This is a genomic window from Streptomyces roseolus (assembly GCF_014649855.1).
GTDB classification, from domain to species: domain Bacteria; phylum Actinomycetota; class Actinomycetes; order Streptomycetales; family Streptomycetaceae; genus Streptomyces; species Streptomyces roseolus.
The window spans coordinates 138,295-195,154 of record NZ_BMTV01000006.1 but is presented as its reverse complement, the minus strand read 5'-3'; the positions used below and the strand labels follow the sequence as shown (position 1 = coordinate 195,154).

The following is a 56,860-nucleotide window of genomic DNA, read 5'->3' as shown; positions in this document are numbered from 1 at the left end:
CGGGCCGAGCGGTTTGAGGCACTTGACCGCGACCCCGCGGCCCAGCGCCTCGTCCGTGGAACGCCACACCTCGCCCATCCCGCCGCGGCCGATGACCTCGTGCAGGCGGTAGCGCCCCTGGATCAGTCTGATGTCCCCCATCGTGTGCCGTCGCCCCCGTCGTCTTCGTGCACGCTCTCCGGCCCGTCCAGTATGGCCGCAGGCACGGACAGTGTGTACGGGTCGGGTCGGGTGTCGGGCCCGAGGCGGTCCACGGCGCGCGGGATGTGGCCGGGCGGGAGCCGCCAGCGGAGGGCGGCGGGGACGCGGCGCAGCAGGCGGGCGGTGGTCACGAGGCGCCGGGTGACGGTGGCCTCGGGCGGTACCGGCCGGCCGTAGAGGGCATGGGCCCAGTCCGGCAGGGTGTCGTACGCCAGGGAGCTGATCCGCCGCCACGCCAGCGCCCGCCCGACGGCCAGCGCGGGCGGTACGGGCGGCTCGCGCAGGAAGTCGAGGACGGCGAGCGCGTCCTCTCCGGCGGCGAGTTCGCCGCGGACGGAGTCGAAGTAGGCGGTGAGCGCGGCCCGGGTGGCGGGGACGCCCGTCGGGTCGAGACCCACGAGCCGCGCGGAGGTGCGCTGTTCGTCCACGTACCGGTCGGCGGGTTCCCCGGTGAGCGGCAGCCCGGAGCGGCGGGCGACGGTGACGTACGAGTCGATCTCGGCGCAGTGCACCCAGAGCAGCAGCGCGGGGTCGTCCACCTTGAGGAGCCGGTGGACCCGGCGGACGCGCGCGCCGGCCGCCTCCGCGGCGTCCCGCGTGCCGTAGCTGAGCGTCCCGACGAAGCTCGCCGTCCGCATCAGCCGCCCCCAGGGATCCTCCCGGAAGCTGCTGTTGATCATGACTCCGCGCACGGCGACGGGGTGGAGGGCCTGGAGGTAGAGGGCCCGCACGCCGGCGATCCACATGACCGGGTCGGCGTGCAGCTGCCAGGTGACGGAACGGGGTCCGAAGAGACCGGGGTCGGCGTCCTGCCTCATGGGGTTCAGGCTACGCGGCTGGATCCAACGGGGTGGATGTTGGATCCAGCCACCTGATGGGCTCTCGGATCCAACATGCCGGATGCCAGATATCGGATATCGGATACGGAATATCGGATAGGAGATCCCGTATCCGATATCCCGGATCCCGGATCCCGGATCCCGGATCCCGAATGTTGGATGCTGGATCCAAACGCCTGGAGGAATCAGCCGATCTCCACCACCCGTGCCCACCCCGGCGGTCGGAGCAGCAGCTCGTCCGCCTCCTCGTCCTCCGGATCCGAGGCCGGTGGGCGGGGGAAGAGGCCGACGATCGTACGGCAGGGAGGGGCGGTTCTCGGCCACGGGGTCTGGCCGTCGGTGAAGACGACGAGGACGTCGGGGCGGGGGCTGAGGCGGAGGGCGCGGGCGAAACCGGCGCGGAGGTCGGTGCCGCCGCCGCCCACGAGGGGGATGTCGGCGCCGGCGCAGAGGCGTTGGGCGGTGTGGGCGGCGGCGTCGCAGGCGACGACGGTGACGAGGTCACGGCGGCCGTCGACGGCGCGGGTGAGGGCGGCGACCTCCAGGAGGGCACTGCCTAGTTCGGTGTCGGAGACGGAGCCCGAGGTGTCGATGACGACGCCGATGTGCGGCGGGACGCGGCGGAGGCTGGGCAGGACGACGCCGGGGAGGGCGGCGGAGCGGCGGGAGGGGCGACGGTAGGTGTAGTCCTCGCCGGCACCGGCCGCGGAGACGGCGGCGGCGAGGACCGCGCCGAGGAGTTCCCGCCAGGGCTGGGGCGGGTGGCAGACCTGTTCGGCCCAGCGCTCCCAGGCTTCGGGGGCGGTGCCGGGGCGGCCCTTGATGCCCTGGGCGACGCGGTACACGACGGCGGCGCGCTCCTGCGGGGTGAGGCCGTCGGCACCGTCGGCGCCGAGTTCCCAGGAACGGGGGTGGCCGTCGGCGCCGCTGCCGCAGTCGAGCCAGGCCAGTTCGGAGGTGCGCGGGGTGATGCGTACGGCGCGGACGTACTCCTCCATGAGCAGGCCGGGCGCGAGGTCGAGCATCTCGGGCCGGATGACGCCGCCGGGGCGCGGGAGGCCGTCTCCGTAGATGTCGTCGTTGATCTCGAAGTCGCCGGCGATGTTGAGGCGGAGCCGTTCGGCCGGGCCGTCGAGGCCGAGGTCGCGGGCGAGGCGGTCGCCCCGGCCGTGGTGGTCGCGGAGCAGGTGGGCGACCTCGTGGACCCAGACGCCGGCGAGGTCCGTCATCGGCGTCCGGTCGACGAACGCCGGGGAGACGTACATCCGCCAGTGGCGGTCGACGGCCATGGTGGGGACGGCCCGGGTGGGCACCACGTGGAGGGCGAAGAGGGCGGTGGCGAGGTACGGGCGGACGCGGACGGCGTAGAGCCGGGCGGCGTACAGCTTGTCCCGGTCCAGCGCCTCCTCGGCCGGGACCACGGCGGCCGCGGCGGCGGCCGGGGCGTTCGGGTCGGTCATCGGCGTCCCCGGGCGGTCGCGGCGGGGCGGGCGGCGCGGCGGGAGAGGTCGACGGCTCCCGCGAGGCGCTCGATGGCGGCGGGGACGTCCCAGTCGTCGCGGCGGAGGGCGGCGAGCGTGGTGGCGGGCACGACGACGAGGTCCGGCGGGCCGGTCTCGGCGGCCCGCGCGAGCAGGGCCCAGGCGGCGTCCCAGCGGTCCCGGGCGGGGCGTTCGCGGACGGCGGTCACGACGGCTTCGAGGGCGGCCTGGCGCCGGTCGCCGCGTCCGGGGAGCACGGCACCGGCCGGGTCGGCGAGCAGTTCCTCGGGGTCGGGGAGGTCCATCCGGTCGATCCAGGCGAGGAGTTCGAAGCCCGGCCCGTCGCCGACGGTGCCGCGGACGAGGAGGGAGAGGACCTCGCGGGAGGAGCCGGCGACGGTGGCGAAGGCGAGCAGACGCAGCGTCATGTCCCAGCTGCGGGGCGAGGGCCAGGGCCCGCCCCGGCGGGTCTCCTCCCCCGGCAGCCGGTGGACGAGCGTCGGCCGGCTGCCGAGCAGCCCGCAGACGGCCCGTCGGGCGTGGTCCACGGCCTCGGGGAGCCGTTCGGGGTCGAGGCGGGGCAGGGTGGCGCGGGGCCAGGTGCCGCCGAGGCCGCGGACGACGACCTCGTGTTCGTGCGTCCACCGGAGGTGGACGAAGCGATTGGCGAGCGGGGCGCTCAGCTCCCAGCCGTCGGCGGCCGACGCGCGCGGGTTGGCGGCCGCCACGATCCGCACCCCGGGCGGCAGGGTGAGGGCGCCGACCCTGCGCTCCAGGACGAGCCGCAGGAGGGCGGCCTGGACGGCGGGCGGGGCGGTGGAGAGCTCGTCGAGGAAGAGCAGGCCCCGGCCCTCGCGCACGAGCCGGACGGCCCAGTCGGGCGGGGCCATCGCCACGCCGCGTACGGCCGGGTCGTCGCCGAGGACGGGCAGGCCGGAGAAGTCGCTGGGTTCGTGGACGCTGGCGATGACGGTGGTCAGCGGCAGGTCGAGTTCCTCGGCGAGCTGGGTGAGCGCGGCGGTCTTGCCGATGCCGGGCTCGCCCCACAGGAGGACGGGCAGGTCGGCGGCGACCGCCAGCGTCAGCGCCTCCAGCTGGTCGTCGGCGCGGGGCTCGGTGCGGGTGGCACCGAGGAGGGCGAGGAGCTCGGCGGCGACGTCGAGCTGCCGGCCGGTGCGCGGGACGGTCGTGGCGGTCCCTGCGGTCGTAGGGGACGCACAAGTCGTACCGGTGGCTGTCGGCTTGGTGGGCGTAGGGGTGCGCATGGGTGACATCACCTGGGTGGGTGCGGGCGTGCCGGGGCACGGCGGCGGAAGAGAAGAAGACGGAAGAGAAGAGCAGGACAGGACAGGGCAGGGCAGGACGGCAGGCCGTCGGCCGAGGGCGTGAGGCGGGAGCCGTGAAGCGGGAACCGTGAGGGGCCGGGCGCGGGTCAGCGCGCCAGCGCGTGGCGGGGGCGGTCGCGGTGGCCGAGGGCCCGACGGGCCTCGCGGGCGCCGAACGAGGTGCCGCGGGGGCGGCGGACCGGGCCGCGGGCGGGGTCGGGGGCGGGAGCGGGCGGGGGTTCGGGGACGTCTTCGGGGCCGGTGGCACGCAGCCCCGACCGGTAGAGGCCGTGCAGGACCTTCCGTTCGGCGGCGCGTTCGAGGGCGTCGCGCAGGGGGCCGTCGCGCAGGACGGCGCCGGATCCGAGGAGGCCTTCGACGACGGCGAACGCGCCGGCCGTGTCGCCGTGGGCGAGGCGCTCGCGGACGTCCGTCAGGCTGTCGGGGCTGCGGTGGGCCGCGTCGATCGCCCGCAGGCAGGGCAGGGGCGTCCCGGAGAGGGCGACGAGGAGTTCCTCGCGGCGGAGTTCGGCCGGGTCGTGGTCGAGCGGCACGAGGACTCCGTCGACGAGTCCGATGCGGTGCCGGCTCCCCCGGCAGTCCACCAGCCTCGGCCCGTCCCCCGCGTCTCCGGGGGTTCCCGTGCCGTCCCGGCCTCCGGGGGCCAGCGCCTCGGCGACGAGCGGGTGCAGGTCGCCGGGGGTGACGAGCCCCGCGCGGAGCAGGGCGAGGTCGGGCGGGGTCCAGGTCGCCGCGTCGGGGAGCACGGCCGGCCGCGGACGGCCGGTCGGGTCGTCCGGCGGCGCGTACCGTCCCCGCCCCGCCGGTACGGGTTCGGTCCTGGCCCGTCCGTCCGCCTCCAGGGCGAGGAGGAGCCGCTGCCCCGATCCGAGGCGTACGAGGACGGGGCCGGCGGTCCGGCCTTCGGCGGCGAGCAGGAGGCGGGCCTCGGCGGCCCAGCGGCCCACGGCCCAGCCGGGGCCCGGCGGGTCGTCGGGCGCGGCCGGGAGGGCGGGCAGCAGGTCGGCGCCCGACCGGGTGCGGAGCTCCCCGGCGCGGGTGGCGTCCCACAGATGGCGGTGGAGGTCGAGCCGGAAACGCCGGCTGGGGTGCGGGTGGGGGTGCGCGGTGGCCACGGGGTCGTACGCGCCCCACCGGCGTGGTGGCGGGTCGGCGGGCGGCCCGTCCCAGAGGGCGAGGGAGATCCGCTGCCCGGCGTCGGCCCAGGCGGGCGCCGTGCGGGCGACCAGGTGGACGGGGCGTGGTGTCCGTCCGCCGGGTGCCTCGTGGTCCGGGTAGACGGCGAGGGTGACGGTCGTTCCGGGGCGGAGCAGGCCGTCGGGGGCGGCCCTGGGAAGGTGCCAGCGCAGCAGGTCGGGGGCGAGGCGGCGGAGGTCGGCACGCACGCGTGCGGCGAGTTCCGTGCCGTGGGTCCGGGCCAGGGTCCGGGGGGTCAGGTCGAGGTCGACGCGCGCGGCGGCGCAGGCACCGGCCCAGTCGCCGGCCAGGCGGCGGGCGGTGGCGGTCTCGATCATGGTGGGCGGAACGGCGTAGGCACGCACGCGCCGCCAGAGGGAAAGGCGGGTGTCCTCCCGCACGGGCGTGTCCATCAGGACGCTCCGTGCGCGGTGAGGACCCCCCATCGGTGCGAGGAGTGAGTGATCATCGCGAGCACGCTAACGCGCCCGGCCCCCGGGGCGCCAGGGGTTTTCCCGGCCCGTTCGAAAGGCCCTCCGGAGACCGCTCCCGGATCCACCCCCGAAAGCCCCTCCGGGCCGCACTCCCGGAGGCCGCCCCGGCCCGTTCCCCTGGAGGCGCCCCTCCCGGAGGCTCCCGGGCCCCGCCCCCGGAGGCCCCCGGACGCCTTCCGGGCTCCCCGCCGGAGGTCTTCCGGACCTCGCCGGCGGCCACACGGACGTTTCACGCGATTTGACGGGCTTTTGCGGTGATGTCGGAATGGGAGGCGTCGTCCTTCGTCCCCGCCACCGCACGACGGGAGCAGTCATGACCGCTGGACCGGAGCCCCTCAGCGAGGCCGCGCGCACGGCGCTGAACCGCGAACTGTCCGAGCTGCGCGCCGAACGGGCGAGGGTCGCCGCCACGCTCGGCGACGCCGACGAGCCCGGTGACCAGGCCGATCAGGCCGACGAGTTGCAGCGGGCCACGGAGGCGGACCGGCTGGACACGCGGATCGAGGAGATCGAGGGGCGGCTGCGGGAGGCCTCGGCCGCCGTGGCGCCGTCGGCCGGCACGATCGGCGTGGGCAGCACGGTGGGCGTGCGGTTCGGCGACGGCACCGAGTCGACGCTGCACATCGGCGAGCTGGCCGACGCGGACGATCCGGCGCTGGTCACCGCCGACAGTCCGCTCGGCCGGGCGCTGCTCGGCCGCGCGGCCGGTGACAGCGTCGCGTACGCCACCCCCCTGGGCCGTACCACCGCCGTCGTCCTCTCGGTCGGGGTGCCGGGCGGCGGCTCCTGAGCGGCCCGGCCGACAGCCGGGCCGGCCCGGACCTGACGGAGGAGCGCCGGGCCGACCGCGAGGGCGGCCCGGGGCACACCGTGCTCCTCGCCCTGGCGCTCGCCGTGCCCGTGGCCAAGGTCGCCTACACGGTGGGCGGCGGGGACGCGGTGCGGGACGTGTTCGTCGGCATGGAGCCGGCGAACTGGCCGGACGTGCTGCTCGGCATGGTGATCACGGACCCGCTGCTCGGCTCGGTCCTCGCGGTCGTGGTGTCCCGGGTCGTCTTCGCCGTCTTCGCGGCGCGCGGCGCCGTGCCGACCGGCCACGACCGGCTCGCCCGCCTGCACCGGGTCGGGGTCACCGTCCTGAACCCCCTGGCGGTCGGCGTCATCGACGCCTGCCTCTTCGGCCCGTGGTGGGGCCTGGGCACGACCCTCGCCGCGTACGCGCTCCGCAAGGGCGTGGTGGTGGAGTACCGCACGGGACGGCGCCGCACGCACCACGGGCACGGCGCCCCGCGCGGACCCTCGCACGACCCGGACTACCGGCCGCCCGGGTGGCTGAGGCGGGCCGCGGCCGCCGAGCAGGGCGTGGCCCTGCTCCTCACCGCCGCCGTCCTGCCGCTGCTGTTCCTGGTCTCCGCGCTCGACGGCCAGGCCTGGACCTCGATCGTCGCCTGCCGCGTCACCGACGGGACCCGCACCACCGACGCCCGCCTGATCGAACTGAGCCGCAAGGGCAACGGCGTGGTGGGCTGGAACCTGGACTCCGAGGAGATCTCCGACGGCCTCGGCTGTACCGGTACGGAGAGTCGTTACGTACGGGAGCCCTGGTGGCGTTCGTGACCGCGCGCGAACCGGCCCCGGCCCCCGCCCGCGCGCCCCTCAGCGCGCCGCCGGGACGAACTCGGGCTGGTCCAGGACCCGCAGCCAGCTGCCGTCGGGCTGACGCCTGACGACCTGGGCCCGGGCGCCGGTGCCGTCCTTCGGCGGGGTCGAGGTGAGGGCGATGTCGCCGTTCACCAGGGTGGGCAGCGGCTCCTCCGGCTCGAAGCGGGGCCGGTGGGCGAGCACCTTCTCCCACAGGACGCGGATGGCCTCCCGTCCCACCGTCACCTCGCCCGGCGGGTAGGCCAGCACGGCGTCCTCGGCGTAGAGCGCGGCGACGCCCGCCGCGTCGCCCGCGTTGGACCGCTCGACGAAGAGACGGGTGATGTCCTCGGGGCGCATGGCCTTCTCGTACTCCGGCATCGGGTTCCTCCTGGCTGGACGGGTTGCTTCGTTCCGTGCCTCCAGCCTCGTGGGCCTTCGTCGAGAAGTCCAACAGATGGTTGTGCTGCCTTCTAGAATCAGTGGTCATGGATCTCAGGCAGTTGGAGTACTTCGTCGCGGTCGCCGAGGAGCGGAACTTCACCCGGGCCGCCGAGCGGGTGCACATCAGCCAGTCCGGTGTGAGCGCGCAGATCCGGCGGCTCGAACAGGAGGTGGGCGCCGAGCTGTTCGACCGGTCGGCGCGGGCGGTCACCCTGACCGTCGCCGGGGAGGCCGCCCTCGCGCACGCGCGTGCGGCGCTGGCGTCGGCCCGGGCGGTCCGGCGGGCCGTCGACGAGGTGACGGGGCTGGTGCGCGGCCGGCTGACCCTCGGGATGGTCGTCGGCTGCACGGTCACCCCGCTCTTCGACGCCCTCGCCGCTTTCCGCACGGCCCATCCCGGGGTGGACGTCCTGCTCCGGGAGGACGACTCGGAACGGCTCGTCGAGGGCGTGCGCGGCGGCACGCTCGACCTGGCGCTCATCGGCGCGGCCGCCGCGCCCCCCGACGGCCTGGACGCGCTGACGATCATCGACGAGCGGCTCGTCGCGGCCGTCCCGCCCTCGCATCCCCTGGCCGGCCGGAAACGTCTCACCCTCCGCGAGCTGACCGCCCACCCGATCATCTGCATGCCGCGCGGCACCGGCCTGCGGGCGGTGCTCGACCTGGCGTCCGACGCGCAGGGCCTCCGGCCGGCGATCGCCCTGGAGGCCGGAGCCGCCGGCTCCCTCGCCGACCTCGCCGCGCGGGGCCTGGGGGTCGCCGTCCTGAGCACCTCGATGGCCCGCGCCCACGCCGACCGGCTCACCGCGCTCCCCCTCGACGACGTGGACGTCGCGGCCCTCCTCCTCCTGGTCTGGAGGCCCGCGCCCCACCCGGCCGTCCACGCCTTCCTCGCCCACGCGCGCCCGGCGTTCGGCGTGACCGGCGCTCCGTGACGGAACCCGGTGGAACACCGGCCGCCGCGTCGCCGCCGAAGGGTCCCGTACGGGCCGGGCCGGAGCGGCCCACGCGGGTCGTCCGGCCCATGGGCGGGGCGGGGGGCTACCGCCAGGGCGGCCGGATGCCGAGGTGGCGGAGGGCCGCCGCGGCGGCGCCGGCACCGGACATGCCGTGGGCGCCGGGGCCGGGCGGGGTGGCGGCGGAGCAGAGGTGGACGCCGGGGAGGCCCGTGGCGTAGGGGTCGAGGGCGGGGCGGGCACCGAGGACCAGTTGGGGGACGGTCTTGGCGCCGGTGAGGATGTCGCCGCCGGCGAAGTTGGGGTTGGCGGCGGCGAAGTCGGCGGGCCGGGTGACGCGGAGGCCGACGACGCGGTCCCGGACGCCGGGGGCGAACTGTTCCAGACGGGCCAGGATCGCGTCGGTCGCGTCGCCGTCGTAGCCGTGCGGCACGTGCGCGTACGTCCACACCGGGTGGACGTCGCCGACGGAGCGGGAGGGGTCGGCGAGGTACTGCTGGCCGACGAGGACGAAGGGGCGGTCCGGCATCCGGCCGTCGGTGACGTCCCGTTCGGCGCGGACGACCTCGGCGAGCGGGCCGCCGAGGTGGACCGTGCCGGCCCGGCGGGCGACCTCCGCGCGCCACGGCACCCCGCCCTCCACCGCCAGGTCGACCTTGAAGGCTCCGGGGCCGCGCCGGAAGCGGCGGTACGCGGCCGCGGTGCGGGACGGCAGGAGGTCGCCGTACACGACCGCGACCTGGGCCGGGTCGAGGTCGAGGAGCGTGAGGTCGGCGGGCGGCAGCTGGGAGCGGTGGGTGATCCTGACGCCCGTCTCGATCCGGCCGCCGTGGGCGCGGAGGGCGGCCGCGAGGGCCTCGGTGATGGAGCGGGAGCCGCCCTCGGCGACGGCCCAGCCGGCCGCGTGCCCGGCGGTCAGGATGCCGAGTCCGATGGCGGAGCTGAGGGGGTCGGTGAGGGGGCGGTAGGCGTGGGCGGCGACGCCCGCCCACAGGGCGCGGGCGCCCGGGGTGCGGAAGAGGCGGGCGAGGGCGGCGGCGGGCAGGACGGTCGGCAGTCCGAAGCGGGCGAGCAGCAGCGGGTGGTCGGGCACGCGGAGCAGCGGGCCCATGACGTCTCCGGAGAGCGCCTCCCAGCGGCGTACCGAGGGGGCGAGCAGGGCCCGGTAGCGGGCCGCGTCGGCGCCGAGCCCGGCGGCGGTCTCGGCGACCGAGCGGTGCAGGGCGGCGGCGGTGCCGTCGTCGAGGGGGTGGGCGCAGTCGACCTCGGGGAGCAGCCAGTTCAGCCCGTACCGGTCGAGGCGCAGGTGGCGGAGGGCGGGCGAGGCGACGGCGAGGGGGTGGACGGCCGAGCAGTGGTCGTGGAGCAGGCCGGGCAGGATCGCCTCGTCGGTGCGGGTGCCGCCGCCGATCGTCGCCGCGGCCTCCAGGACCGTGACCTCGACGCCGGCCTCGGCGAGCAGGGCGCCGGCCGCGAGCCCGTTGGGGCCGGCGCCGACGACGACGGCGGTCGGGGTGGACCCGGCGGGGCGGGCGGGGCGCGGGCGCGTGCTGCTCATGGGGCGAGTCTGCCGGGACGCGCGGGGCCGACGCACACCGGGGCGGCCGGGGCACGGCCCGCGGGCCCGGCGCCGGGTCGGCCGGGGCACGGCTTCGCGGGCCTGGTGCCGGGTCGGCCGGTGGCGGCGGCGATCCCGGCGAGGATGCCGACCGCCGTGTCGGTGAGCACGCGGTCGGTGAGCACGCGGTCGGTGAGCACGCGGGGGCGGTGCCGGTGACGGCCCCGGCGGCCGCGCCGACGACTCCCTTCGGGCGGCGGGACACGGGGGCGGAGGCGGGCTCGTGGACGAAGGACGGGGTGTCGGGCTCGTGGACGAGCGGCGGCGAAGGGGAGCCACGAGAAGGGGCGTCACGAACGGGGCGAATCGCCGCCGGCGCATCCACGGTCCGGCGGGCCCGCGGCCCGCCGCCGTGACCCCGCGCGGCCGGATGGCGACGGGGCGGGGCCCGGCATAGCCTGCCGGGAGGGGGTCGTACGCGTTCCCTCGCGCCCGTGTGCGCCGGAAAGGTGGCAGGCCCATGAGCCTCGACCGAGCCAAGCGGCAGGACGACCCGGAACCCCGGGTGGGTCCCGTCCCCGACGGGGAGCCGGAGATCCGGCCGTACCGCCATCCGGCCGCCGGCTGGGGTGCCGCCAAGAGCGTGACGCGCTTCATGGTCCGGGAGGGCGCCCTCCCCGTGGACGGGCCCCGGGCGATCATGAAGATGAACCACGAACGCACCGGCTTCGACTGTCCGGGCTGCGCCTGGCCCGACGACACCAAGGGCCTCCACCTGGACATCTGCGAGAACGGCGTCAAGCACGTCACCTGGGAGATGACCCGGAAGCGGGTCGGGCGGGAGTTCTTCGCCGCGCACTCGGTGACCGAGCTGGCCGGATGGTCGGACCACGCCCTCGAGAACGAGGGCCGGCTGACCGAGCCGATGGTGTACGACCCCGGCACCGACCACTACGTGCCGATCGCCTGGAAGGACGCCTTCGAGCTGGTCGGCGAAGCCCTGCGCGGCCTCGACGACCCGGACCGGGCGTCGTTCTACACCTCGGGCCGGCTCGGCAACGAGGCGACCTTCCTCTACCAGCTGCTCGCCCGCGAGCTCGGCACCAACAACCTCCCCGACTGCTCCAACATGTGCCACGAGGCGAGCGGGCGGGCCATGCAGGCGGCCCTGGGCACCGGCAAGGGGACGGTGGACCTCGCCGACTGGGAGACCGCCGACGCCCTGTTCATCCTCGGCGTCAACGCGGCGTCCAACGCGCCCCGGATGCTCACCGCCCTCACCGAGGCGTACGACCGGGGCGCGCGGATCGTGCACGTCAACCCGCTGGTGGAGGCCGCCGCGACCCGCGCGATCATCCCGCACGACTTCAAGGACATGGCGACCTTCCACTCCACGCCGACGTCCACGCTCAACCTCCAGGTCCGCATCGGCGGCGACATGGCCTTCCTGCGGGGGATGGCCAAGGCGGTCCTCGAGCGGTCGGCGTCCGATCCGAAGGCGCTCGACCGGGAGTTCATCGAGCGGCACACGGCCGGCTTCGAGGAGTACCGGGCGGTGTGCGAGGCGACGCCGTGGGAGGAGATCGAGCACCAGTCGGGGCTCTCCCGCGAGGAGATCCTGGAGGCGGCCCGGGTGTACCGGGAGGCGGACCGGTCGATCGTCAGCTGGTGCCTCGGCGTCACCCAGCACGAGCACGGCGTCGACACCGTCCGCGAGATCGTCGACCTCCTGCTGCTGCGCGGCAACCTGGGCCGCGAGGGCGCCGGCCCCTCCCCCGTACGCGGCCACAGCAACGTCCAGGGCAACCGCACCTGCGGCATCGACCACCGCCCCGCCGAGGCCTTCCTCGACCGGCTCGGCGAGGTCTGCGGGATCGACCCGCCGCGCGCCCACGGCCTCGACACCGTGCGCACCATCGAGGCGATGGCACGCGGCGACGTCGAGGTCTTCGTCGGCATGGGCGGCAACTTCGCGCTGGCCGCCCCCGACACCGCCGTCACGTACGAGGCGCTGCGGAACTGCGAACTGACCGTCCAGGTGAGCACCAAGCTCAACCGCAGCCATGTGGTGCACGGCCGGCGGGCGCTCATCCTGCCGTGCCTGGGCCGCACCGAGAAGGACCACCAGCGCAAGGGCGAACAGGCCGCCTCCGTCGAGGACTCGATGAGCATGGTCCACCTGTCGCGCGGGATGAAGAAGCCCGCGTCGCCGCACCTGCTGTCCGAACCGGCGATCATCGCGGGCATGGCGCGGGCCGCGCTGCCCGACAGCACCACGCCGTGGGCCTGGTACGTGGAGGACTACGACCGGATCCGGGACACCATGGCCCGGGTCCTGGACGGCTTCGAGGACTTCAACCGGCGGGTGCGGCTGCCGCTCGGCTTCCGCATCAGGCAGCCCGCGCGCGAGCTGGTCTTCCTCACCCCGTCGGGGAAGGCGGAGTTCTCCGCCGCGCCGCTGCCGGACGTCGTCCCCGAGCCGGGCACGCTCGCGCTCGGCACGATGCGCTCGCACGACCAGTGGAACACCACGATCTACTCCGACGACGACCGCTACCGGGGCGTCAGCGGGCTGCGCACGCTGGTCTTCATGAACCGCGCCGACATGCGCGAGCGGGGCATCGCGGAACTCGCCCCGGTGGACATCACCGCCACCGCCCGCGACGGCGGCCGGCGCTCGCTGCACGGCTATCTGGCGGTGCCGTACGACATCCCGCGGGGCTGCGCGGCGGGGTACATGCCGGAGATGAACGTGCTGTGCGCCCTCGGCGACCACAGCACCCAGAGCGACCAGCCGATCATGAAGCACCTCAAGGTCGTGATCGAGCCGGCGGGCTGAGTCCGGCGGACACGGCGGCGGGGCCCGTACGGGACGTACGGGCCCCGCCGCCGTGGGGTCAGGCCGCCGCGGCGGCCGTGTCCGTGCCCGCGGGCGCGCCCTTGCGGATCGTGCAGTGGAGGGAGTCGTCGACCACGTCGGCGACGATCGTGTCGCCGGGTTCCGCCTCGCCGCCGAGGAGGAGGGAGGCCACGCGGTTGTCGAGCTCGGTCTGGATGGTGCGGCGCAGCGGGCGGGCGCCGAACTCCGGCTGGTAGCCGTGGGCGACGAGGAGCTTCGTCGCGGCCTCGGTGACCTCCAGGGTCATGCCCTGGGCGTGGACCCGGTGCTTGCTGCGGTCGAGGAGGTGCTCGACGATCTCGGTGAGGTCCTTCTCGGTGAGACTGTGGAAGACGATGATGTCGTCGATGCGGTTGAGGAACTCGGGCAGGAAGCGGCCCCGGAGGTCCTCCATCAGCTCGTCCTTCAGATCGGCCGCGTCGCCCTCGTGGGCGAGGATCCGGTGGGCGCCGATGTTGGACGTCATGATGACGACGCAGTGGCGGAAGTCGACGGTACGGCCCTGGCCGTCCGTCAGGCGCCCGTCGTCGAGGACCTGCAGCAGGGTGCTGAAGACGTCCTGGTGGGCCTTCTCGACCTCGTCGAAGAGGACGACGCTGTACGGCTGGCGGCGGACCTTCTCGGTGAGCTGGCCGGCCTCCTCGTAGCCGACGTATCCGGGCGGGGCGCCGACGAGCCGGGCGACGGTGTGCTTCTCCTGGAACTCGCTCATGTCGAAGCGGATCATCCGGTCCTCGTCGCCGAAGAGCAGTTCGGCGAGGGTCTTGGCGAGTTCCGTCTTGCCGACGCCGGTGGGCCCGAGGAAGAGGAAGGAGCCGACGGGCCGGTCGGGGTCGCCCATGCCGGCGCGGTTGCGGCGGACGGCCTCGGAGACGGCGGTGACGGCCTCGTCCTGGCCGACGATCCGGTCGTGCATCTCCTGCTCCAGCCTGAGCAGGCGCTCCTTCTCGGTGGTGGTGAGCTGGCTGACGGGGATGCCGGTGCGGCGGGAGACGATGTCGGCGATGTCTGAGGCGGTGACGGAGACGACGCCCTCGCGGCGCTCCTCGATGCCGGCGAGCTCGCCCTCGACCTCGGCGATCTCCTCCTTGAGCCGCTTGGCCTTCTCGAACTCCTCGGCGGCGACGGCCTGGTCCTTCTCCCGGCGCAGCTTGGCGAGCCGGTCCTCGCGGCTGATCACCTCGGTGGAGCGGCCCGCGCTGCGGAGCCGTACGCGGGCGCCGGCCTGGTCCATGAGGTCGATGGCCTTGTCGGGGAGGAAGCGGTCGCTGATGTACCGGTCGGAGAGCTCGGCGGCCGCCGCGAGGGCGCCGTCGGCGAACCGGACCTGGTGGTGGGCCTCGTACGCGTCCCGCAGCCCTTCGAGGATCTGGACGGTCTCCTCGACGGTCGGCTCGGGGATGAGGACGGGCTGGAAGCGGCGTTCGAGCGCGGCGTCCTTCTCGATGTACTTGCGGTACTCGTCGATGGTGGTGGCGCCGACGACGTGCAGCTCGCCGCGGGCGAGGGCGGGCTTGAGCATGTTGCCGGCGTCCATCGAGCTCTCGCCGCTCGCGCCGGCGCCGACGACGGTGTGCAGTTCGTCGATGAAGAGGACGATGTCGCCCTCGGACTTCTGGACGTCCTCGATGACCTTCTTGAGGCGTTCCTCGAACTGGCCGCGGTACTGGGCGCCGGCGACCATGCCGGAGAGGTCGAGGGAGACGACCCGCTTGTCCTTGAGGGTGTCGGGGACCTCCCCGGCCACGATCCGCTGGGCGAGGCCCTCGACGATGGCGGTCTTGCCGACGCCGGGCTCGCCGATGAGGACGGGGTTGTTCTTGGAGCGGCGGGAGAGGATCTCGATGGTCTGCTCGATCTCCTCGGCGCGCCCGACGACCGGGTCGAGCTTGCCCGCCCTCGCCTCCTCGGTGAGGTCGCGGCCGAACTCGTCGAGGGTGGTGGCGGGCTGCTTGGGCGCGGCGGGCGCGGTGGCCTCGCCGCCTCGGGCGGCCTGGTCGGTCATCCCGCGCAGCTTGGAGACGTCGAGGTCCTCGGCGCGCAGGTAGCGGGAGGCGCCCGAGTCGGCGTCGCCGAGGAGGGCGCCGAGGATGTGCTCGGGGCCGATGTAGGAGACGCCGGCGGCCTGCGAGGTGGCGTGGGCGAGTGCGAGGGTCCGCTTGGCGGCGGGGGTGAGGCCCGGCTCGGCGGAGGGTTCGGCGGCCTCGTGCGGCAGCACCTTGGCGATCCTGTCGGCGAGTTCGTCGGGGTCGACGCCGGAGCGGGCGAGCAGGCGGCGGGTGGGTTCGACCTGGGTGGCGGCCCACAGGAGGTGCTCGGTGTCGAGGTCGGTGGTGCCGTCGGCGACCGCTTTGGCGGTGGCCGTGTTGAGGAGTTCGTGGGACGACTCGGTGAGGAGGCGGCCGATGGGGACGCGCTGGACGGCCGGCGGCGACGACGCCGGGGACATTCCGAAGAAGCGGTTCAGCAGGTCGCCGAACGGGTCGGAGGGACCGAAGGAGGAACCGAACGCCATCGACATCTCTGTGCTCCTGAAAGGGCGTGGGGGGCATCCACACTCAAACCCGGCTGTTCCGGCTCCGCAAACGGAGGAGGCGGACGGGGCACGCGAGCGCGTCGTCGCGTGTCCCGTGCCCGCCGGGGGCGTCCCCGGTCCGGGGGCGGGTCACCGGGGCGCGGGTCGCTCGGTGCGGCCGAGGGCGAGGTCGAGGACGCGGCGCCAGTCGACGGCGGGCGGGGGCGGTGCGACGCCCGGGCGGTCGCGGGGGACCTGGACGCGGAGGGCGCCCGGGCGGAGGGTGCAGACGACGGGGGTGGGCATGCGGAGGGCCTCGCCGTCGACCGCCACGGGGATCTCCGCCTCGTCGCCGGCGGTCACCTCCACGCGGTGGGCGGTCAGGACGGTGAGGCCGGTGGACTGGGAGCCGCGGACGGCCAGGTCGGCGGCCTGGGCCGCGTCCTCCACCCGGATGCCGAGCACGCCCAGTTCGCCGTCGTCGAGCCGGGGGCGGCGGCCGCCGCCGCTGATCTCGTCGGGCGAGAAGTACGGGTTGTTGCTGACGAGCAGCGCCTGCTGGTCGCCGAGCGGGGCGCCGTCGACGAGGGAGTCGAGCCGTCGCACGCCGTCGCCGACCAGCAGGTCCGGCATGAGGCTGAGCGCCGTACCGGCCTTGGCGTCGCGGTACTCGGGCCGCTGTACGACGTCGGCGTACACGCCGAACGAGACGGTGTTGACGAAGGCCCGCCCCGAGACGTCGCCGAGGTCGATCCGGAGTTCCTCGCCGTCGGTGAGGGCGTCGAGGCAGCGCGCGGGGTCGTTCCGGTCGAGGCCGAGGTCCATGGCGAAGTGGTTGCGGGTCCCGGCGGAGATCACCAGGAAGGGCAGGCCGTGCTCGGCGGCGACCGCCGCGACGAGCGCCTGGGTGCCGTCGCCGCCCGCGACGCCGAGCAGGTCGGCGCCGTCGGCGACGGCCTCCCGGGCCAGTTCGGCGACGTCGGCCGGCGCGTCGGGGTCGAGCAGGATCACCCGCGCGCCCCGCTCCTCCGCCCGCTCGACGAGCCCGAACCGTCCGACCTTCCCGCCGCCCGACTTCGGGTTCATGATCAGCACGGGACGGTGCGGCCGGGACGCCGGGAACGCCCGCTGCGGCCTCTCCGGCCGGGAGCGGCGCAGCGCGGTCCGCGCGCAGAGGACGGCGAGCGCCCAGCACAGGCAGAGCCCGAGAGCCGTCGGCCACAGCCCTTCGAGGGCGAAGAGCACCACGACTCCGGCCGGGGCGAGGAGGACGAGGAGCGCCCCGATCAGCCGCAGCGGGCCCCGGTGGGCCACGAACCACCAGATGCCGGCGGCGCAGAGGACCAGCCCGAGGAGTCCCGCCCCGACGACGAGGAGACCGCCCTCGCCGAAGGCGAGCACGAGCACGGCGAGCGAGCCGGCCACCGCGAGCAGGGCCAGTCGCGCGAAGAACCGAGCGGCCCCGGGGTCCGCCGGGCCGGCCCCCGTGCCGCCGATGTGCGCACCGCCCATGGTTTCCTCACCCGACCCTCTCGCCCACGAGCCCAGCCCGAAGCACCAGCCTGCCCGCGCCGGCGGCGGCGGGCATCCCGGGAGGGGCCGGTCGGGCGGGGTCAGCGGCGGACGCGGGGCATGCCCAGGCCGATCCAGGAGATGATCTCGCGCTGGATCTCGTTGTTGCCGCCGCCGAAGGTGAAGATGACGGCCGAGCGGTAGCCGCGTTCGAGTTCGCCGTGGAGGACGGCGCCCGGGAGCCCTCCTTGAGGGCCCCGGCCGCGCCGACGACCTCCATGAGGGCGGCGTACGCGTCACGGCGGGCCTCGGAGCCGTACACCTTGACGGCGGAGGCGTCCTGGGGGGGGTGAGGGTGCCGTGGTGGACGGCGCTGACCATCCGCCAGTTGAGCAGCCGCATGGCGTCGAGGCGGGTGTGGGTGCGGGCGAGGGTGCGGCGGACCCAGGGGAGGTCGAGGACGCGGCGGCCGTCGGACAGGAGCGTGTCGGCGGCCCGGCGGCGGACGTCGTGGAGGGCGCGGATCGCCATGGTGCCGTGGGCGGCGAGGGTGACGCGTTCGTGGTCGAGCCGGGCGGTGATGAGCCGCCGGCCCTGGTTCTCCTCGCCGACCCGGCGCGAGACGGGGACGCGGACGCCGTCGTAGTGGCCGGCGGTGGTGTCGTGCGAGGCGAGGGTGTTGATGACCGTGCACGAGCAGCCGGGGTCGGTGGTGGGGACGAGGAGCAGGGTGATGCCCTGGTGGGGACGGCGTCCGGGTCGGTGCGGACGGCGAGCCAGACCCAGTCGGCGGTGTCGCCGTCGGTCGTCCAGATCTTCTGCCCGTCGACGACGTACGTGCCCCCCCTCGCGCACGGCGCGGGTCCTGAGGGCGGCGAGGTCGGTGCCGGCGTCGGGTTCGCTGTAGCCGATGGCGAAGTCGAGTTCGCCGGAGAGGACGCGGGGCAGGAAGTACGCCTTCTGCTCCTCCGTGCCGTACCGCATGAGGGTCGGTCCGACGGCGTTCAGCGCCATGAACGGCAGCGGTACGCCCGCCTGGGCGGCCTCGTCGAAGAAGACGAACTGTTCCATCGGGGTGCGGCCGCGGCCGCCGTACTCGACGGGCCGGCCGACGCCGAGCCAGCCGTCCGCGCCGAGGCGGCGGATCGTCTCGCGGTAGAAGCGCTTCCGGGCGGCCGGGTCCCCGTACCGGCCGTGCACGTCCTCGGGGACGAGCTCCGCGGAGTAGGCGCGCAGTTCGGCGCGCAGGCGGTTCTGTTCCGGCGTGTACTGCGGGTGCGTCCCGGCCTCCCGTGACGGCTGTCGGCGCCGGCGTCGGTGTCGGCACGACGGCGGTCACGGGAGAACGTGTTCCACACATGGGGAAGGCCCGGGGCGGGGTGCGTACCGGCCCGGCCCCGGGCGCGTGTCCCCGTGAAGGCTAGGGAAGCAGTTCGTCCAGGGCGGCGCGGCCCTTCTCCGCCATCCGGCGTTCGGCCCAGGCCAGGGTCTCCGGCGTCACGTCGCGGCCGGAGGCGAGCACCACGTCCTCCGCCGTGAACTCGCCCTCCGCACCGGAGTGCAGCACGTCGTCGGGGGTCGGTGCGTTCCCCCGGGACATCTCGTCGGGCTCAGCGTTCATGCCGTCTCCTCCATGCTTCTGCGGGTGGGTCCCGGCACTGGCCATTCTGGTGCCCCCTCCCCCGCCCCGCATCCGGGCGCCCCGCCCTGTCACAGCCATGGCGTCGGCGGGGTGCGGGTTCGACAATGGGGAGGATGACCGAAGACGATCCGCGTGCGCACAGTGGCGGGATCGGTCCCGCCGAGTGGCTCGCCATGAACCGGACCGGCAGTTTCGACTGGGATCTCGACACGGGCACCATCGATGTCGACGCGTCCGGACTGCTGGTCTTCGGCGTGTCCCCGGACGGCTTCGACGGCCGGCCGACGACCCTGGTGGCACGGCTCGACCCGGCCGAGCGGATGCGCCTCGACCATGTCGTGCGGGCCGCGGTGACCGGCGGCGAGTCCTCGTACAGCACCCACTTCCCGATCCCGCAGGCCGATGGGACACCCCATTGGACGCATGTGCTCGCACGGATCCTGCGGGACGGGGACGGGCGGGCGCACCGGATCGTCGGGGCGGTGCGGGACACCACGGCCGAGGTGTCGCACGCGGCCTTCGTGCAGCAGCTGGAGAAGCGCCGCGAGATGCAGACGAGCATCGTCGAGCGGACCACGCACGCGCTGTCGCGGGCGGTGACGGTCGACGACGTGACGGCCGCGCTGACCGGGCCAGGCGGGCTCGCGCGGCTCGGCGCGGACGGGCTCGCGCTGGGACTCGTCGAGAACGGTTCGCTGAACGTGATCGCGCTGAGCGGCGACTCCCTGGACGTCCTCGACGGCCTGCGGATGCGGCGGCTCGACCCGGGGCTGCCGCTGGCGGAGGCCGTGCTGACCGGCCGGCCGCGGTTCGCGTCGTCGTTCGCCGCGCTCGGCCGGGAGTTCCCGGAGCTGGCGCCGTATCTGGACCGGCTGCCGTTCCGCGCGGCCTGCTACCTGCCGCTGGTCGCGCAGGCGCGGTCGCTGGGCGGAATGGCGCTGTTCTACCGGGGCCGGACGGCGTTCACGGCGGACGAGCGGAACCTGGCGCTCGGCCTGGCGGCGATCGTCGCCCAGTCGCTCCAGCGGGCCACCCTCTTCGACGAGGAGCGGGAGCTGGCCACCGGGCTCCAGGAGACGATGCTGCCCCGCCGGATCCCGGAGATCACCGGCGGGGAGATCGCGGTCCGGTACCACGCCGCCTGGAGCGGCCGGCAGGTCGGCGGCGACTGGTACGACGTGATCGCGCTGCCGCGCGGCCGGGTCGGGATCGTCGTCGGCGACGTCCAGGGCCACGACACCCACGCGGCCGCGATCATGGGGCAGCTGCGGATCGCGCTGCGGGCGTACGCGGGCGAGGGCCACGCCCCGTCGACGGTGCTGGCCCGCGCCTCCCGGTTCCTCGCCGAACTGGACACCAACCGCTTCGCGACCTGCACCTACGCCCAGGTGGACCTGGCGAGCGGCACCGTGCGGGCGGTGCGGGCCGGGCACCTGGGACCGCTGATCCGGCACACCGACGGGCGGGTCGGGCAGCCGAAGCTGCGCGGCGGGATGCCGCTGGGCCTCGCGACCGTCTTCGGCGAGGAGGAGTTCCCGGAGACCCGGCTCGACCTGGTGCCGGGCGAGACGCTGGTGCTGTGCACGGACGGGCTGGTCGAGCAGCCGGGCACCGACATCGAGACGGGGCTCGCCGCCCTGTCGGAGGCGGTGGGCAGCGGGCCGCCGCAGGCGGAGGCGCTGGCCGACCACCTCTCGGAGCGGCTGTGGGAGCGGTGGGGCTCGGGCGACGACGTGGCCCTGCTCGTGCTGCGGCGCAGCCCCGACCCCGGCACGCAGCGGGCGCCGCGCATCCACCAGTACATCCACCAGGCCGACCCGCAGGGCCTCTCGGACGCGCGGGCCGCCGTGGGACAGGCGCTGCGGGACTGGGGCATGCCGGAACTCTCCGACGACGCCGAGCTGTTGACCGGCGAACTGCTCGTGAACGTGCTGCTGCACACGGAGGGCGGCGCGGTGCTCACGCTGGAGGTGCTGCCCGAGCCGGTGCGGCGGGTGCGCCTCACGGTGCAGGACCGTTCGAGCGCCTGGCCCCGGCGGCGCACCCCGGGCGAGGCGGCGACCTCGGGCCGGGGGCTGCTCCTGATGGACGCGCTGGCCTCGCGCTGGGGCGTGGAGCCTCGCGGCGAGGGCAAGGCGGTGTGGTGCGAGATCGGCCCGGCGCGGGTGGCCGCGGGCGCCCCGCGCGCGGGTGGCTGAGGAGCCTGGCGTGGACCCCGTCGCGGCACTGAACCGGATCGCCTTCCTCCTGGAGCGCGGCGGCGCCCCGGCCTACCGGGCGCGGGCCTTCCGCACGGCCGCGAAGGCGGTGGACGCGCTGCCCGAGGGCGAGGCCGGGCGCCGGGTGGCGGCGGGCACCCTGGAGGCCCTGAGGGGAGTGGGGCCGAAGACGGCGGCGGTGGTGCGCGAGGCCCTGGAGGGCCGGGTGCCGGGCTACCTCGCCGAACTGGAGCGGGAGTCGGAAAAGTCGCTGGGCGCCGGTCCGGAGCGGTCCGGGCTCGGGGGCGAGCTGCGGGCGGCGCTGCGCGGCGACTGCCACCTCCACTCGGACTGGTCGGACGGCGGCGCGCCGATCGAGGAGATGGGCCGCGCGGCGATCGAACTCGGCCACGACTGGGCGGTCCTGACGGACCATTCGCCGCGTCTGGCGGTGGCCCGGGGCCTGTCGCCGGAGCGGCTGCGGGAGCAACTGGACGTGGTGGCGGATCTGAACGAGCGGTGGGCGCCCTTCCGGCTCCTCACCGGCATCGAGTGCGACATCCTCGACGACGGCTCCCTCGACCAGGAGCCCGGACTCCTCGCCCGGCTCGACCTGGTGGTCGGCTCGGTCCACTCGAAGCTGCGGATGGACGCGCGGGCGATGACCCGGCGGATGGAGGCCGCGGTGCGCGACCCGCTGATGGACGTCCTCGGTCACTGCACCGGCCGGCTGGTCGCGGGCGGACGGCTGCGCCCCGAATCGGAGTTCGACGCGGAGCGGGTCTTCGCGGCGTGCGCGGAGTCGGGCACGGCCGTCGAGGTCAACAGCCGCCCGGAACGGCTCGACCCGCCGCGCCGGCTGCTCCGTCAGGCGGTGGAGGCGGGGGCGTACGTCGCCGTCGACACGGACGCCCACGCCCCGGGCCAGCTGGCCTGGCAGCACATCGGCTGCGCCCGGGCCGAGGAGTGCGGCGTACCTCCCGAACGGGTGATCAACACGTGGGACGCGGACCGGCTGCTGGCGTGGACACGGGAGTGAGCGGGGCGGCGGGACGTGGCGGGGCGGTGCGGCGGGGGCGGGTTCAGGCGCGCTGCCAGACCGTCGTGGCGTTGCAGAACTCCTTGATGCCGTGGCCGGACAGCTCGCGGCCGTAGCCGGAGCGCTTGACGCCGCCGAAGGGGAGCGCGGGGTGGGAGGCGGTCATGCCGTTGACGAAGACGCCGCCGGCCTGGAGGTCGCGGACGAAGAGGTCGACGTCCTCGTCGCGCCGGGTCCACACGTTGGAACTGAGCCCGAACGGCGAGTCGTTGGCGACGGCCACCGCCTCCTCCGCGTCCCGGACCGGGTAGACGGTGGCGACGGGGCCGAAGGTCTCCTCCTGGTGGATCCGCATGGCGGCGGTGATGCCGGTGAGGACGGTGGGACGGTAGTACCAGCCGCGGGCCAGCGCCGGTTCGTCGGGCCGGGAGCCGCCGCACAGGACGTGGGCGCCCTTCCGCACGGCGTCCTCGACGAGCTCCTCTAGGTCGGCGCGGCCCCTCTCGGTGGCGAGCGGGCCGACGTCGGTGGACTCGTCGAGGGGATCGCCGACCGTGAGGGCGTTCATGGCGGCGGTGAACCGTTCGGTGAAGTCCTCGTACACGTCCTGGTGGACGAGGAAGCGCTTGGCGGCGATGCAGGACTGGCCGTTGTTCTGCACGCGCGCGGTGACGGCGGTCTTCACGGCCCGGACGATGTCCGCGGAGGGCATCACGATGTACGGGTCGCTGCCGCCGAGCTCCAGGACGGTCTTCTTGACGACGTCGCCGGCGACCGAGGCGACGGCCCGGCCGGCCGGTTCGCTGCCGGTGAGGGTGGCGGCGGCCACCCGCGGGTCGCGGAGGACCGCCTCGACCTCGGCGGAGCCGATGAGGAGGGTCTGGAAGCAGCCGTCGGGGTAGCCGGCGCGGCGGAACAGGTCGCCGAGGTACAGGGCGGTCCTGGGCACGTTGGAGGCGTGCTTGAGGAGGCCGGTGTTCCCGGCCATGAGCGCGGGCGCGGCGAAGCGGATCACCTGCCACAGGGGGAAGTTCCAGGGCATGACGGCGAGGACGGGGCCGAGCGGCCGGTAGTGCACGCGGGCCCGGTCGGCGCCCGAGTCGCGGACGTCGCTCTCCGCCGGATGCTCGTCGGCGAGCAGGTCCGCGGCGTGCTTGGCGTACCAGCGCATGGCCTTGGCGCACTTGCCGGCCTCGGCGCGGGAGGCGGTGAGGGGCTTGCCCATCTCCAGCGTCATGGTGCGGGCGATGTCCTCGGTGTCCTCCTCGAGGAGGGCGGCGGCGGCGCGCAGCAGCCGGGCCCGCTCGGCGAAGGGGGTCGTGCGCCACCGGCGGAAGGCCTCGTGGGCGGCGGCGACCCGCCGCTCGACCTCCTCCGGTCCGTGCGCGTCGTAGGTGCGCAGCGTCTCGCCGGTGGCGGGGTTCACGGTGGCGATGGCCATGGCCTTCTCCTCCTGCGTCGGCCCCCACGGGAAACCTCCCGCTTCCGGGGCGCGGGCGCAAGGGGGACGGGTGCGGTGGGGTGACGCACGCGCGCGTGCGGTGGGGACGGCGTACGCGCGCGTGCGTCAGCCGAGCAGCCAGGAGAGGGCGCCGTCGAGGTGGGCGCGGAGGACGGGGTCGCGGTACGCCTCCGGGGCGTGCCCGAGGGCGGTGAAGAGGAAACGGCCCCGGTCGACGGTCCGGCACCAGGCGAGCGGGTGGTCGTCGCCGAGCGTGCCGCCCTCGTACGCGGCCTCGTCGGCGCGCAGCAGGACGCGGGCGCCCGGCACGCGCGGGTGGGAGGTGTACTCGTACCACTCGTCGGTCCACTCCCACCGGGCCGGCAGCGGGGCGCAGGCCGGGTGGGCGGGGTCCTCGACGAGGACGGCGCCCGGCTGGAGCGGCGGGTGGCCGGCGAAGCGGGTGCCGAGGAGCTCGCCGTAGAAGGGCCAGTCGGGTTCGGCGTTGGCGGCGGCGTGCACGGCGAGGAGGGCGCCGCCGCCGCGCAGGTACGCCTCCAGGGCGGCGCGGCCGCCGGGTGTGAGGACGGTGCCGGTGGTGGAGAGCAGCACGACGAGGGCGCGGCCGGCGAGCCCCTCGGCGGAGAAGGCGTCGGGGTCCTCGGTGGTCTCCGCGGTGCGGCCCCGGGCGGCGGCGAGCCCGGTGAGGGCGGCGGCGCCGTCGGGGATGGAGTCGTGCCGGTAGCCGGCGGTGCGGGTGTAGACGAGGACGTCGGGGGTGGGCGGCACGCGGGGCTCCCGGGGCGGAGGAACGGCTGCGGGGCGGGTCGCCCGACAACCATGGGGCAAGCGCTTTCTCGCCGCTCGCGCGGCGACCGTAGCCAGCGAAAACCTCGCGCCGCAAGCCCGTCGCCTCCGGCAGACTCCCCCCATGACGACGACTTCCGCGCCCCGCCCCGTCCCTTCGCCGGTCCATGACGCGGGGCGGCGTGCCCTGGCGCACGTGGAGGCCCGCTCGTCGGGCGGACCGATCGACCCGGCCCTGCGGGTCACGCTCAACTTCCACCCGCACTTCCTGGACCGGTTGGCCGACGAGGGCGTCTACCGCTCGCAGTTCGTGACCGGCACCGGCAACGGCGGGCTGACGGCCCGGCCCGGCGGCGACCGCTGGAACTGGGAGAGCCGCATCTTCGGCGGCGCGTACGACGAGGCTCCGGCGCACGAGCGCCCGGTGTACGGCGCGCTGGACTTCCGCCGGCGGCCGTACGGCGCCGCGCCCCGCTTCGGCTCCGCCCATCTGCGGCTGGTGCCGGAGACGACCGCGCGGACGAGCTTCTGCTACCCCGACAGCCACCTGGAGCCGACGGACTTCGGCGTGGCCTCCAGGATGGCGCTGGTGGCGCTCGCGGAGGCCGACGAGCAGGACCTCCTGGACGACTACGTCGAGGCTCAGGTCCACGGCCCGGTCGAGCTCGCGCGGGACGTGGAGGCCCTGGTCCTGGACCCGAGCCACCGGGGCACCGGGGTGGAGGAGGCCGCCCGCCGCCTCCCCTGCCCCGTCGAATGGCACCCCGGCTTCCGCCTCACCGTCGCCGAACTCCGCCGCCACCCCGCCTTCCGCGGCCCCGAGTACGTCGACCTCGGCGCCCGCATCGCCGAGGACGGCCTCCTCACCCCCCGCATCGTCCAGGACGCCTCCCTGTCGGGCGCGTACGACCCCCAGGACGTCAAGAAGGTCTGGCACCACCTGGCCCGCTTCGGCGCCCCCGCCTCCTGACCCGGCAGACGGCCGTCCGATGCGTTGATGCATCGGATACTCGCCGGTATCTTCTCGGGGCGTCGCGCAGTCTCCGCCGCATCCCCCTGGAGTCGCCATGAGCGCCGTGCCGCCCGCCCTCGCCGCCGCCGTCGGGCCGCTGCCCGACGGGGTGGAGCTGCCGCTGCCGCCGACGTTCGGGAGCGTCGAGGAGGAGCGGCGGTACCGGAAGGAGCAACTGGCCGCCGGGTTCAGGATCTTCGGGCGGTTCGGGTTCTCGGAGGGGGTCGCCGGGCACATCACCGTGCGGGATCCGGGTGACCCGGACGCCTTCTGGGTCAACCCCTTCGGCATGGGCTTCGGTCGGATCAAGGCCTCCGACCTGATCCTCGTCGATCACGAGGGGAGGGTCCTGGAGGGGCGCCGGCCGGTGAACCGTGCCGCGTTCGTCATCCACTCGCGCGTGCACGCGGCCCGCCCCGACGCGATCGCCGCCGCCCACGCGCACTCCCTGCACGGCAAGGCGTTCTCCAGCCTCGGGATCCCGCTCGACCCGATCACCCAGGACGCCTGCGCGTTCTTCGAGGACCACGGCGTCCACGACGACTACCGGGGCGTCGTGAACGAGGCCGAGGAGGGCGAGCGGGTCGCCAAGGCGCTCGGCGGGCACAAGGCGGTCATCCTGAAGAACCACGGGCTTCTGACCGTGGGCCACTCCGTCGCCGAGGCCGTCTGGTGGTTCGTCACCATGGAGCGCTCCTGCCAGGCACAGCTTCTCGCGATGGCCGCCGGCACCCCGCAGCTCATCGACCGGGAGACCGCGCTGCTCACCCGGGGCCAGATCGGCGGCCACCTGGCCGGCTGGTTCCAGGCCCGGCCGCTGTGGGATCAGATCGAGGCGTCGGATCCGGACCTGTTCGACTGAGACGGGCGCGCGGGGCGGGTCGAGGCCTCCAGGAGCGCCGGCAGGAACTCCCGTTCCAGGTCGCCCGGCGGCAGCGCCGCCGGCTCCACGTAGCTCTGCGCCAGACCGCCCTCGCGCAGGGCGATCAGCAGCCGCGCGAACCGGTCGGCGTCCACGGTCAGTTCGCGGCCCGCCCGGCGCAGCACGAGGGTCAGCCCGCGCGCGATCTCGGCCCGCAGCCGCTCGTCGTGGCGCGCCAGCACCCAGGCCGCCTGCGGGTCGCGGATCGCGTGCAGCGTGAACTCGGTCGTCACCAGGTACCAGTCGCGTTCGTCCGGCTCGATCGTGGCGGCCAGCTCCGCGAGCCTCGGGAGCGTGTACTCCTCCGCCGCGAGCGCGTCGATCGACGCCGCGAGCCGGCTCACCGTGCGCTCGCTGTGCTCGTCGAAGAGCGCGAGGAAGAGCTCTTCCTTGCCGGCGAAGTTCGAGTAGTACGCCCCCCGCGTGTACCCGGCGCGCTCGCAGATCTGCTCGATGGTGGTGGCGTGGAAACCGTGCTCCGCGAAGGCCTCCAGTGCGGCCTTCAGGAGCGCCGCGCGGGTGCGCGGCCGCCGCCTCGTGACGCCCTTCGGCACGTCCGCCTCCCCGTCGTCCGTCCGGCGCCGCTCCCCGCGGTGCCCCGGGCCCAGCCTACTCGCGCCCGGCACCCCCGCCCCAGGCTCCGGCGCCGGGCGGTCCGGGGCCCCGGCGGATAGGATTCACGCATGGGAGAGCGGCCGGTCACGCCCGCCGCGCCCGGCCTGGTCCTCCTCGTCGACGGCGTCATGACGCGGATGGATCCGGGCCGCGTCTACCGCGTCGGGCGTGACCCCACCAGCGACATCGTGCTGACGGACGCCCGGACGTCCTGGCACCACGCGGTGCTCCGCGCCGCCGACGGCCAGTGGACGCTCGCCGACGACGACAGCACCAACGGCACGTACGCGGACGGCGTGCGGGTACGGATCCCCCGGGTCGTCGGCCCGGGCACCGTCCTCCGCTTCGGCCACCCGCGGGAAGGCCCCCGCGCGGTCCTCACCGCGCCCTCCGGCGAACCCGTCCCCCCACCGCCGCCCGCGCCCGCTCCGCCCCCGGAGCGGCGGCCCGCGGCCGACGGGGACCGGGACGCCCCGCCCGGCTCGTCCGCGATCGCCTCCGACGCGGAGCTCGTACGAGAAGACCTGGCGCGGCCCGCGGGGGTGTCGAGGCCCGGGGCCACCGGGACCTTCCGGCGGCCCACGGCGGTGCGGCCGCTGCCCGAGCACCGGGTACGGATCGGGCGGGCGCCGGACAACGACGTCGTCGTGGCGGATCTCGTGGTGTCCCGGCACCACGCGGAGCTCCTCGCCCGCCCGGACGGCACCTACTGGATCCACGACCTCGGCAGCCACAACGGCACCTTCCTCAACGGGCGGCCCGTCGTCGAGCCCGTGCGGGTCACGGCGGACGACATCGTCGGCATCGGGCGCAGCGCGTTCTGCCTGGCCGGCGGGCAGCTGGTCGAGTTCACGGACACCGGCGAGATCTCGCTCGACGTGCAGCGACTGGCCGTCACCGTCGACCACGGGCGGAAGACGCTGCTCGACGAGGTCTCCTTCCCCGTCGGCGAGAAGACGCTGCTCGCGGTGGTCGGTCCCTCCGGGGCCGGGAAGTCGACGCTCCTCGGAGCGCTCACCGGGCAGCGGCCCGCCGACCGCGGCACCGTCCTCTACGACGGCCGCGACCTGTACCGCGACTACGCGGAGCTGCGCCAGCGCATCGGGCTCGTCCCGCAGGACGACATCCTGCACCTCCAGCTGACCGTCCGGCGCGCCCTCTCGTACGCCGCCGAGCTGCGCTTCCCCGGGGACACCGCGGCCGCCGAGCGCCGCGCGCGCGTGGAGGAGGTCATCGGCGAACTGGGGCTCGCGGAACGCGCCGACCAGCCCGTCCACAGCCTCTCCGGCGGCCAGCGCAAACGCGTCAGCGTCGCCCTGGAACTCCTGACCAAACCCTCGCTGCTCTTCCTCGACGAGCCGACCTCCGGGCTCGACCCCGGCATGGACCGCTCCGTGATGCACATGCTGCGCGGACTCGCGGACGACGGCCGCACCGTGGTCGTCGTCACCCACAGCGTGCTCAGCCTGGACGTCTGCGACCGGCTCCTGGTCCTCGCCCCCGGCGGCCGGGTCGCCTACTACGGGCCGCCCGGCGACGCCCTGTCGTTCTTCGGCTTCGAGCAGTGGCCGGAGGCCTTCGAGGCGTTCGAGACCGACCGGGACCGCGACTGGGCCGGTCAGTACCGGGGGTCGCGCTTCCACCGGCGGTACACCGAGGACGCCACCGTCCGGCCGTACGCTCCGGTGGCGGGCGGGGCCGGCGCGGCCGACGGCGATTCCCGGGAGGTTCCGGCGCCCGCGCCGCCGCCCAAGGCGCAGAGCTGGGGCGGGCAGTTGCGGACGCTGGTGCGGCGCTACGCCGCCGCGCTCGCCGCCGACCGGACCTTCCTCGCCATCATGATCGTGCTGCCGTTCGTGATGGGGGCCATGGCCCGTGCCCTCTCCGAAGGGAGCCTGAATCCCGAGTCCACCCTGAACGTGCTGCTGATCCTGTGCGTCGGCGGCGTCCTCACCGGTGCGGCCAACGCCGTCCGCGAACTGGTGAAGGAGCGGTCGATCTACCGCCGGGAGAGAGCCGTCGGCCTGTCCCGTTCCGCCTATCTCGCCTCCAAGGTCGTCGTCCTCGGCACCGTGACCGTCGTGCAGGCGGTGGTGCTGACCCTGGTCGCCCTGATCGGCGTGCCGCTCAACGTGCCCGACGGCAAGGGCGTGCTGATGCCCGCGCTCGTCGAGATCACGCTCGCCGTGGCCCTCCTCGCCTTCACCGCGATGATGCTCGGCCTGCTGGTGTCGGCGCTGGTGCGCAAGGAGGAGGTGACGATGCCGCTGCTCGTCCTCCTCGCGATCGTCCAGGTGGTGTTCTGCGGAGCGCTCCTGAACGTCCGCGGCACTCCGGTCCTCGAACAGCTGGCGTGGCTGGTGCCCTCGCGGTGGGCGTTCGCCGCGATGGGCGCGACCATCGACATCGGGGCGGTGGCGCCGAGCGAGAAGACGACGGATCCGCTGATGGACCACACGGCGGCGGCCTGGCTCTTCGACATGGGCATGCTGGTCGTGCTCTGCGTGGTGCTCGGCTTCGCCGTGTCCCGGCTGCTGCGGCGGCACGAACCCGTCGTCATGCGTCGCTGAGCGCGGGGCGCGTGCGGTGCGTGCGCGTGCGCGACGGCGGTGCGGTGTGATCAGGAGGTGAGGCTGTGAGCGTGCCCGACCCCGGATCGGAGCTTGGATCCAATATTCAGAATCCGGGATTTCGTGTGCCGCATCCTGGATCCAACATGTCGGATATTGGATCCAGCATGCCGGATATTGGATCCGACAGTCTGTACGCGGCCGACTTCCGCCCCACCCACGTCGTCCCCCGCGGCGGCCTCTCCACCTGGCAGGCGCCCGACCCGGCGTATCCGACGGTGCCGCTGGACGCCTTCCTGCCGGTGCGGCTGATGGAGCGGACCGGCGACTGGGGGCGGGTGCTCTGCTCCAACGGCTGGTCGGCGTGGGTGGACGCGCGCCTCCTGGTGGCGGTCCCCGACGACCCTCCGGCCGCCGGCTCGGCGCTCTCGCGCACGGCCGACCCCCGCCCGCTCATCGCACGCGCCGAGGACGCCCTGGGGCGCTACCGGCGGGCGGTGGAGGAGCTGACGGCGGGACGGGCCGACGGAGAGACGTTCCGGCGGCGCACGCGGGGGCTGCGGGTCGGGATGGTCGTCGACGGCGAGTCCGTCTGGCTGTACGACGCGGAGCACGAGCGCTGGGTCTACTGCGACGGGGTGGGACTGACGACGTACGCGGCCTCCTCCGGCCCCTCCCGCACCGCCCGGCCGCCCCAGCCGCCCCAGCCGCCCCAGTCGGCCCACCCGGCCCCGGAGCCCGCAGCCGAGCCCTCGCCCGCACCCGCACCCGCACCCACCACGGCCTCACCCGCCTCCGAACCCGGCCCGGGACCCGAGCCCGACCCGGTGCCCGAGCCGACGCCCACCGAGCCCGTGCCCGAGGCGCGGCCGGTGAGGGCGCCCGTCGCGTACGAGCCGACGCAGGTGGTGCCGCAGGTGGATCCGGCGAAGGTCGCCGCGCCGCCGCCCACGCAGGTCGTGAGCCGACCGCCCGACGCGGACGGTGAGGGCTGATGGCGGGCGGGGCCAGGGACTCCGGGCTCCCGGCGGGGCGGCCTTCGGGGCTGGTCGGCCAGGAGATCGCGGGGTACCGGGTGGAGGCGGAGATCGGTCGCGGCGGGATGGCCGTCGTGTACCGGGCGCGGGACCTGCGGCTGGACCGGACGGTGGCGCTGAAGCTGCTGGCGCCGGAGCTGGCCCGCAACGACACCTTCCGGAAGCGGTTCGCGCACGAGTCGCGGGTGGCGGCGTCGATCGACCACCCGCACATCGTGCCGATCTTCGAGGCGGGCGAGACGGAGGGCGTCCTCTACATCGCGATGCGGTACGTGGCGGGCCAGGACCTGGTGGCGCTGCTGGCCCGGGAGGGGCCGCTGCCGCCCGTGACGGCGAGCCGGATCGCCGCCCAGGTCGCCTCCGCGCTGGACGCGGCGCACGCGCACGACCTGGTGCACCGGGACGTGAAGCCGGGGAACATCCTCGTCGCGGAGGGAACGGACAGGGACCACCCCGAGCACGTCTATCTGACCGACTTCGGTCTGACGAAGAAGTCGCTGTCGCTGACGGGGTTCACGACGGTCGGCGAGTTCGTCGGCACGCTGGACTACGTGGCGCCGGAGCAGATCTCCGGGAAGCCGGTGGACGGGCGCTGCGACGTGTACAGCCTGGCCTGCGTGGTCTACGAGACGCTCGCCGGGGTGCCGCCGTTCCGCCGGGAGACCGACTGGGCGGTGTTGTGGGCCCAGCAGTACGACCCTCCGCCGCCGCTGGCCGAGCACCGGGCCGGGCTGCCGGAGGCGGCGGACGCGGTGTTCGCGCGGGCGCTGGCGAAGACGCCGGAGGAGCGGTACGGAACGTGCCTGGAGTTCGTCGCGGAGTTGCGCACCGCCCTCGCGCGCGTGCCGGGCGGTTTCCCCGGCACGGGGCAGGGGGCCGGGGCCGAGGATCCGGACGGTGCCGCGTCCCGGGCGCCCGGCCCCCCGCCGGAGCCTCCGGCCTGGGCACGGCCGGTCTTCCGGCGCCTCTGAGGCCGTGACGTCCCTGACGCCGACCGGGCCCGTTCGGCTCGTCGTTCGGCTCGTTCAGCCCTTCCCCGGTCCCGCCTTCTGCTCCCCCGGCTCCCCCGTCGCGCCGGACGGGACCTGTCCCCGGTGTCGTACCCGGGTGGCGAGCAGGCCCGCCAGGAAGCCCGCGACGAGGCCCCACAGGAGGGCGAAGCCCACCGTCCGCCAGACGTCGGGGCGGAGCACGACCTCGCCGCCGAGGGCCGCCAGGTCGCCGATGCCGAGGATGGACAGGCCGAACCGGGCCTCGACGAGGGTGAGGGGGGCGACGGCGAGCATGGTCAGGGCGAAGGCGACGCCGAGGTGCAGGGCGTGGTGCCAGGGCCGGAAGCGGGCCGGGGAGCGTACGGCGGCGACGAAGGCCGCGGCGAGGACGAGGACGGCGGCGACGGGCAGCAGCCACCAGGCGCGCCCGTCCTGGGCGGCGAGCGAGGAGAGGTCCACCGTGGACAGGTCGGGACCGTCGCCGCCGCGCAGGACGGCGTCGAGGAGCTGGGGCATGGGGAGGCCGAAGGGGCCGTCGACCCTGCCCTCCCAGGAGCCGCCGATGCCGACGCCGAGGGCGAGCCAGCTGACGTTGGGCAGGCCGAGGAGGAGGACGGCGAAGGTCTCGGCCGCGTGCCCCTTGGTGGCGGCGACGACCAGGCCGATGACGAGGCCGACGGCCACGTACGCGAGGAGCAGCAGGAGCATCGCCGAGGCGGCGGGCCTGACGGCCTCCTGATGGCGGAGCACGCGCGCGGGGAGGGGGCTCCGGCGGGAGACGAGGAGGGCGACCAGGAGGACGCCGAGGATCCACAGGAGCCCGTAGCCGAGGGTGGGGCCTACGAGGGTGCGGAAGCCGACGGTGGGATCGGTCGCGTCGAGGAGTTCGCCGAAGAGGTCGGTGAGGGGTTCCCGCGGGTCGCCGACGTCGAGGGACAGGGGGAAGTCGTGGCGGGCGGCGGCGGAGAGTCCGGCCAGGACGGCGAGCCAGAGGACGGTGACGGCGGCGGCGCGGGCCGCGAGGTCGCCGGCCCTGGCCACGGCGTGGTGGCGGAGCGGGCGGAGGAAGACCGCGCCGGTGACGAGCGCGCCGACCAGGGTGACGGTGAGGGGCATCGCGGTGAGTTCGCCCTGGGTGCCGGCGAAGGAGCCGGCCGAGCCGGCGATCTCGACCTGGCCTCCGGCGGCCATGACCACGACGGCGGCCAGGACGGCCGTGAATCCGCCGGGGAGGTCGGCCGCGCCGGCGGCCCAGAGGCCGAGGCCGGCGGTGACTCCCATGGCGAGGTAGCCGGCGGCGACGGCGGCGAGGGCCTGGGCGGCGACGCGGAGCGCCGCGGGGGCGCCGTCGCCGCCGGGGGCGCCCCCGCGGCCGGCGGCGGGGGGCGGGGTGGAGGGGAGCCGACTGCTCACTCTGTCCACGCTAGTCCGGCCCGGGCGGCTCCGCCTGCGGGTGCGGTCCGTCCGGACCGCCGTCGGGGTGGCACCACCGTCGCGGTGACGCTCCGTGAACGCTGGCCCATACGAGCAATCCCTAACCGCATCCGGCGCCGTCAAACGGGCTGCCACCAGACAATGCGGTAACGCTCCGGTGACGGTACGAGACCCCGCGAAGGTGTTACATCGTCGTTATAAAGCGAAGATTTGCCCGCTTTTCTTTTACTTTTGAACCCTCGAATCCGTCAGGTGATCGTCCAGCCCCTGGCGCTTCGCCGTCGCGCCATACCATGGATCACCCCCTCGCCGTAACCCCGCAGGGCGAGGAAGTTCATGGCTGCGCTGGGTAACTTCGGCGCCCATGACCACAGCTCACACAGCACCGGAACACGTCCGGGGCGCGGCGCCGGCCCCCGCCCCGAGGTGGACCGTCGGACGACCACGGGTCGGCGACGGCGCCCAACTCTGGCGGCTCGCGCGGGAGTCCGGGACGCTGGACGTCAACTCCTCGTACAGCTACCTCCTGTGGTGCCGCGACTTCGCCGACACGTCCGCCGTCGCCCGTGCCGAGGACGGCCGCCCGGTCGGCTTCGTGACCGGTTACCTCCGGCCGGACGCGCCGGGGACGCTGCTGGTCTGGCAGATCGCCGTCGACGCCGCGTACCGGGGCCTCGGGATCGCCGGGGCGCTCCTCGACCACCTCTCGGAGCGGGTCGCCGGCACGCAGCCGCTCGACGCCGTCGAGACGACCATCACCCCGGACAACGAGGCCTCGGAGCGCCTCTTCGGCGCCTACGCCCGGCGCCACGGGGCCCGGGTGAGCCGGACGGTGCTCTTCCCGTCCGCCGCGTTCCCCGCCCCCGGCCACGAGGCCGAGGTGCTGCACCGCATCGCGCCGCTGGCCTTCTGAAGCGACCCGGCCGGCCGCTTCACCACCCTCACGCACTGGAGTCCCGCATGACGCTCATCGCCGAAACCGAACCCACCGTCTTCGAGACCGTCGAGTCGGAGGTGCGCAGCTACTGCCGCGCCTGGCCCACGGTCTTCGAACGGGCCACGGGCAGCCGCCTGTTCGACGAGCACGGCCGTCCCTTCCTCGACTTCTTCGCCGGCGCCGGCTCGCTCAACTACGGCCACAACAACCCGGCCCTCAAGCGTCCGCTCCTCGACTACCTGGGCGGCGACGGCATCACCCACGGCCTCGACATGTCGACGACGGCGAAGCGACGCTTCCTGGAGACCTTCCGCTCCACCGTCCTCGAACCGCGCGCCCTCCCCTACAAGGTGATGTTCCCCGGCCCGACCGGCACCAACGCCGTCGAGGCGGCCCTGAAGCTCGCCCGCAAGGTGACCGGCCGGAAGACGGTCGTCTCCTTCACCAACGCCTTCCACGGCATGTCCCTCGGCTCCCTCGCCCTCACCGGCAACGCCGGGAAACGCGCCGGCGCGGGCGTGCCGCTGACCCACACCACCCAGATGCCCTTCGACCACTACCTCGGCGGCCGGACCCCGGACTTCCTCTGGTTCGAGCGGCTCCTGGAGGACTCCGGGTCCGGCCTCGACCATCCGGCCGCCGTGATCGTCGAGACCGTGCAGGGCGAGGGCGGGGTCAACGTCGCCCGCGCCGAGTGGCTGCGCGGCCTCGCGGACCTGTGCCGCCGCCGGGACATGCTCCTGATCGTCGACGACATCCAGATGGGCTGCGGCCGCACCGGTGACTTCTTCTCCTTCGAGGAGGCCGGCATCACCCCGGACGTCGTGACCCTGTCCAAGTCCATCAGCGGCTACGGACTGCCCATGTCCCTCTGCCTGTTCCGCGACGAGCTCGACGTGTGGCAGCCCGGCGAGCACAACGGCACCTTCCGCGGCAACAACCCCGCCTTCGTCACCGCCACCGCCACCCTCGACACGTACTGGCGCGACGGCACCCTCCGCGACCGCACCCTGCGGCGGGCCGCCACCGTCGAGGCGGCGCTCCGCGAGCTCGGGCCGGACGCCGTGCCGCGCGGCCGGGGGCTCGTGTGGGGCCTGGAGTTCGAGGACGGGGAGCGGGCCCGCGCGGTGTGCCGGCGCGCCTTCGAACTGGGTCTGCTCGTCGAGACGTCGGGGCCGCGCGACGAGGTCGTCAAGCTGCTGCCGCCGCTGACCGTCACCGACGACGAACTGGACGAGGGCCTCGGCATCCTCGCCCGCGCCGTCCGCCACACCGCCTGAGACCCCCCGCGAGAAAGGCCACCGCCATGATCGTCCGCACCTTCGACGAGCTGGAGAACACCGAGCGGCACGTGAGGTCCGCCTCCGGCACCTGGGAGAGCAAGCGCATCGTCCTCGCCCGCGAGCGCGTCGGCTTCTCCCTCCACGAGACCGTCCTGTACGCCGGGACCGAGACCGCCATGTGGTACGCGAACCACGTCGAGGCGGTCGTCTGCACCGCCGGCGAGGCCGAACTGACCGACCACGAGACCGGGACGACGTACACGATCACCCCCGGCACCATGTACCTCCTCGACGGCCACGAGCGGCACACCCTCCGGGTCAAGGAGGACTTCCGCTGCCTGTGCGTCTTCAACCCGCCGGTGACCGGCCGCGAGGACCACGACGAGAACGGCGTCTACCCGCTGCTGACCGAGCCCGGCGACGCCTGACCCCGCCCGGACCGCCCCTCCCCCGTACGTACGAGAAAGGCCCGCACCGCGATGACCACCGCCCCCGCCCGCCCCGTCGACCCGTACCCCACGCGCGGCACCGAGGAGGCCCTCGTCTACCGCAAGGAACCCGTCGTCTGGTCCGAGGAGGGCACGCCCGGCCCGTTCTGGCCGCGTGAGCTGGAGAGTTACGACCGCAACGGCTTCTTCGCCGTCGACGCCCTCGTCACCCCGGACGAGGTGACCGAACTCCGTGCGGAACTCGACCGGTTGGTCAACGACCCCGCAGTGCGCGACGACGAGCGGGCGATCGTGGAGCCGCGCTCCCAGGAGATCCGCTCGGTCTTCGAAGTGCACCGGATCAGCGAGGTGTTCGCCCGCCTGGCCGCCGACCCCCGGCTCGTGGACCGGGCCCGGCAGATCCTCGGCTCCGACGTGTACGTGCACCAGTCCCGGATCAACGTCAAGCCCGGTTTCGGCGCCAGCGGCTTCTACTGGCACTCCGACTTCGAGACCTGGCACGCGGAGGACGGACTGCCGCTGATGCGGACGGTGTCCGTGTCGATCGCGCTGACGCCGAACTTCACCACCAACGGCAGCCTCATGATCATGCCGGGCTCGCACCGCACCTTCCTCGGCTGCGCCGGCGAGACCCCGAAGGACAACTACAAGCGGTCGCTGCGGATGCAGGACGCCGGCATCCCCTCGCGCAAGGCGCTCACGACCTTCGCCGAGGCCTGCGGCATCGAGCACTTCACCGGCGACGCCGGATCCGCCGTCTGGTTCGACTGCAACGCGATGCACGGCTCCGGCGACAACATCACCCCCTTCCCCCGGAGCAACGTCTTCCTGGTCTTCAACAGCGTGGAGAACGCTCCGGAGCTGCCGTTCGCCGCACCGGTCCGCCGGCCCTCGTTCATCGCCGCCCGCGACACCACCCCCATCGGCACCGCCCCGACCGCCGGCTGACCCCGTCCCCCGTCCCCGTCCCTCCCGCGAAAGGAAGCCCATGACCCCGCACCTCACCCGCAGACGCCTCCTCGGCCGGGGAGCGCTCCTCGGCGGCGCCCTCGCCGTGCCCGGGCTGCTGTCCGCCTGCTCGCGCACGGAGGTCGGCACCGGCGCGCCCGCCGGGGACGCGGACCTGCTGGCGAGGCTGCGGAAGCAGGGCCACGTCCGGGTGGGGTTCGCCGGCGAGGCACCGTACGGCTTCCAGGACGGCGGCGAGCTCGCCGGCGAGGCGCCCACCCTCCACCGGGAGATCTTCACGGCCCTCGGGATCCCCGAACTCAAGCCCACGATCACCGAGTTCGGTGCCCTCATCCCCGGGCTGCTCGCCGGCCGGTTCGACGTGGTGAGCGCCGGCATGGCCATCACCCCCGAGCGCTGCGCCAAAGTCGCCTTCTCCGAACCGGAGTTCATCTCCCCCACCGCGCTCATGGTCCGCGAGGGCAACCCGAAGGGGCTGAGCGACCTCGCCTCCTGCGCGGCGGCGAAGGCCCGGGTCGGCGTCCTGACGGCCGCCGTGGAGGGCGGGTACGCGAAGGCGGCGGGCGTCGGGGACGGGGCCCTGGTGTCGCTCGCCAAGCAGCAGGACGGCCTCGACGCCCTGCTCGCCGGCCGGATCGACGCCTTCGCCCTCACCGGGATCTCGCTGCGCTGGCTGGCCCGCACCAACGAGGGCAAGGCCGTGGAGGTCCTGGAACCGTTCGTGCCGGTCGTCGACGGGGTGAAGCGGTACAGCCCCGGCGGGGCGGTCTTCCGGCAGGGCGCGGTCTCGCTGCGGGAGGCCTTCGACCGCGAGCTGGCGCGGATCACCGGCGACCCGGCCCGCTACGTACGGCTGATCGGGGAGTACGGCTTCACCGAGCGCGAGGTGCCGCCGCGGACCCTGCGGACCGCGGAGCTGTGCGCGGGATGACCGACTCCGGCACGGCCGTGTTCCTGTCCGAGCTGGGCCGGGCCCTCCCGGCGATCGGCGAGGGGCTCCTGGTCACCCTGGAGGCCACGGCGCTCGGCGCGGCCCTCGCGCTGCTCGTCGCGTTCGCCCTGGGCCTGGCCTCCCGCTCCCGTCTCCTCGTCGTGCGCGGCGCCGCCCGCGCCGTCGTGGAGTTCCTGCGCGGCACCTCGCTGTACGTCCAGCTGTTCTGGCTCTTCTTCGCGCTGCCGATGCTCGGCTTCCGGCTCGATCCGATGGCCTGCGGGGTGCTCGCCTTCGGCCTCAACTACGGGGCGTACGGGGCGGAGGTGGTGCGCGGCGCGATCGCGGCCGTGCCCGCCGCGCAGACCGAGGCGGCGATCGCGCTCGGCATGGGGCCGGTCCTGCGGCTGCGGCGGGTCGTGCTGCCGCAGGCGTACGCGCTGATGGTGCCGCCCTTCAAGAACCTCCTGATCCAGCTGCTGAAGGCGACGCCGCTGCTGTCCCTGGTGACGGTCGCCGACCTGACCTTCCGCATCGACCAGCTGCGGTCGGCGACGGGCGGCACGGCCGCCGCCTATCTGCTGCTGCTCCTGCTGTACTTCGCGCTCGCCGCGCTCCTGGGGGCCGGCATGAACGCCCTGGAGCGGCGGGCGAAGGCGCGGCTGGGCGTGGTGAGCGGGCCGGGCGGCCGGGGTGGCCCGCGCGCCGTGCGCGCCGTGCCCCGTGCGGGTCGCGCCGGGGGTGGTGCGTGATGGGCGGCGCGGGAAGCATGTGGGACATGGAGGCGGCGCGTGCCGCACTGCCGGTCGTGCTGTCCGGTTTCGGGATCACCCTGCTGGCGACGGTGCTCGGCTTCGCCGTCGCCGCCGTCGCCGGGCTCGCCATCGCGCTGCTCCAGCGCTCGGGCGGCCGCCGGCTCGCCCTCGCCGTGGGCGCGCCGGCCGCGTTCGTGCGCTCGACGCCGGTGATGGTGCAGCTCTTCGCCGCCTGGGTGCTGGTGCCGGGCCTCGACCCGCTCGTGCTGGGCGTCCTGGTCCTGGGCCTGCACTACGCCACGTACCTCTCCGAGGTGTACCGCGCGGGCATCGACGCCGTACCGAAGGGGCAGTGGGAGGCCTGTACGGCGCTGTCGCTGCCGCGCCGGCGGGTGTGGCGGGCGGTGGTGCTGCCGCAGGCCGTACGGAAGGTGCTTCCGGCGCTCGGGAACTACGCGGTCTCCCTGTTCAAGGAGACGCCGTTCCTGTCGGTCATCACCGTGAACGAGATGGTGCACGAGGCGAGCGCCTTCGGCAGCACCCACTTCGCCTATCTGGAGAGCTTCACCCTGGCCGCCGCCGTCTTCCTGCTGGCGAGCTGGCCGACGTCCCTGCTCGTGCGCCGTCTGGAGGCCCGCCTTGCCCAGTGATCACGTCCCCGGAGCGGAGAAGGTCCGGTTCGACCGGGTGACGAAACGGTTCGGCGACCAGACGGTCCTCGACGGTCTCGACCTGACGGTCGCGCCGGGCGAGCGCGTGACCCTGATCGGCCCGAGCGGTTCCGGGAAGACGACCATCCTGCGGCTCCTGATGACGCTGGAGCGGGTCACCGACGGCGTCGTCCACGTCGACGGCGAACCGTTCTCCCACATGCCGTCCGGCCCCGGCGGCGCGCTCGTCCCCGCCGACGAGCGCCACCTCGCCCCGCGCCGCCGGCGCATCGGCATGGTGTTCCAGCAGTTCAACCTCTTCCCGCACATGAGCGTCCTGGCGAACGTCGTGGAGGCGCCCCGGCACGTCCTGGGCCTCGACGGGGACGAGGCCGCCGCCCGCGCCCGGGACCTCCTCGGCCTCGTCGGCCTCGCCGACAAGGAGGACGCCCACCCCACCCGGCTCTCCGGCGGCCAGCAGCAGCGCGTCGCCATCGCCCGCGCCCTCGCGATGCGCCCCGAGCTGCTCCTCCTCGACGAGGTCACCTCGGCCCTCGACCCCGAGCTGGTGGCGGAGGTCCTGGACGTCCTGCGGGACGTCGCCGACAGCACCGACATCACCATGCTCTGCGTCACCCACGAGATGGGCTTCGCCCGCGACATCTCCGACCGGATCCTGATGTTCGACGGCGGGCGCGTCCTCGAATCGGGGCCGCCGGAGCGCCTGCTCGACGCGCCGGAGCACGAACGGACACAGGCCTTCGTCCGCTCGATCACGTGACGGACCATCAGCTGACGGGAGGTCGGTCGGGGTGGTTCCCGCCGGGAGGGGCGGGCGGACGGTCGACGCGGAGGGCGAAGACCGTGGCCTGGACCGCGATCAGCGTCGTGACGCCCGCCGTGACGAGGACCGTCGTCCAGCCCTCCCAGATCTTTCCCACAGCGACGCCCAGGAGGAACGGGACGCCGAGGACGCCTCCGATCCTCGCCGGGCCGAAGCCGACCCGGGCCCGCACGGGACGGCCGCTCGCGATGCGGCGGGAGCGCCGTCCGCCGCCGTACGCGCCGGTGAAGGCGACCGCGGCCAGCCAGACGCAGGCGGCTGCGAGCCCGGCGAGGGGGCCCACCTCTCCGTCCGGCCGCGCGTCGACGTCCTCGTCGCGGCCCGCGTGGTGCGCGGAGACCCGGACCTCCCGCCAGACGGTGACCGCCACCTCGTCCCCGGGCCCGAGGACCTCCGACAGCTCGCCCCTCGTGCTCAGCTCCAGCGGCCGGTCCAGCGGGGCCGGCACCGGGGGACGCAGCCGCACCCGCAGGACGTGGGTCCTGCCGGAGCGCACCCTTTCGACGGACGCCACCGTGCCGCGCACCGTGCGCAGACAGTCCGCGTCGGCGGCCGTCGCCCGCTCCCCCGCCGCACACGGCACGGCGCCGAGGTAGGCGCGTTCGGTGGCGATCCGGCCGGGCAGCATCGCGCCCAGGCCGACCGCGCCCGCCACGGCGAGCAGGCCGAGCAGCCCGCAGAGGAGACTCCACCAGCGCTGTCCCCGGGCGGATCTCCGCCGTGCCGACAGGTCGTCAGGTGCCCGTGCTCCCGTGCTGTCCGTGGTGCTCGTCGCCATCCGTGTCGCCCTCCCCGCGGCTCCCGGGGCCCCTCGCGGTCCCGGCACGGCGCGATTGAGCCACGGTCCGCGGCGCGGCCGCCATGTACGGCTCCAGCAGCTTGGCGCGTTCACCGGTACCGGCCCCCGGCAACGTCGCTCGGGCCCGTGGCGGCCGTCAGCGGCCCAGCGCGGCCATCGCCGCGTTGTGGCCCGGGATGCCGCTCACGCCGCCGCCGCGCACCGCGCCCGCGCCGCACAGCAGCACGTTCGCGTGGGCGGTCTCCACGCCCCAGCGGCCCGTCGTGCCGTCCGCGTACGGGAAGGACAGGTCGCGGTGGAAGATGTGGCCGCCCGGGAGGCGCAGGTCGCGCTCCAGGTCCCGCGGGGTCCTGGCCTCGATGCACGGCCGCCCGTCCTCGTCGACGGCCAGGCAGTCGGCGATCGGCTCGTCCAGGTGGGCGTCGAGTTCGGCGAGGGTGGCCTTGAGGAGGGCGTCGCGGGTCGCGTCGTGGCCGCCTGCGGGGCCGTGGGCGTCGCCGGCGGGGAAGAGCCGGGCCGGGGTGTGGAGGCCGAACAGGGTCAGGGTCTGGTAGCCGCGGGCGGCGAGCCCGGGGCCGAGGATCGACGGGTCGGTCAGGGAGTGGCAGTAGATCTCCGACGGCGGCGACCCCGGCAGCCGGCCCGCCGCGGCCTGCGCGTAGGCGGTCTCCAACTGGGCGTAGCCCTCGGCGACGTGGAACGTTCCGGCGAACGCCCGCCGCGGGTCGACCGTGCGGTCGCGGAGCCGCGGCAGCCGGCGCAGCAGCATGTTGACCTTGAGCTGCGCGCCTTCCGCCGGGGCGGGGGGCGCCTCGCCGAGCAGCCCCGCGAGAGCCTGGGGCGAGGCGTTCACGAGCACCCGGCGGGCGCCGACCGTCCCCTCGCCGTCCCGGGTGCGGAAGGCGACCTCCGCCGTCCGGCCGTCCGTGTCGACGCGGATCGCCTCGTGGCCGGTGACGAGCTCGGCGCCCGCGCCGCGGGCCGCGTCGGCGAGCGCGTCGGTCAGGGCGCCCATGCCGCCCACGGGCACGTCCCAGTCGCCGGTGCCGCCGCCGATGACGTGGTAGAGGAAGCAGCGGTTCTGCGCCAGCGACGGCTCGTGGGCTCCGGCGAAGGTGCCGATGAGGGCGTCGGTCAGGACGACGCCGCGGACCAGGTCGTCGGCGAAGTGCTCCTCGATCGCGGCGCCGATCGGCTCCTCGAACAGCATCCGCCAGGTGGCGTCGTCGTCGACCCTCGCCCGAAGTCCGGCGCGGGTCGGCAGCGGTCCGGTCAGCGTGGGGAAGATCCGCCCGGCCGCCCGCCGGATCCGGCCGTAGAACGCCTCCCACGCCTCGTACTCGCGGTCCGAACCGGTCAGCGCCGAGAAGGACTCACGGGTCCCGTCCCCGCCGACCAGCAGCCCGGTGGGCCGGCCGCCGCGCACCGCGGGCGTGTACGAGGAGACGGTCCGCTTCCGGACGGCGAAGCGCAGTCCGAGCTCGCGGACGATGGTGTCGGGCAGCAGGGACACCAGGTACGAGTAGCGGGAGAGGCGGGCGTCGACCCCCGCGAACGGGCGGGTGGAGATCGCCGCCCCGCCCGTGCGCCCGAGCCGTTCCAGGACGAGGACGGAGCGGCCCGCGCGGGCGAGACAGGCCGCGGCGACGAGGCCGTTGTGACCACCGCCGACGACCACGGCGTCGTACACGTCCCGGGAACGCTCCTGAGCTGCGCGCATGCCCCTTCGTAGCACGGGCCCGGAGCCGCGGCCAGAGGCCGTGCCCGTCGACTCGCACGGCATCCCGCATCACCCGATACTTGCGAAAACGGACATCGTCACGCGCGGGAAAGGCCGTCACCTTGGGGAAAGTCGACACGGCGGCCGCCCGGCGGATGGCCGACTCGCTGTTCATCGAGCGCGACTGGCGCAGCCCCGGCTCCTCCCGCTTCTGGGTGCTGCTGGTGCTGGCGTCGGTCATCGCGGGCGCCGGCGTGGTCGGCGACTCGACGGCCACCGTCATCGGGGCGATGATCGTGGCCCCGCTGATGACGCCGATCCTCGGGACCGCCCTGGCGCTGGTCCTCGCCGACCGCCCGCACGTCGTACGCAGCGCGCTGCTGGTGCTCGGCGGCGCGGTGGCGGTGGTGTGCGTCGGGATGCTGCTGGGCTGGATCGTCTCGCCGCCGGACGCCTTCGCCGGCAACAGCCAGGTCTCGTCCCGGATCAGTCCGCGCCTGATCGACCTGTTCGCGGCGCTGGCCACCGGAACCGTCGGCGCGTTCGCCCTCGTCCGCACCGACATCTCCGACGCCCTGCCGGGCGTCGCCATCGCCATCTCCCTCGTCCCGCCGCTGGCCGTGACGGGCCTGCTGATCGCGGTGCACCGGTACCACGACGCCGGGGAGTCCGCGCTCCTCTTCGCGACCAACGTCGCCGCGATCGTCGCCACCGGCACGCTCGTCTTCCTCGGCTACCGCGTCCGCGACGCGGCCCGCGGGGCCGGGCTGACCGTCGGGGCGTTCCACGGCCGGACCCTCGTCGCGGTCGCGGCCGTGGTCCTCCTCGTCGCCGTCCCCCTCACCACCGGGTCGATCTCCGTCGCCCGCGACCGCGCGCTGGCCGCCGACGCCGGCCCCGTCGCCGAGCGGTGGGCCGCGGCGGGCGCCTGGCAGATCGCCTCCGTCGACGCCCGCAACGGCGTCGTCCTCATCGACGTCCTCGGCCTGCCGCCCCAGCCCGCGCCCACCGCCCTCCGCGCCGCCCTCGACCGGGCCGGCATGGCCGACGCCGACCTCCAGCTCCGTCTCGTCGGCGGCCGCACCCACTGGTGCGCCGCGCACACCCCCACCTGCACGGTGGAGCACGCGCGGACCGACTGAGCCATGAGCGCGGTCCGGGGCCGGGCTCGGACGCGGGCGGGAGCTCCTGGCCCGGTCCGGGGCCGGGTCCGGGTGCGGAGGGTCCGTTCGGCGCCCAGAATGGCGCCGAACGGAAGAAAGGGAAAAACGTGACTTCCCCACCGCCGCCGTCCGGCCCTCCGTCGGTCCCGCCCTCCGGCCCGCCCACCGGCCCGCCCTCGGGGCCGCTCTCCGGCGCGGCCACCCGTCCCGGCGTCACCGGTCCCCCGACCCCGCCCGCACCGCCCGGCGACGGATCCGGCGGGGGCGGCGGGGGCGGCGGGGGCGGCGGGGGCGCCGGCGGCAGTGGCGGCGGTGCCACGCCGAGTGGCGGCAAGGGCGGCGGGGGGACGCCGTGGTGGCGGTCCGTGCCGAAGGTCGCCTCGCTGACCGCCGTCGTCGTCGCGGCCGCCGTGCTGGCCGTGCTGCTCGTCGGCCGGTCGGACGACAAGGGAGACACGGCCGGTTCCGCCGGCGGGGAGGTCTTCCTCCAGAACACCTCCGCCTCCGGCCCCGACCCGTTCACCGCGTCGACCGCCCGTACGGACGCTTCCTCCGGGGCCGCCTCGCTGCCCCCGCGCACCGGCGCGGCGGAGAGCGCCACCCCACGGGTCTCGGGGGCCACGGCCGGTCTGTACGGCGGTACGCAGGAGGTGGCGAGCTGCGACGTGGAGCGGCAGGTGCGCTACCTGACCGCGGAACCCGACAAGAACGCGGCCTTCGCCTCGGTCCTCGGGATCCGGGCGAACCAGGTCCCCGGCCACCTGCGCTCCCTCACGCCGCTCCAGCTCCGGGTGGACACCCGGGTGACCAACCACGGTTACAAGGACGGCGCCGCCACCGCGTACCAGGCGGTCCTCCAGGCGGGGACCGCGGTCCTCGTCGACGGCCGGGGCGTACCGCGGGTGCGCTGCGCCTGCGGGAATCCGCTGACCGAGCCGGTGGCCCAGCAGCGGCCGCGGACCACGGGCACCCCGTGGCAGGGGTACGACGCCTCGCAGGTCGTGGTCGTGGCCCCGGCGACGACGGTGGTGAACGTGTTCGTGGTGTACGACCCCGAGCGGGACTCCTGGTTCGCGCGGAAGCACGGCGACACCGGGCGGAACGACAAGCCGACCCCGCCGCCGCCCCGGCCGACGCCGACGACCGCCTCCCCGTCGACGTCGGGGACGCCGACCTCGCCGGTGCCCTGCGTGGTGGTGACCGGTGACGAGACGCCGACACCGCGGCACGGCGTGACGCCGGTGCCGTGCCCGTCGTCGTCCTCGCCGACGCGGACGACGCCCACCCCGTCCGACGACACCACGTCGCCGTCGGAGGAGACGCCGTCGGACTCCCCCTCGGATTCGCCGTCGGACCCGCCCTCGGACAGCCCCGACACCCCTCCGGACGGCGGAACGACGGACGACACGACCACCGCGACCACCGACGACACCGCCACCACGACGAGCGGTACGACGGACACGACGGGTACGACCGGCTCCACCGACTCGACCGGGGCCGGGACCGACGGGCCGTCGTCGTCCTCGGTCTCCTCCGCCGGGCTTCAGCCGGTGGTCTGAGGCTCCGGCAGGCCGGCCGGCCGACGGGCCGGGGAGCGGTGCCGTGCGCGCGGGGTGCGCAGGGTGCGGATCCAGGCGCCGACGGGCAGCGCGTGGGCGGGGCGCTCCTCGGCGTACCGCTGCCACTGGCGCTCGTCGCGGTCGGTGAAGTGCGTGGTCATCGTCGGGCTCCTCTCGGTGCCGGGGCGGGAGCCCGGGGCTTCCGGGCCACTGAGGGGAGTCTGTAGTCTCATTGGCCTGGACAGCAGAGCCAATGAGGAGTGATTGGCATGGCGGAGGGCCGTGTGGTCCACACCGCGGACCGGACCTTGTCGGGCCGCCAGCTGGCCTCGCTGCTCACCCCGCCGCCGGAGGGCCGGTTCGGGTACCGCGAGCTGGCGCGGGCGGTGCGGGAGGCGCTTCTGGACGGGCGGGTGGCGCTGCGGCTGCGGCTGCCCGCCGAGCGCGAGCTGGCGCAGGTCCTGGAGGTGAGCCGGACGACGGTGACGGGGGCGTACGACCTGCTGCGGGAGAGCGGGTACGCGCACAGCCGACGGGGCGCGGGGACGTGGACGGCGCTGCCGGACGGACAGGCGCCGATCTCGCTGGGCGCCTTCCCGGACGGGGCCGACGAGCTGATCGACCTGGCCCTGGCCGCGCCGCACGGGCCGCGGGCCGAACTGGCGGAGGCCTTGGCGGAGGCGGCGGCGGAGCTGCCGCGGTACGCCGCCGCGCCGGGCTACCACCCGTACGGCCTGCCGGAGCTGCGGGCGGCTGTCGCGGAGCGGTACACGGCGCGGGGGGTGCCGACGCGGCCCGAGCAGATCCTGGTGACGACGGGGGCGCAGCAGGCGCTGTCGCTGGTCCTCGCGCAGTTCGGGCGGCCGGGCGACCGGGTGCTGGCGGAGAACCCCTCGTACACCAACGCCCTGGACGCGATGCGGGGCCGGGGGATGCGCGTGACGCCGGTCCCGGTGACGGAGCACGGCTGGGACACGGGGCTCGTGGAGGCGGCGCTGCGGCAGACGGCTCCCCGGCTGGCGTATCTGATCCCGGACTTCCACAACCCGACGGGGCGGCTGATGCCGCGCGAGCAGTGCCGGGAGGTGGCGCGGGCGGCACGGGCCACGGGGACGTGGCTGGTGGTGGACGAGACACTGACGGACATGGCGCTCGACGTGCCGGCCCCGGCGCCGTTCGCGGCGGCGGCCGGGGCCGGTGGTGGGGAGCAGATCGTGTCGGTGGGCTCGCTGAGCAAGACCTGCTGGGGCGGGATGCGGGTCGGCTGGGTGCGGGCGTCGGCGCGGGTGGTGACGGAGCTGGCGCGGACCCGGGTGACGGCCGACCTGTCGGGTTCGGTCCTGGACCAGCTGGTCGCGGTGTCCCTGATGCGGAGGTTGGATCCGATCGTGCACGCGCGCGTGGCGGAGCTCCGGGTGCGGCGGGAGGCGCTCGGCGCGGCGCTGGCCCGGCACCTGCCGGAGTGGCGGTGGACGGTTCCGCCGGGCGGCATGTGCCTCTGGATCGACCTGGGTCGGCCGGTGGCGACGCAACTGGCGGCACGGGCGCTGCGGCACGGGGTGCGGGCGGAGGGCGGGGCCCGGTTCGGGGTGGATCCGGGGACGCACGAGCATCGGCTGCGGATCCCGTACACGCTGCCCGAGGAGGTGTACGAGACGGCGGCGGAGCGGCTGGCGGCGGCGCTGGAGGGGGCGCCGGGGCGGTTCTCGGATCCGGGGCTGCCGGAGTGGGTGGCCTGAGCTTTGGATCCAGTACGCGGATCCCCTGCCCGGTGTCCTGGATCCAGGGTCCGATGTCTTGGATCCAGAATCCGATGTTCTGGCTCCGATATCCGCGGGCCTGGATCCGACATCCGCAGGCCTGGATCCGATATCCAGAGTCCTGGATCCGATACCCAAGATCATCCTGGGTCCTATATCCAGATGCCAGGCCGACGGGTATCCGTGTACGGTCCAACGAGTGGAACCGTTGACTGAGAAAGAGATCCGTTCGTCGTTCGTGAACGCGACGAAGGGTGACGCCGCGCGGCTGAAGCTGCCGCTGGACTTCGCCGAGACCCCCTGGGAACACCTGGACTTCCTGGGATGGGTGGATCCGGGCGCGCCGCTCCGGGCCCACCTGGTGGTGCGCCGGGAGGACGGGCCGCTCGGGGTGACCCTGCGGGTGCCGGCGACGGGCCGGACGAGCGCGGTGAAGACGAGCCTGTGCCAGATCTGCCTGACCGGGCACGCCTCTTCGGGCGTGACGCTGCTGGCGGCCCCGCTGGCCGGCACGCGCGGCCGGGAGGGGAACACGGTCGGCGTCTACATCTGCGCCGATCTGGCGTGCTCCCTCTACCTGCGCGGCAAGCGCGTTCCCAAGCTGCGCGGACTGCGCCACGAGGAGACCCTGTCGGTGCCGGAGCGGGTGGCCCGTGCCATGGAGAACCTGGACGGGTTCCTCGCGCGTGTGACCGCGGGCTGAACCCCGGGGGCGGCCCGGCCGGGCCGCCCCTCTCACACCCTCACGGGGTTCAGCGGAAGGCCTGCTCGCCGGTGAGCGCCTTGCCGATGACGAGGGAGTGGACCTCGCTGGTGCCCTCGTAGGTGAGGACGGACTCCAGGTTGTTGGCGTGGCGCAGCACCGGGTATTCGAGGGTGATGCCGTTGGCGCCGAGGATGGTCCGGCACTCGCGGGCGATGGCGATGGCCTCGCGCACGTTGTTGAGCTTGCCCACGCTGATCTGCTCGGGGGTCAGCTCGCCGGCGTCCTTGAGCCGGCCGAGGTGCAGGGCGAGCAGCATGCCCTTGCCGAGTTCGACGGCCATGTCCGCGAGCTTCTGCTGGGTGAGCTGGTAGGAGGCGAGGGAGCGGGCGAAGACGGTCCGGTCCCGCGCGTAGGAGATCGCGGTCTCCAGGCAGTCGCGGGCGGCGCCCAGGGCGCCGAAGACGATGCCGAAGCGGGCCTCGTTGAGGCAGCCGAGAGGGCCGGAGAGACCCCGGGCGTCGGGCAGCATCGCGTCGGCGGGGAGCCGGACGTCCTCCAGGACGAGCTCGGCGGTGACGCTCGCCCGCAGCGACAGCTTCATCTTGATCTCGGGGGCGCTGAAACCGGGCGTGCCGGCGGGGACGAGGAAGCCGCGGACGCCTTCCTCGGTGCGGGCCCAGACGACGGCGACGTCGGCGACGGAGCCGTTGGTGATCCACATCTTGGTGCCGTTGAGGATCCAGTCGGAACCGTCCCGCTTGGCGTTGGTCCGCATGGCGCCCGGGTCGGAACCGGCGTCGGGCTCGGTGAGACCGAAGCAGCCGATGTACTCGCCCGCCGCCATCTTCGGCAGCCACCGCTGCTTCTGCTCCTCGGAGCCGTACTTCCAGATCGCGTACATCGCGAGCGAGCCCTGGACGGAGACGAGCGAGCGCAGCCCGGAGTCGACGGCCTCCAGCTCCATGCAGGCGAGGCCGTACGCGACGGAGTTCGTGCCCGCGCAGCCGTAACCGTCCAGGTGCATGCCGAGCACCCCCAACCCGCCGAGCGTGCGCGCCAGTTCACGCGCCGGGATCTCGCCCTTCTCGAACCAGCCGGCGATGTGCGGGCGCAGCTCGCGGTCGGCGGCGGCACGGACGGTGGCGCGGATCTCGCGCTCCTCCGCGCTGAGCAGGCCGTCGACGGCGAGGAGGGCGAGGGGGTGGGTGGCGGTGGACGGCGAGGACTTCACGGGCGGCCTCCTGGCGGCTGTGACGAGGGTCGTGCTCGGCGTGGCGAGCCGAGCGTAGCCGCAGATTGGATTTTGGATCCAGTATTGAAAATCCCATCTCCGAGCCCTACGGTCCCGATTGGATCCAATCTCCAGCATCCCGGATCCAGGACCCAGGACCCAGGACCCAGGACCCAACGTCTCGGATCCAATCTCCGATGTCCCGGATCCAGGATCCGGGACATCGGATCCCCGCACCGGATCCGAGCCACTGGATCCGATGGAGCCCGGAGGGAGCGCGGAATGCACACGGACCAGCCCGCCGGAGGCGAGCCCGCACCGGAGGCCGAAACCCCGCCCGGCGCCCTGTCGGGCATCGTCGTCGCCGACTTCGGACGGGTGCTCGCGGGCCCGTACATGACGATGCTCCTCGCGGACCTCGGCGCCGACGTGATCAAGATCGAGCGGCCGGGGAGCGGGGACGACACGCGGGCCTGGGGCCCGCCGTTCGCGGACGGGCAGGCGACGTATTTCCTGGGGGTCAACCGCAACAAGCGGTCCGTCGCCCTCGACCTCGCCGACCCGGAGGACCGGGCGGCGGCCCGGGCGATCGTCGACCGGGCCGACGTGCTGGTGGAGAACTTCCGGCCGGGCACGATGGAGAAGCTGGGCCTGGGCTTCGAGGAGGTGCGCCGGAGCAACCCGGGCCTCGTGTACTGCTCGGTGACCGGCTTCGGGACCGACGGCGGCGCCGCGCTGCCCGGCTACGACCTGCTGGTGCAGGCCGTGGGCGGGCTGATGAGCGTCACCGGCGAGCCGGGCGGGCAGGGGACGAAGGCGGGGGTCGCGCTCGTCGACGTCATCACCGGGCTGCACGCCGGCTTCGGGATCCTCGCGGCGCTGCGGCACCGGGAGCGGACCGGCGAGGGCCAGCGCGTGGAGGTGTCGCTGCTCGGTTCGCTGCTCTCCGCCCTCACCAACCAGGCCGCCGCGCACCTCGGCGCCGGTGTCGTGCCGCGCGCGATGGGCAACCGGCACCCGAGCATCACCCCGTACGAGGTCTTCGGGGCGCGGGACCGCCCGCTGGTCCTGGCGGTGGGCAACGACCGCCAGTTCCGGGCCCTCTGCGAGCGGCTCGGCCGCCCGGAACTGGCCGTGGACGACCGCTTCGCGACGAACACGGCCCGCGTCGCCCACCGCGAGGCGCTGTCGGCGGAGCTCTCCGCGGCGCTCGCCACGCGCACGGCGGACGCCTGGTTCGAGGAGCTGACCGCCGCCGGCGTGCCCTGTGGCCCGATCAACGACCTGGCCGGCGCCTTCGCCCTCGCCGACCGGCTGGGCCTCGGCACCCGCGTCCCCGAGGAGGCCGCCGGCCCCGGGCAGGTCGCGCACCCGGTCCGGTTCGGCGCGACCCCGCCCTCGTACCGGTCCGCACCGCCGCGGCTCGGCGAACACACCGACGAGATCCTGGCCGGGATCACGCCTGTGGACAACTCGAACGCGGGTCGGTGATCCGTAGGAAGATGACGACGGTCACACGAGCGACGGCAGGGAAAGGTCGGATCGATGAGCGGAGCGGTGGAGAGGCGACGGCCCCAGACGGCCCAGCAGTTCGTCCTGGAGGAGCTGCGGGGCGCCATCACCAGCGGTGAGCTCCGCCCCGGCGCGCCGATACGACAGGACGCCCTCGCCGCCCGGCTGCAGGTCAGCCGCGTCCCGCTCCGGGAGGCCCTCAAGGCACTGGAGGCCGAGGGCCTGGTCGTCCACCACGTCCACCGCGGCTACTTCGTCGCCCAACTGTCCCTCGCGGACCTGGAGGAGATCTACCGGATCCGCGCCCTCCTGGAGACGGAGGCCGTCAGCCGTGCCCTGACCCTCCGCCCGGACGGCTTCCACGAAACTCTCGCCGGCATCCAGCGCGAGGTCGAGCGCGCGTCGAAGGCCGGGGACGTGACGGCGATGGCCGAGGCCAACCGCCGCTTCCACTTCGCCCTCATCGAGGCCTGCGGGATGCCCCGCCTGGTCCGCATGATCACCACCCTGTGGGACTCCACGGACGCCTACCGCTCCCTCTACTACACCGACCCCGCCCACCGCTCCCAGGCCGTCCACGAACACCGGGCCGTCCTCAGCAGCATCCTCCACGACGACAAGGCCAACGCCCTCCGCTGGCTCGACGACCACCGCGCCCACGCGGTGACGGCCCTCCGCGCCGTGCTGCCCCCGCAGGAGGGCTGAACAGGACGGACGAAAATCCGGGTGCCGTCGCCCCGCCCGGCCTCCTACGCTCCGCGCATGGAACCCCACCACCTGATCAACGTCGTCGACGTCGAAGCCACCTGCTGGGACACGGCCACGCCGCCCGGGGCGGTGAGCGAGATCATCGAGATCGGGCTGACCGTGGTGGACGTGACCGTGGGGGAACGGATCAGCCGTCACCGGCTCCTGGTCCGCCCGACCCGCTCGCGCGTGAGCCCGTTCTGCACCGAACTGACCGGTCTCACCCAGGCCGAGGTCGACAGCGGCGTCGACTTCGCGACCGCCTGCCGGACCCTCGCCCGCGACCACGCCGCCGGCAGGCGCCCGTGGGCGAGCTGGGGCGACTACGACCGCAAGCAGTTCGCCCGCCAGTGCGAGGCGACGGGCACCCCGTATCCCTTCGGCCGCCACCACACCAACGCCAAGGCCGCCTTCACCCAGGCTCACGGCCTCCGCCGCCGCCCGGGCATGGCCCAGGCGCTCGCGCACGTCGGACTCCCTCTGGAAGGCCGCCACCACCGCGGCGAGGACGACGCCTGGAACATCGCCGCCCTGATCCTGGACCTCGCACGGCGGAACGCCTGGCCCCCGGCGGCCTGAGCCGCACCCAGCCGCTACTCGTTTACATCGCCAACACATGACCCGAAGCTCTTTCTCTGCCGTGGCGTGTACCTTGGGAAACATGAAGGATGAGACCGCACGCCCGGAAGGCACCGACGCTGTCGTCACCGCAGCCGAGATCGCCCGGCTGGCTGGGGTCACGCGCGCGGCCGTCTCCAACTGGCGCCGACGGCACGAGGACTTTCCGGCCCCGGTGACGGGCGGGACAAGCAGCCCCCTCTTCGCCCTCTCGGACGTCCGACGCTGGCTCGAGAGCCAGCGCAAGGGACGCGAGGCATCCGCCGAGGTCCGGCTGTGGGAGCAGTTGCGCGCGGAATTCGGCGACGACATGCTCGGTGGGCTGACGGCAGTCGCCGAGGTCCTGGCGGAGGACAGCCCGGACTCGATCGGTGGCGACGGCAGAACGCCCCTCCGGACACTCGTCGCCGAGCTCGTCGCCGACGTCCCCGCCGGTACGCTCCTCACCGATCTCACCTCCCGGCTCGTCGACTCGTCGGGACGTGCGGGTTCCGACGGCGTCACGTCGGCACGTCTCATCCAGGCGATCAAGTACATCGCGGGACCGCCGGCCGGAGCCGTTCTGGACCCCACGTGCGGAATCGGTTCTCTCCTCTTCGCCTTCGCGGACGGGGGCACGGAACTGTTCGGGCAGGACATCGTTCCCGGGAACGTGCGCTTCGCCGAGCTGCGGGCCCGGCTGACCGGGCTGACCGACGTCGCCCTCCAAGCGGGCGACTCCCTGCGGAACGACGCGTACCCGGACCTCAGGGCAGGCCTCGTGGTCTGCGAACCACCGGTCGGGGTCGCCGAATGGGGGCGGGAGGACCTTCTCCTGGACGCCCGCTGGGAGTTCGGCGTCCCGTCCCGCGCCGAGAGCGAGCTGGCCTGGCTCCAGCACTGCTACGCCCACACCGCCCCCGGCGGACAGGTCGTCATGGTGATGCCGACGTCGGTCGCCTACCGCAAGGCGGGACGCCGCATCCGGGCCGAGATCGTGCGTCGCGGGCTGCTCACCCACGTGGTCGCCCTTCCGCCGGGCATGGCCGCCTCGCACTCCCTCTCGGTCCATCTATGGGTTCTCCGCCGCCCCTCGGAGGAGCATCCCGCCGTCGAGACCGTACGGATGACCGACCTCAGCGCTCTCGACGCGAGCGCGTCGTTCGAAACCGGATCGGGTCAGAGCACCGAAGTCCCCCGCATCGAACTGCTCGACGACACAGTCGACCTGACGCCTGCAGCGCACATCGCGGCGAAACTCACCGACTACGTGACCGAGTACGCTGCCGTCAGAAGGGCGATCGGCCAACGGATGGCCCTGCTCCACGGCCTGCTGCCGCCACTCGGCGCGGGTTCGGGCAGCCTCAACGAAGGGGCCTCTGTCAGTCTCTCGGAGCTCGCTCGTGCCGGTCTGATCGAGATCTCCGACGACGAGGCGCTGTCGACGAGCAAGCAGCTCGACAGCGACTATCTGAACGGCTTCCTGCGGAGCGCGGCCAACAACCGCCGCTCGACGAGCGCGAGCGGAACGTTCCGCGTGGACACCCGTGGTGCTCGCATCCCTCAGATGGGGATCGACGAACAACGTCGCTACGGAGCCGCTTTCCGAGACCTCGCCGCCTTCGAGCAGAGCGTCCGCGAGCTCACGGAGCTCAGCCGTCGCGCCGCCGCGCTGGCACGCGACGGCCTCACCAACGGTGCGCTGCTTCCACCGTCGGACGACGACGGAAGCTGATCGCGGCCCCTGCCCGTCAAGGCGTCGGCAGGAACGGGCTCGGGACACCGCTCCAGGAGACGTGCAGGGCTTCGCGTGCGCGCGTGCAGGCCACGAAGAGCACGCACCGCTCACGCAACATGTCCGAATCGTGCTGAAGGCGGTCCACCTCCACGGGAGTGACCTCCCGGGCGAACGGCACCGCGCTTTCGGTGACGCCCACGACCGCCACGCAACGGAACTCCAGCCCCTTCATGGCGTGCATGGTCGCCAGACGCACTCCTTCGGTGGACGCCGCCGGGTTGTCCTTCACCTTCACGGTGGGCACACCCGCGGCTTCGAGGCGGGTGCCGACCTTGTCGAGGAGCAGGTTGAACCGTGTGCAGACCGCGATCTCGGAGGGGCGGATTCCCTGCCCCAGCCAGCCCCTGACACGCTCGACGAGTGCGGTGACCTCGGCCTGCTCCGAGGAATGGCCCTCGACGTGCGGGCGCCTTCCGTGCAGCAGGGACCGGTATCCGGTGAGGCTGTCAGCGCCCTCTCCCCCGAGATCGCCGACCGGCTCGTCGGCGAGGACACCGGTGGACCACGTCAGAATCTCCTCGGTGCTGCGGTAGTTGATCCGCAGTCGGCTGGACCGGCCGGTCACCTGAATGCCGAGGGCCGCCAGGGAGACGTGGGCGTCGTAGATCCGCTGGTGCGGGTCGCCGGTGATGAACAGGTCGTCCGGTCCAGGGGCGACGGCCGCCCTCAGGACCCGCCACTGCGCCGGATGGAGGTCCTGCGCCTCGTCGACCACCACGTGCGTGTAGCCGTACGCCGCGCGGTCCGCTTCCGCCATCCTGCGGGCGGCGTCGTCACAGATCCGGAGGTGCGTGGAGATCCCCTTCGTATGGAGCGCGGTCTCGAAGGCGTCGACCGCCCTCCACAACTGCGCGCGCTTCAGGGGCCCGAGGGCCGTCCCCCGCCCCTTGCGGGTGGCGTTGAGGTAGTCCTCGACGGTGCGCAGCCCCTGGGCGAGGACCACGTGGCGGTACTCCTGTGCCAGGAACTGTTCGGTCCAGGGAAGGCCGAGCTGCTTCGCCACCTGCTGCCAGATCCGCCGTTCCTCCTGGTCGCCGACGGGGCTGGGGACCCGGCCTGCCAGCTCCCGCACCATCCGGTACGCGTAGGCGTTGACGGTGGTGACGTCCACGCGGGAGAGCAGGTCGGCGTCGTCGAGGAGCAGCGCCAGGTTCTCGCGGAGCGAGGCGGCGAGCGCGTTCGTGTACGTGGTGAGGAGCACCCGGCTGTCCGGCGAGCGGGACAGCAGGTGCTTGACCCGGTGCAGGGCGACGACCGTCTTGCCGGTTCCCGGCCCGCCGGAGACCTGTACGGGACCGTTGTACGAGAAGCGGTAGGCGAGGCGCCGCTGGGAGGGGTGCAGGAAGACGCGCCAGGCGGCGAACGGCTTCGCGAGGATGTCGGCGAGCTCGTCGGGTTCGGTGACGAGCCGGATGCGGCTGCTGGTGTTGGCGATGGCGGTGGCGAGGTCCTCGGTGGGTTCGGGGGTGGCACGGGCCGGCCTGCGCCCGGCGACCACGTCCCGGTACACCTCCTCCGGGGAGAAGCCCTCGGCGAGGAAGGTGAGCACCTCGAACTGGTCCTCGGGCAGCAGGGTGCCGAAGGCGTCGAGCTGGGGCCGGTCGATGATGGTCCGGACGGCACGGAGCACTTGGTCGTCGATGCCGAGGTGTCGGAGTACGCGGCGAAGAGCAGGTCCGGAGCGGTGCGGGCGGCCTTCTCCAGAGCCGGCGTCAGCTGCTCGATGGCGGCGACGTTGCGCACTTCGAGGGCGCGCGTGGCGGTGTTGACCGTGTAGAGGCGCTTCGCGGCCCAGGTGTAGGCGTCGTCGTGGGGCACCACGTTCAGCAGGAGGAAGGTGTCACTGCCGTCGTCGGGTGCGAGGACGACGCCGCGCCAGAAGTCGTTGATGCGGATGGTGCGCATCCGCGGATCCCTGGCCTTGTCGACGGATTCGAGGTGCAGGCCCTTGTCCGCGCGCAGTTCCGCGACCGTGAGCAGCTGGAACTTCGCCATCGCCTTGCGTACGCCGGCCTTGACCTGCTTCTCCAGGACGTCGTAGCTCTCCCAGAAGGAGTTGGCGAAGGCGAGCTGGGGCACGGCGGGGCTCCTCACGGGGCGAGGGAAACGGCTTGTCGATCATACGAGGGCACTGATGGCGAGCTGTTCGGCGAGGTCGCCGATGTCCCGGAGCAGGGCGTTCGGTGGCTGGTCCAGGTCCAGGGCGTGCTGGTGGAGGGTGATGCCCGTGTTCCGGACCCGGTGGACGGTGTGGGGTTCGGTGCCCTTGGCGTAGACGAGGTGTCCCTCGGGCAGGCCGAGGGCCGTGCAGTAGGCGAGCATCTGGTACAGGTCAGCCTCCGGGAAGCCTTCCGGCTTCTGGGCCTTGTACTTGGCGTCGACGACCGCGCGCGCCGGCCCCTGGTCCGCGTACCAGACGAGGTCGGGACGCATCCGAACGGTGCCGTCGTGGTCGAGGTGGATGTCCTTGGCCTGGAGTTCGGTCCGCCCTCCGTATGCCGCCAGGGCTTCCCTGAGCGCGGTGCAGAGGAAGTCCTCGAAGAGTTTGTTCATGTCGAAGAGGAAGCCCTCCACGCGGAGGGCTCCTTCGCCGTGCTCGGAGGACGCGCCCCGCAGCAGGGCCTCGGCCAGGCGCAGTGCGCGGTGGCAGCGGGCGTTGAGCCGGGTCGGCCGCCAGGCGGGAAGCGCCTGACCGCGCACGAGCGGCGCGACGTCGGAGAACCGCGCGCGGTGGTGTGCGAGCCGGCGCCGCACGTCGTGGGGCACGTCCGGCATGCGCAGCAGTCGCTCGGTCGCGGCGCGCAGGATGCGGTTCTCGGGGATGTCGGTCGTGTACGCGTCGTAGGTGATCTCGACCGGGAGGGGCTGTCCGAAGCGGCGCCGTATCTGGTCTGCCTCGCGGACGCGGCCGCGGACGACGAGGGCGCTCTCCTCGGTGGTCCGGTACCCCTGGACCAGTCCCTGTCCGAGCGCCCTGGACAGTTGGCGTTCGTAGGCGTGGGCGAAGGCCGGCAGGACTTCGGTGTGCTCGGCGGTGTCGACGTCGTGGCCGGTCGGGGCGGCGGAGGGGGAGAGTGCGTAGCCCATGAGGAAGAAGAGCCGGGCGACGGGCACTTTGGGGGTGATCCGCAGGGTGAAGGCCTGGGTTCCGGGCAGGCGGAAGGTGACCGCGCCGACCTTGCTGCCCGCCCTCAGCCTCCAGTGGCCGGGGAGGACGGGGTCGGGTGCGGCTTCGACGATCCGGGAGGCGGTGAGGGCCTGCCCGACGGCCGCCGGCAGGGGGAGCCGGACGGCGGGGGCGTGCTCGACGAGGTGGATGCCGGTCACACCGCGGACTCCGGGCCTGCGGTGCGCAGGCTGTCGAGCCCGTAGCGGGCCTGCACGTCGACGCCCTCGCCGTAGTGGTGTTCTTCGAGGAGGGGAAGGATCTTGGTCCGCCAGGTGCGTTCCAGTCCTCCTTCCCGGTAGACGCCCTTCTTCATGAGGTAGGAGGGGCCGATCCTGAAGTCGGCGTCGTCGATGCGGGCGTTGAGGGCGTCGAGGAGGTCGGCCGGTTCGGGGTCGAGCCCCTGCTCCGTCAGCCAGCGGCGGAGGAGACCGCTGGTGGGTTCCGTCCGGGGGGACAGTTCCACGAAGGCGAAGCGGCGGCGCATGGCGGCGTCGACGAGCGCGATGGACC

General features: G+C 74.2%; 48 protein-coding genes and 2 pseudogenes (2 of these 50 running past the window's edge). 27 read left to right on the top strand and 23 right to left on the bottom strand.

What is annotated here, in order from left to right:
- The 5 genes from IE245_RS09330 to IE245_RS09310 all read right to left on the bottom strand — a co-directional run.
- Positions 1-141: the start of a serine/threonine-protein kinase gene (locus tag IE245_RS09330; RefSeq protein WP_189946300.1), read on the bottom strand. It extends 2,160 nt beyond the left edge of the window; 141 of the gene's 2,301 nt are visible here — the first part of the coding sequence; its start codon is at positions 139-141; the stop codon falls past the left edge of the window.
- Complete coding sequence (locus IE245_RS09325) at positions 123-1,019, bottom strand: oxygenase MpaB family protein (RefSeq protein WP_189946299.1); 897 nt, start codon at positions 1,017-1,019, stop codon at positions 123-125. Before IE245_RS09325 ends, IE245_RS09330 begins: the two co-directional genes overlap by 19 nt.
- A gap of 206 nt (positions 1,020-1,225) precedes the next feature.
- Complete coding sequence (locus IE245_RS09320; RefSeq protein WP_189946298.1) at positions 1,226-2,500, bottom strand: vWA domain-containing protein; 1,275 nt, start codon at positions 2,498-2,500, stop codon at positions 1,226-1,228.
- The gene (locus IE245_RS09315) at positions 2,497-3,786 is read right to left on the bottom strand and encodes an AAA family ATPase (RefSeq protein ID WP_189946297.1); all 1,290 of its coding nucleotides are present in this window, start codon (positions 3,784-3,786) and stop codon (positions 2,497-2,499) included. The genes IE245_RS09320 and IE245_RS09315 overlap by 4 nt, the downstream gene beginning before the upstream one ends.
- 167 nt (positions 3,787-3,953) lie before the next feature.
- Positions 3,954-5,456 (bottom strand): hypothetical protein, encoded by a 1,503-nt coding sequence (locus IE245_RS09310; protein ID WP_189946296.1) that lies wholly within the window; start codon positions 5,454-5,456, stop codon positions 3,954-3,956.
- A gap of 394 nt (positions 5,457-5,850) precedes the next feature.
- On the opposite strand from IE245_RS09310, the gene IE245_RS09305 reads away from it, so the two are divergent.
- The gene (locus IE245_RS09305; RefSeq protein ID WP_189946295.1) at positions 5,851-6,327 is read left to right on the top strand and encodes a GreA/GreB family elongation factor; all 477 of its coding nucleotides are present in this window, start codon (positions 5,851-5,853) and stop codon (positions 6,325-6,327) included.
- The gene (locus IE245_RS09300) at positions 6,324-7,154 is read left to right on the top strand and encodes a hypothetical protein (RefSeq protein WP_189946390.1); all 831 of its coding nucleotides are present in this window, start codon (positions 6,324-6,326) and stop codon (positions 7,152-7,154) included. The genes IE245_RS09305 and IE245_RS09300 overlap by 4 nt, the downstream gene beginning before the upstream one ends.
- A gap of 39 nt (positions 7,155-7,193) precedes the next feature.
- On the opposite strand, the gene IE245_RS09295 is transcribed toward IE245_RS09300, so the two are convergent.
- A complete protein-coding gene (locus IE245_RS09295; RefSeq protein ID WP_189946294.1) occupies positions 7,194-7,559 on the bottom strand; it encodes a YybH family protein in 366 nt (121 codons plus the stop codon).
- 107 nt (positions 7,560-7,666) lie between these two features.
- On the opposite strand from IE245_RS09295, the gene IE245_RS09290 reads away from it, so the two are divergent.
- Positions 7,667-8,557: a LysR family transcriptional regulator gene (locus tag IE245_RS09290; protein WP_189946293.1), complete on the top strand. Its 891-nt coding sequence runs from the start codon at positions 7,667-7,669 to the stop codon at positions 8,555-8,557.
- 106 nt (positions 8,558-8,663) lie between these two features.
- Here the strand turns inward: IE245_RS09290 and IE245_RS09285 are convergent, their stop codons facing one another.
- Complete coding sequence (locus tag IE245_RS09285) at positions 8,664-10,136, bottom strand: phytoene desaturase family protein (protein ID WP_189946292.1); 1,473 nt, start codon at positions 10,134-10,136, stop codon at positions 8,664-8,666.
- Positions 10,133-10,336 carry a hypothetical protein gene (locus IE245_RS09280; RefSeq protein ID WP_189946291.1) on the bottom strand — a complete coding sequence of 68 codons (204 nt, stop codon included), beginning with the start codon at positions 10,334-10,336 and terminating at the stop codon, positions 10,133-10,135. Before IE245_RS09280 ends, IE245_RS09285 begins: the two co-directional genes overlap by 4 nt.
- Positions 10,337-10,656: 320 nt before the next feature.
- Here IE245_RS09280 and IE245_RS09275 point away from each other — a divergent pair, with 320 nt between their 5' ends.
- Complete coding sequence (locus tag IE245_RS09275) at positions 10,657-12,975, top strand: FdhF/YdeP family oxidoreductase (RefSeq protein WP_189946290.1); 2,319 nt, start codon at positions 10,657-10,659, stop codon at positions 12,973-12,975.
- Between the two features lie 58 nt (positions 12,976-13,033).
- Here IE245_RS09275 and IE245_RS09270 read toward each other — a convergent pair whose 3' ends face one another.
- The 4 genes and pseudogenes from IE245_RS09270 to IE245_RS09255 all read right to left on the bottom strand — a co-directional run bounded on the left by IE245_RS09270 (position 13,034) and on the right by IE245_RS09255 (position 18,683).
- The gene (locus IE245_RS09270) at positions 13,034-15,556 is read right to left on the bottom strand and encodes an ATP-dependent Clp protease ATP-binding subunit (protein ID WP_189946289.1); all 2,523 of its coding nucleotides are present in this window, start codon (positions 15,554-15,556) and stop codon (positions 13,034-13,036) included.
- A gap of 144 nt (positions 15,557-15,700) precedes the next feature.
- Positions 15,701-17,062 carry a diacylglycerol kinase family protein gene (locus IE245_RS09265; RefSeq protein ID WP_189946288.1) on the bottom strand — a complete coding sequence of 454 codons (1,362 nt, stop codon included), beginning with the start codon at positions 17,060-17,062 and terminating at the stop codon, positions 15,701-15,703.
- A gap of 101 nt (positions 17,063-17,163) precedes the next feature.
- Positions 17,164-18,310: pseudogene (locus IE245_RS09260) on the bottom strand (acyl-CoA dehydrogenase family protein).
- Positions 18,311-18,482: 172 nt separating this feature from the next.
- A complete protein-coding gene (locus tag IE245_RS09255; protein WP_189946287.1) occupies positions 18,483-18,683 on the bottom strand; it encodes a hypothetical protein in 201 nt (66 codons plus the stop codon).
- Between the two features lie 134 nt (positions 18,684-18,817).
- Here IE245_RS09255 and IE245_RS09250 point away from each other — a divergent pair, with 134 nt between their 5' ends.
- Together IE245_RS09250 and IE245_RS09245 are read left to right on the top strand one after the other, a co-directional pair.
- Positions 18,818-20,902, top strand: a complete 2,085-nt coding sequence (locus IE245_RS09250; RefSeq protein ID WP_189946286.1) for a SpoIIE family protein phosphatase — start codon at positions 18,818-18,820, stop codon at positions 20,900-20,902.
- Between the two features lie 10 nt (positions 20,903-20,912).
- Positions 20,913-21,941, top strand: coding sequence for a PHP domain-containing protein (locus IE245_RS09245; protein ID WP_189946285.1), 1,029 nt, complete (start codon positions 20,913-20,915; stop codon positions 21,939-21,941).
- 43 nt (positions 21,942-21,984) lie between these two features.
- On the opposite strand, the gene IE245_RS09240 is transcribed toward IE245_RS09245, so the two are convergent.
- Positions 21,985-23,382, bottom strand: a complete 1,398-nt coding sequence (locus tag IE245_RS09240; protein ID WP_189946284.1) for an NADP-dependent succinic semialdehyde dehydrogenase — start codon at positions 23,380-23,382, stop codon at positions 21,985-21,987.
- A gap of 126 nt (positions 23,383-23,508) precedes the next feature.
- Positions 23,509-24,171, bottom strand: coding sequence for a ThuA domain-containing protein (locus IE245_RS09235; protein WP_229851164.1), 663 nt, complete (start codon positions 24,169-24,171; stop codon positions 23,509-23,511).
- Positions 24,172-24,313: 142 nt separating this feature from the next.
- Here IE245_RS09235 and IE245_RS09230 point away from each other — a divergent pair, with 142 nt between their 5' ends.
- Both IE245_RS09230 and IE245_RS09225 read left to right on the top strand, forming a co-directional pair.
- A complete protein-coding gene (locus tag IE245_RS09230) occupies positions 24,314-25,159 on the top strand; it encodes a DUF3626 domain-containing protein (protein ID WP_189946282.1) in 846 nt (281 codons plus the stop codon).
- A gap of 97 nt (positions 25,160-25,256) precedes the next feature.
- Entirely contained in the window at positions 25,257-26,063 is an 807-nt protein-coding gene (locus tag IE245_RS09225; RefSeq protein WP_189946281.1) for a class II aldolase/adducin family protein, read from the top strand.
- Here IE245_RS09225 and IE245_RS09220 read toward each other — a convergent pair.
- Entirely contained in the window at positions 26,027-26,677 is a 651-nt protein-coding gene (locus IE245_RS09220) for a TetR/AcrR family transcriptional regulator (RefSeq protein WP_189946280.1), read from the bottom strand. The genes IE245_RS09225 and IE245_RS09220 overlap by 37 nt on opposite strands.
- A gap of 129 nt (positions 26,678-26,806) precedes the next feature.
- On the opposite strand from IE245_RS09220, the gene IE245_RS09215 reads away from it, so the two are divergent.
- From IE245_RS09215 to IE245_RS09205, 3 genes are all read left to right on the top strand, one after another.
- Entirely contained in the window at positions 26,807-29,308 is a 2,502-nt protein-coding gene (locus IE245_RS09215; RefSeq protein WP_189946279.1) for an FHA domain-containing protein, read from the top strand.
- 146 nt (positions 29,309-29,454) lie between these two features.
- Complete coding sequence (locus IE245_RS09210) at positions 29,455-30,303, top strand: hypothetical protein (RefSeq protein ID WP_229851163.1); 849 nt, start codon at positions 29,455-29,457, stop codon at positions 30,301-30,303.
- On the top strand, positions 30,303-31,316 hold the full coding sequence (locus IE245_RS09205) for a serine/threonine-protein kinase (protein WP_189946278.1): 1,014 nt from the start codon (positions 30,303-30,305) through the stop codon (positions 31,314-31,316). Before IE245_RS09210 ends, IE245_RS09205 begins: the two co-directional genes overlap by 1 nt.
- Positions 31,317-31,370: 54 nt before the next feature.
- On the opposite strand, the gene IE245_RS09200 is transcribed toward IE245_RS09205, so the two are convergent.
- Complete coding sequence (locus tag IE245_RS09200; RefSeq protein ID WP_189946277.1) at positions 31,371-32,759, bottom strand: streptophobe family protein; 1,389 nt, start codon at positions 32,757-32,759, stop codon at positions 31,371-31,373.
- A 376-nt stretch (positions 32,760-33,135) separates the two neighbouring features.
- Here IE245_RS09200 and ectA point away from each other — a divergent pair, with 376 nt between their 5' ends.
- The 8 genes from ectA to ehuA are packed head-to-tail and all read left to right on the top strand — an operon-like array spanning position 33,136 to position 39,526.
- A complete protein-coding gene (ectA, locus tag IE245_RS09195) occupies positions 33,136-33,684 on the top strand; it encodes a diaminobutyrate acetyltransferase (RefSeq protein ID WP_189946276.1) in 549 nt (182 codons plus the stop codon).
- A 47-nt stretch (positions 33,685-33,731) separates the two neighbouring features.
- Entirely contained in the window at positions 33,732-34,988 is a 1,257-nt protein-coding gene (gene ectB, locus IE245_RS09190; RefSeq protein ID WP_189946275.1) for a diaminobutyrate--2-oxoglutarate transaminase, read from the top strand.
- Between the two features lie 26 nt (positions 34,989-35,014).
- On the top strand, positions 35,015-35,419 hold the full coding sequence (locus tag IE245_RS09185; RefSeq protein WP_189946274.1) for an ectoine synthase: 405 nt from the start codon (positions 35,015-35,017) through the stop codon (positions 35,417-35,419).
- Between the two features lie 51 nt (positions 35,420-35,470).
- Positions 35,471-36,388, top strand: coding sequence for an ectoine hydroxylase (gene thpD, locus IE245_RS09180; protein ID WP_189946273.1), 918 nt, complete (start codon positions 35,471-35,473; stop codon positions 36,386-36,388).
- Between the two features lie 40 nt (positions 36,389-36,428).
- A complete protein-coding gene (gene ehuB / locus IE245_RS09175; protein WP_189946272.1) occupies positions 36,429-37,340 on the top strand; it encodes an ectoine/hydroxyectoine ABC transporter substrate-binding protein EhuB in 912 nt (303 codons plus the stop codon).
- On the top strand, positions 37,337-38,092 hold the full coding sequence (gene ehuC, locus IE245_RS09170) for an ectoine/hydroxyectoine ABC transporter permease subunit EhuC (protein WP_189946271.1): 756 nt from the start codon (positions 37,337-37,339) through the stop codon (positions 38,090-38,092). The genes ehuB and ehuC overlap by 4 nt, the downstream gene beginning before the upstream one ends.
- A 17-nt stretch (positions 38,093-38,109) precedes the next feature.
- Positions 38,110-38,745: an ectoine/hydroxyectoine ABC transporter permease subunit EhuD gene (gene ehuD, locus IE245_RS09165; protein WP_189946388.1), complete on the top strand. Its 636-nt coding sequence runs from the start codon at positions 38,110-38,112 to the stop codon at positions 38,743-38,745.
- A complete protein-coding gene (gene ehuA, locus IE245_RS09160; RefSeq protein WP_189946270.1) occupies positions 38,735-39,526 on the top strand; it encodes an ectoine/hydroxyectoine ABC transporter ATP-binding protein EhuA in 792 nt (263 codons plus the stop codon). Before ehuD ends, ehuA begins: the two co-directional genes overlap by 11 nt.
- 7 nt (positions 39,527-39,533) lie before the next feature.
- Here ehuA and IE245_RS09155 read toward each other — a convergent pair whose 3' ends face one another.
- Entirely contained in the window at positions 39,534-40,367 is an 834-nt protein-coding gene (locus IE245_RS09155; protein WP_189946269.1) for a hypothetical protein, read from the bottom strand.
- A gap of 157 nt (positions 40,368-40,524) precedes the next feature.
- Entirely contained in the window at positions 40,525-42,108 is a 1,584-nt protein-coding gene (locus IE245_RS09150) for a phytoene desaturase family protein (protein ID WP_189946268.1), read from the bottom strand.
- Between the two features lie 122 nt (positions 42,109-42,230).
- Here IE245_RS09150 and IE245_RS09145 point away from each other — a divergent pair, with 122 nt between their 5' ends.
- Together IE245_RS09145 and IE245_RS09140 are read left to right on the top strand one after the other, a co-directional pair.
- Entirely contained in the window at positions 42,231-43,250 is a 1,020-nt protein-coding gene (locus IE245_RS09145) for a DUF389 domain-containing protein (RefSeq protein WP_229851162.1), read from the top strand.
- A gap of 128 nt (positions 43,251-43,378) precedes the next feature.
- Positions 43,379-44,830, top strand: coding sequence for a DUF6777 domain-containing protein (locus IE245_RS09140; RefSeq protein ID WP_444545731.1), 1,452 nt, complete (start codon positions 43,379-43,381; stop codon positions 44,828-44,830).
- Here the strand turns inward: IE245_RS09140 and IE245_RS09135 are convergent.
- Entirely contained in the window at positions 44,815-44,991 is a 177-nt protein-coding gene (locus IE245_RS09135; RefSeq protein ID WP_189946267.1) for a hypothetical protein, read from the bottom strand. The genes IE245_RS09140 and IE245_RS09135 overlap by 16 nt on opposite strands.
- Positions 44,992-45,099: 108 nt before the next feature.
- Between IE245_RS09135 and yczR the strand changes: the two genes are divergently transcribed.
- Positions 45,100-46,569 carry a MocR-like transcription factor YczR gene (gene yczR, locus IE245_RS09130; protein ID WP_189946266.1) on the top strand — a complete coding sequence of 490 codons (1,470 nt, stop codon included), beginning with the start codon at positions 45,100-45,102 and terminating at the stop codon, positions 46,567-46,569.
- A gap of 220 nt (positions 46,570-46,789) precedes the next feature.
- Complete coding sequence (locus IE245_RS09125) at positions 46,790-47,293, top strand: FBP domain-containing protein (RefSeq protein WP_189946265.1); 504 nt, start codon at positions 46,790-46,792, stop codon at positions 47,291-47,293.
- A gap of 49 nt (positions 47,294-47,342) precedes the next feature.
- Here IE245_RS09125 and IE245_RS09120 read toward each other — a convergent pair whose 3' ends face one another.
- On the bottom strand, positions 47,343-48,527 hold the full coding sequence (locus IE245_RS09120) for an acyl-CoA dehydrogenase family protein (protein ID WP_189946264.1): 1,185 nt from the start codon (positions 48,525-48,527) through the stop codon (positions 47,343-47,345).
- Positions 48,528-48,809: 282 nt separating this feature from the next.
- Here IE245_RS09120 and IE245_RS09115 point away from each other — a divergent pair, with 282 nt between their 5' ends.
- From IE245_RS09115 to IE245_RS09100, 4 genes are all read left to right on the top strand, one after another.
- The gene (locus IE245_RS09115) at positions 48,810-50,018 is read left to right on the top strand and encodes a CaiB/BaiF CoA transferase family protein (RefSeq protein WP_189946263.1); all 1,209 of its coding nucleotides are present in this window, start codon (positions 48,810-48,812) and stop codon (positions 50,016-50,018) included.
- Positions 50,019-50,072: 54 nt separating this feature from the next.
- A complete protein-coding gene (locus IE245_RS09110) occupies positions 50,073-50,744 on the top strand; it encodes a GntR family transcriptional regulator (RefSeq protein WP_189946262.1) in 672 nt (223 codons plus the stop codon).
- 57 nt (positions 50,745-50,801) lie between these two features.
- Positions 50,802-51,365: a 3'-5' exonuclease gene (locus IE245_RS09105; RefSeq protein ID WP_189946261.1), complete on the top strand. Its 564-nt coding sequence runs from the start codon at positions 50,802-50,804 to the stop codon at positions 51,363-51,365.
- Positions 51,366-51,447: 82 nt separating this feature from the next.
- Positions 51,448-53,118, top strand: a complete 1,671-nt coding sequence (locus IE245_RS09100) for an N-6 DNA methylase (RefSeq protein WP_189946260.1) — start codon at positions 51,448-51,450, stop codon at positions 53,116-53,118.
- A 16-nt stretch (positions 53,119-53,134) separates the two neighbouring features.
- On the opposite strand, the pseudogene IE245_RS09095 reads toward IE245_RS09100, so the two are convergent.
- The 3 genes and pseudogenes from IE245_RS09095 to IE245_RS09085 all read right to left on the bottom strand — a co-directional run.
- Positions 53,135-55,260, bottom strand: a pseudogene (locus tag IE245_RS09095) (UvrD-helicase domain-containing protein).
- A 39-nt stretch (positions 55,261-55,299) separates the two neighbouring features.
- On the bottom strand, positions 55,300-56,508 hold the full coding sequence (locus IE245_RS09090) for an McrC family protein (RefSeq protein ID WP_189946259.1): 1,209 nt from the start codon (positions 56,506-56,508) through the stop codon (positions 55,300-55,302).
- Positions 56,505-56,860 carry the end of a DUF4357 domain-containing protein gene (locus IE245_RS09085; RefSeq protein WP_373305296.1) on the bottom strand. It continues 1,501 nt past the right edge of the window, so the window shows 356 of its 1,857 coding nt (coding positions 1,502-1,857); its start codon lies beyond the right edge, outside the window — the gene reads right to left on this strand; its stop codon occupies positions 56,505-56,507. The genes IE245_RS09090 and IE245_RS09085 overlap by 4 nt, the downstream gene beginning before the upstream one ends.

What these genes read in the sequence shown, in the direction of transcription:
- ehuD (WP_189946388.1), top strand. Translation starts at nt 38,110, where the DNA reads ATGTGGGACATGGAGGCGGCGCGTGCCGCACTGCCGGTCGTGCTGTCC.
- IE245_RS09135 (WP_189946267.1), bottom strand. Translation starts at nt 44,991, where the DNA reads ATGACCACGCACTTCACCGACCGCGACGAGCGCCAGTGGCAGCGGTAC.
- IE245_RS09285 (WP_189946292.1), bottom strand. Translation starts at nt 10,136, where the DNA reads ATGAGCAGCACGCGCCCGCGCCCCGCCCGCCCCGCCGGGTCCACCCCG.
- IE245_RS09215 (WP_189946279.1), top strand. Translation starts at nt 26,807, where the DNA reads ATGGGAGAGCGGCCGGTCACGCCCGCCGCGCCCGGCCTGGTCCTCCTC.
- IE245_RS09225 (WP_189946281.1), top strand. Translation starts at nt 25,257, where the DNA reads ATGAGCGCCGTGCCGCCCGCCCTCGCCGCCGCCGTCGGGCCGCTGCCC.
- IE245_RS09305 (WP_189946295.1), top strand. Translation starts at nt 5,851, where the DNA reads ATGACCGCTGGACCGGAGCCCCTCAGCGAGGCCGCGCGCACGGCGCTG.
- IE245_RS09205 (WP_189946278.1), top strand. Translation starts at nt 30,303, where the DNA reads ATGGCGGGCGGGGCCAGGGACTCCGGGCTCCCGGCGGGGCGGCCTTCG.
- IE245_RS09295 (WP_189946294.1), bottom strand. Translation starts at nt 7,559, where the DNA reads ATGCCGGAGTACGAGAAGGCCATGCGCCCCGAGGACATCACCCGTCTC.
- ectA (WP_189946276.1), top strand. Translation starts at nt 33,136, where the DNA reads ATGACCACAGCTCACACAGCACCGGAACACGTCCGGGGCGCGGCGCCG.
- IE245_RS09325 (WP_189946299.1), bottom strand. Translation starts at nt 1,019, where the DNA reads ATGAGGCAGGACGCCGACCCCGGTCTCTTCGGACCCCGTTCCGTCACC.
- IE245_RS09155 (WP_189946269.1), bottom strand. Translation starts at nt 40,367, where the DNA reads ATGGCGACGAGCACCACGGACAGCACGGGAGCACGGGCACCTGACGAC.
- IE245_RS09270 (WP_189946289.1), bottom strand. Translation starts at nt 15,556, where the DNA reads ATGTCGATGGCGTTCGGTTCCTCCTTCGGTCCCTCCGACCCGTTCGGC.
- IE245_RS09100 (WP_189946260.1), top strand. Translation starts at nt 51,448, where the DNA reads ATGAAGGATGAGACCGCACGCCCGGAAGGCACCGACGCTGTCGTCACC.
- IE245_RS09315 (WP_189946297.1), bottom strand. Translation starts at nt 3,786, where the DNA reads ATGCGCACCCCTACGCCCACCAAGCCGACAGCCACCGGTACGACTTGT.
- IE245_RS09310 (WP_189946296.1), bottom strand. Translation starts at nt 5,456, where the DNA reads ATGGACACGCCCGTGCGGGAGGACACCCGCCTTTCCCTCTGGCGGCGC.
- IE245_RS09250 (WP_189946286.1), top strand. Translation starts at nt 18,818, where the DNA reads ATGACCGAAGACGATCCGCGTGCGCACAGTGGCGGGATCGGTCCCGCC.
- IE245_RS09265 (WP_189946288.1), bottom strand. Translation starts at nt 17,062, where the DNA reads ATGGGCGGTGCGCACATCGGCGGCACGGGGGCCGGCCCGGCGGACCCC.
- IE245_RS09255 (WP_189946287.1), bottom strand. Translation starts at nt 18,683, where the DNA reads ATGAACGCTGAGCCCGACGAGATGTCCCGGGGGAACGCACCGACCCCC.
- IE245_RS09110 (WP_189946262.1), top strand. Translation starts at nt 50,073, where the DNA reads ATGAGCGGAGCGGTGGAGAGGCGACGGCCCCAGACGGCCCAGCAGTTC.
- IE245_RS09240 (WP_189946284.1), bottom strand. Translation starts at nt 23,382, where the DNA reads ATGGCCATCGCCACCGTGAACCCCGCCACCGGCGAGACGCTGCGCACC.
- IE245_RS09185 (WP_189946274.1), top strand. Translation starts at nt 35,015, where the DNA reads ATGATCGTCCGCACCTTCGACGAGCTGGAGAACACCGAGCGGCACGTG.
- ectB (WP_189946275.1), top strand. Translation starts at nt 33,732, where the DNA reads ATGACGCTCATCGCCGAAACCGAACCCACCGTCTTCGAGACCGTCGAG.
- IE245_RS09105 (WP_189946261.1), top strand. Translation starts at nt 50,802, where the DNA reads ATGGAACCCCACCACCTGATCAACGTCGTCGACGTCGAAGCCACCTGC.
- IE245_RS09115 (WP_189946263.1), top strand. Translation starts at nt 48,810, where the DNA reads ATGCACACGGACCAGCCCGCCGGAGGCGAGCCCGCACCGGAGGCCGAA.
- IE245_RS09320 (WP_189946298.1), bottom strand. Translation starts at nt 2,500, where the DNA reads ATGACCGACCCGAACGCCCCGGCCGCCGCCGCGGCCGCCGTGGTCCCG.
- yczR (WP_189946266.1), top strand. Translation starts at nt 45,100, where the DNA reads ATGGCGGAGGGCCGTGTGGTCCACACCGCGGACCGGACCTTGTCGGGC.
- IE245_RS09290 (WP_189946293.1), top strand. Translation starts at nt 7,667, where the DNA reads ATGGATCTCAGGCAGTTGGAGTACTTCGTCGCGGTCGCCGAGGAGCGG.
- IE245_RS09210 (WP_229851163.1), top strand. Translation starts at nt 29,455, where the DNA reads ATGTCGGATATTGGATCCAGCATGCCGGATATTGGATCCGACAGTCTG.
- ehuC (WP_189946271.1), top strand. Translation starts at nt 37,337, where the DNA reads ATGACCGACTCCGGCACGGCCGTGTTCCTGTCCGAGCTGGGCCGGGCC.
- IE245_RS09230 (WP_189946282.1), top strand. Translation starts at nt 24,314, where the DNA reads ATGACGACGACTTCCGCGCCCCGCCCCGTCCCTTCGCCGGTCCATGAC.
- IE245_RS09150 (WP_189946268.1), bottom strand. Translation starts at nt 42,108, where the DNA reads ATGCGCGCAGCTCAGGAGCGTTCCCGGGACGTGTACGACGCCGTGGTC.
- ehuB (WP_189946272.1), top strand. Translation starts at nt 36,429, where the DNA reads ATGACCCCGCACCTCACCCGCAGACGCCTCCTCGGCCGGGGAGCGCTC.
- IE245_RS09275 (WP_189946290.1), top strand. Translation starts at nt 10,657, where the DNA reads ATGAGCCTCGACCGAGCCAAGCGGCAGGACGACCCGGAACCCCGGGTG.
- thpD (WP_189946273.1), top strand. Translation starts at nt 35,471, where the DNA reads ATGACCACCGCCCCCGCCCGCCCCGTCGACCCGTACCCCACGCGCGGC.